48 protein-coding genes and 2 pseudogenes are annotated in these 57,671 nt (G+C 42.0%); 23 read left to right on the top strand and 27 right to left on the bottom strand.

All coding sequences use genetic code 11. The features are described from left to right. Nucleotides 1-36 precede the first annotated feature (36 nt). On the top strand, nt 37-1,353 hold the full coding sequence (locus U2718_RS31365) for an exonuclease SbcCD subunit D (protein WP_341996505.1): 1,317 nt from the start codon (nt 37-39) through the stop codon (nt 1,351-1,353). A 258-nt stretch (nt 1,354-1,611) separates the two neighbouring features. Here U2718_RS31365 and U2718_RS31360 read toward each other — a convergent pair whose 3' ends face one another. Further along, nucleotides 1,612-2,139, bottom strand: coding sequence for an adenylate kinase (locus U2718_RS31360; RefSeq protein ID WP_341996503.1), 528 nt, complete (start codon nt 2,137-2,139; stop codon nt 1,612-1,614). Between the two features lie 536 nt (nt 2,140-2,675). Here U2718_RS31360 and U2718_RS31355 point away from each other — a divergent pair. Continuing rightward, nucleotides 2,676-3,101 carry a hypothetical protein gene (locus U2718_RS31355; protein ID WP_341996502.1) on the top strand — a complete coding sequence of 142 codons (426 nt, stop codon included), beginning with the start codon at nt 2,676-2,678 and terminating at the stop codon, nt 3,099-3,101. Between the two features lie 90 nt (nt 3,102-3,191). Beyond that, on the top strand, nt 3,192-5,333 hold the full coding sequence (locus U2718_RS31350; protein WP_341996499.1) for a single-stranded-DNA-specific exonuclease RecJ: 2,142 nt from the start codon (nt 3,192-3,194) through the stop codon (nt 5,331-5,333). An 87-nt stretch (nt 5,334-5,420) separates the two neighbouring features. Here U2718_RS31350 and U2718_RS31345 read toward each other — a convergent pair. From U2718_RS31345 to U2718_RS31275, 15 genes and pseudogenes are all read right to left on the bottom strand, one after another. After that, nucleotides 5,421-5,645 (bottom strand): annotated as a pseudogene (locus tag U2718_RS31345) (type II toxin-antitoxin system RelE/ParE family toxin); the annotation flags it as partial. Beyond that, the gene (locus tag U2718_RS31340) at nt 5,642-5,872 is read right to left on the bottom strand and encodes an addiction module protein (RefSeq protein ID WP_016876835.1); all 231 of its coding nucleotides are present in this window, start codon (nt 5,870-5,872) and stop codon (nt 5,642-5,644) included. The gene U2718_RS31340 and the pseudogene U2718_RS31345, both read right to left, overlap by 4 nt. Nucleotides 5,873-6,417: 545 nt before the next feature. Next, nucleotides 6,418-6,792, bottom strand: coding sequence for a hypothetical protein (locus tag U2718_RS31335; protein ID WP_341996495.1), 375 nt, complete (start codon nt 6,790-6,792; stop codon nt 6,418-6,420). Nucleotides 6,793-7,069: 277 nt separating this feature from the next. After that, complete coding sequence (locus U2718_RS31330) at nt 7,070-7,318, bottom strand: DUF6887 family protein (protein WP_341996493.1); 249 nt, start codon at nt 7,316-7,318, stop codon at nt 7,070-7,072. Further along, on the bottom strand, nt 7,305-7,499 hold the full coding sequence (locus U2718_RS31325) for a DUF6888 family protein (protein WP_411813397.1): 195 nt from the start codon (nt 7,497-7,499) through the stop codon (nt 7,305-7,307). The genes U2718_RS31330 and U2718_RS31325 overlap by 14 nt, the downstream gene beginning before the upstream one ends. A 9-nt stretch (nt 7,500-7,508) precedes the next feature. Continuing rightward, nucleotides 7,509-7,715 carry a hypothetical protein gene (locus U2718_RS31320; RefSeq protein ID WP_341996491.1) on the bottom strand — a complete coding sequence of 69 codons (207 nt, stop codon included), beginning with the start codon at nt 7,713-7,715 and terminating at the stop codon, nt 7,509-7,511. Nucleotides 7,716-7,811: 96 nt separating this feature from the next. Continuing rightward, nucleotides 7,812-8,267 (bottom strand): putative immunity protein, encoded by a 456-nt coding sequence (locus U2718_RS31315; RefSeq protein ID WP_341996489.1) that lies wholly within the window; start codon nt 8,265-8,267, stop codon nt 7,812-7,814. Between the two features lie 143 nt (nt 8,268-8,410). Beyond that, nucleotides 8,411-8,875, bottom strand: coding sequence for a GNAT family N-acetyltransferase (locus U2718_RS31310; RefSeq protein ID WP_341996487.1), 465 nt, complete (start codon nt 8,873-8,875; stop codon nt 8,411-8,413). 261 nt (nt 8,876-9,136) lie between these two features. Next, nucleotides 9,137-9,607 (bottom strand): GNAT family N-acetyltransferase, encoded by a 471-nt coding sequence (locus U2718_RS31305; RefSeq protein WP_341996485.1) that lies wholly within the window; start codon nt 9,605-9,607, stop codon nt 9,137-9,139. 199 nt (nt 9,608-9,806) lie between these two features. Next, nucleotides 9,807-10,205: a hypothetical protein gene (locus U2718_RS31300; RefSeq protein ID WP_341996483.1), complete on the bottom strand. Its 399-nt coding sequence runs from the start codon at nt 10,203-10,205 to the stop codon at nt 9,807-9,809. An 18-nt stretch (nt 10,206-10,223) separates the two neighbouring features. Beyond that, complete coding sequence (locus U2718_RS31295) at nt 10,224-10,724, bottom strand: hypothetical protein (protein WP_341996481.1); 501 nt, start codon at nt 10,722-10,724, stop codon at nt 10,224-10,226. A 10-nt stretch (nt 10,725-10,734) separates the two neighbouring features. Beyond that, nucleotides 10,735-11,490 carry a TIGR04283 family arsenosugar biosynthesis glycosyltransferase gene (locus U2718_RS31290; RefSeq protein ID WP_341996480.1) on the bottom strand — a complete coding sequence of 252 codons (756 nt, stop codon included), beginning with the start codon at nt 11,488-11,490 and terminating at the stop codon, nt 10,735-10,737. A gap of 576 nt (nt 11,491-12,066) precedes the next feature. Then, nucleotides 12,067-14,304 carry an AAA family ATPase gene (locus U2718_RS31285; protein ID WP_341996478.1) on the bottom strand — a complete coding sequence of 746 codons (2,238 nt, stop codon included), beginning with the start codon at nt 14,302-14,304 and terminating at the stop codon, nt 12,067-12,069. Between the two features lie 389 nt (nt 14,305-14,693). Next, on the bottom strand, nt 14,694-16,061 hold the full coding sequence (locus tag U2718_RS31280; RefSeq protein ID WP_341996477.1) for a DUF3370 domain-containing protein: 1,368 nt from the start codon (nt 16,059-16,061) through the stop codon (nt 14,694-14,696). Nucleotides 16,062-16,282: 221 nt separating this feature from the next. Next, entirely contained in the window at nt 16,283-17,176 is an 894-nt protein-coding gene (locus U2718_RS31275) for a phosphodiester glycosidase family protein (RefSeq protein ID WP_341996476.1), read from the bottom strand. Nucleotides 17,177-17,310: 134 nt separating this feature from the next. On the opposite strand from U2718_RS31275, the gene U2718_RS31270 reads away from it, so the two are divergent. Continuing rightward, nucleotides 17,311-18,156 carry a GNAT family N-acetyltransferase gene (locus U2718_RS31270; protein ID WP_341996474.1) on the top strand — a complete coding sequence of 282 codons (846 nt, stop codon included), beginning with the start codon at nt 17,311-17,313 and terminating at the stop codon, nt 18,154-18,156. A gap of 50 nt (nt 18,157-18,206) precedes the next feature. Here the strand turns inward: U2718_RS31270 and U2718_RS31265 are convergent, their stop codons facing one another. From U2718_RS31265 to U2718_RS31245, 5 genes are all read right to left on the bottom strand, one after another. Further along, nucleotides 18,207-18,974 carry a Uma2 family endonuclease gene (locus U2718_RS31265; protein WP_341996473.1) on the bottom strand — a complete coding sequence of 256 codons (768 nt, stop codon included), beginning with the start codon at nt 18,972-18,974 and terminating at the stop codon, nt 18,207-18,209. A gap of 45 nt (nt 18,975-19,019) precedes the next feature. Then, nucleotides 19,020-19,223 carry a hypothetical protein gene (locus tag U2718_RS31260; protein ID WP_341996471.1) on the bottom strand — a complete coding sequence of 68 codons (204 nt, stop codon included), beginning with the start codon at nt 19,221-19,223 and terminating at the stop codon, nt 19,020-19,022. Nucleotides 19,224-19,326: 103 nt separating this feature from the next. After that, a complete protein-coding gene (locus U2718_RS31255) occupies nt 19,327-20,298 on the bottom strand; it encodes an ABC transporter substrate-binding protein (protein ID WP_341996470.1) in 972 nt (323 codons plus the stop codon). Between the two features lie 90 nt (nt 20,299-20,388). Then, nucleotides 20,389-23,130, bottom strand: a complete 2,742-nt coding sequence (locus tag U2718_RS31250; protein ID WP_341996468.1) for a TonB-dependent siderophore receptor — start codon at nt 23,128-23,130, stop codon at nt 20,389-20,391. A gap of 197 nt (nt 23,131-23,327) precedes the next feature. Beyond that, nucleotides 23,328-24,308: an AraC family transcriptional regulator gene (locus U2718_RS31245; protein WP_341996466.1), complete on the bottom strand. Its 981-nt coding sequence runs from the start codon at nt 24,306-24,308 to the stop codon at nt 23,328-23,330. Between the two features lie 295 nt (nt 24,309-24,603). Here U2718_RS31245 and U2718_RS31240 point away from each other — a divergent pair, with 295 nt between their 5' ends. From U2718_RS31240 to U2718_RS31210, 7 genes are all read left to right on the top strand, one after another. After that, on the top strand, nt 24,604-25,569 hold the full coding sequence (locus U2718_RS31240) for a threo-3-hydroxy-L-aspartate ammonia-lyase (RefSeq protein ID WP_341996464.1): 966 nt from the start codon (nt 24,604-24,606) through the stop codon (nt 25,567-25,569). 89 nt (nt 25,570-25,658) lie between these two features. Further along, the gene (locus tag U2718_RS31235) at nt 25,659-26,207 is read left to right on the top strand and encodes an RNA 2'-phosphotransferase (protein ID WP_341996463.1); all 549 of its coding nucleotides are present in this window, start codon (nt 25,659-25,661) and stop codon (nt 26,205-26,207) included. Between the two features lie 610 nt (nt 26,208-26,817). Then, nucleotides 26,818-26,943 carry a hypothetical protein gene (locus tag U2718_RS31230; protein WP_341996462.1) on the top strand — a complete coding sequence of 42 codons (126 nt, stop codon included), beginning with the start codon at nt 26,818-26,820 and terminating at the stop codon, nt 26,941-26,943. 753 nt (nt 26,944-27,696) lie between these two features. After that, the gene (locus U2718_RS31225) at nt 27,697-28,938 is read left to right on the top strand and encodes a sedoheptulose 7-phosphate cyclase (RefSeq protein WP_341996461.1); all 1,242 of its coding nucleotides are present in this window, start codon (nt 27,697-27,699) and stop codon (nt 28,936-28,938) included. Then, nucleotides 28,938-29,777, top strand: a complete 840-nt coding sequence (locus U2718_RS31220; protein WP_341996460.1) for an O-methyltransferase — start codon at nt 28,938-28,940, stop codon at nt 29,775-29,777. The genes U2718_RS31225 and U2718_RS31220 overlap by 1 nt, the downstream gene beginning before the upstream one ends. Before the next feature lie 31 nt (nt 29,778-29,808). Further along, nucleotides 29,809-31,206: an ATP-grasp domain-containing protein gene (locus U2718_RS31215; protein WP_341996458.1), complete on the top strand. Its 1,398-nt coding sequence runs from the start codon at nt 29,809-29,811 to the stop codon at nt 31,204-31,206. Between the two features lie 149 nt (nt 31,207-31,355). Next, nucleotides 31,356-35,402: an amino acid adenylation domain-containing protein gene (locus U2718_RS31210; protein ID WP_341996457.1), complete on the top strand. Its 4,047-nt coding sequence runs from the start codon at nt 31,356-31,358 to the stop codon at nt 35,400-35,402. Nucleotides 35,403-35,481: 79 nt separating this feature from the next. Here U2718_RS31210 and U2718_RS31205 read toward each other — a convergent pair. From U2718_RS31205 to U2718_RS31195, 3 genes and pseudogenes are all read right to left on the bottom strand, one after another. Then, a pseudogene (locus U2718_RS31205) lies at nt 35,482-35,822 on the bottom strand (cupin domain-containing protein). After that, nucleotides 35,819-38,695, bottom strand: a complete 2,877-nt coding sequence (locus U2718_RS31200; RefSeq protein ID WP_341996456.1) for a glycerol-3-phosphate acyltransferase — start codon at nt 38,693-38,695, stop codon at nt 35,819-35,821. The pseudogene U2718_RS31205 and the gene U2718_RS31200 overlap by 4 nt, the downstream one beginning before the upstream one ends. A gap of 551 nt (nt 38,696-39,246) precedes the next feature. Continuing rightward, nucleotides 39,247-39,387, bottom strand: a complete 141-nt coding sequence (locus U2718_RS31195) for a hypothetical protein (protein ID WP_341996454.1) — start codon at nt 39,385-39,387, stop codon at nt 39,247-39,249. A gap of 282 nt (nt 39,388-39,669) precedes the next feature. Between U2718_RS31195 and U2718_RS31190 the strand changes: the two genes are divergently transcribed. Further along, the gene (locus U2718_RS31190) at nt 39,670-40,623 is read left to right on the top strand and encodes an SGNH/GDSL hydrolase family protein (protein ID WP_341996452.1); all 954 of its coding nucleotides are present in this window, start codon (nt 39,670-39,672) and stop codon (nt 40,621-40,623) included. A 142-nt stretch (nt 40,624-40,765) separates the two neighbouring features. Here the strand turns inward: U2718_RS31190 and U2718_RS31185 are convergent, their stop codons facing one another. Continuing rightward, nucleotides 40,766-41,191: a TonB family protein gene (locus tag U2718_RS31185; RefSeq protein WP_341996450.1), complete on the bottom strand. Its 426-nt coding sequence runs from the start codon at nt 41,189-41,191 to the stop codon at nt 40,766-40,768. Nucleotide 41,192: 1 nt separating this feature from the next. On the opposite strand from U2718_RS31185, the gene U2718_RS31180 reads away from it, so the two are divergent. The 3 genes from U2718_RS31180 to U2718_RS31170 all read left to right on the top strand — a co-directional run bounded on the left by U2718_RS31180 (nt 41,193) and on the right by U2718_RS31170 (nt 43,443). Continuing rightward, nucleotides 41,193-42,080, top strand: a complete 888-nt coding sequence (locus U2718_RS31180) for a hypothetical protein (protein WP_341996447.1) — start codon at nt 41,193-41,195, stop codon at nt 42,078-42,080. A 24-nt stretch (nt 42,081-42,104) separates the two neighbouring features. After that, the gene (locus tag U2718_RS31175; protein WP_341996445.1) at nt 42,105-42,377 is read left to right on the top strand and encodes a hypothetical protein; all 273 of its coding nucleotides are present in this window, start codon (nt 42,105-42,107) and stop codon (nt 42,375-42,377) included. 445 nt (nt 42,378-42,822) lie between these two features. Then, on the top strand, nt 42,823-43,443 hold the full coding sequence (locus U2718_RS31170; RefSeq protein ID WP_341996443.1) for a Uma2 family endonuclease: 621 nt from the start codon (nt 42,823-42,825) through the stop codon (nt 43,441-43,443). A gap of 37 nt (nt 43,444-43,480) precedes the next feature. On the opposite strand, the gene U2718_RS31165 is transcribed toward U2718_RS31170, so the two are convergent. Next, nucleotides 43,481-44,803, bottom strand: a complete 1,323-nt coding sequence (locus U2718_RS31165) for a proton extrusion protein PcxA (RefSeq protein WP_341996441.1) — start codon at nt 44,801-44,803, stop codon at nt 43,481-43,483. An 86-nt stretch (nt 44,804-44,889) separates the two neighbouring features. On the opposite strand from U2718_RS31165, the gene U2718_RS31160 reads away from it, so the two are divergent. Together U2718_RS31160 and U2718_RS31155 are read left to right on the top strand one after the other, a co-directional pair. Beyond that, nucleotides 44,890-47,238, top strand: a complete 2,349-nt coding sequence (locus U2718_RS31160) for a recombinase family protein (RefSeq protein ID WP_341996439.1) — start codon at nt 44,890-44,892, stop codon at nt 47,236-47,238. Between the two features lie 14 nt (nt 47,239-47,252). Further along, nucleotides 47,253-47,468: a hypothetical protein gene (locus U2718_RS31155; RefSeq protein ID WP_341996438.1), complete on the top strand. Its 216-nt coding sequence runs from the start codon at nt 47,253-47,255 to the stop codon at nt 47,466-47,468. Here U2718_RS31155 and U2718_RS31150 read toward each other — a convergent pair. Further along, nucleotides 47,460-48,311, bottom strand: a complete 852-nt coding sequence (locus U2718_RS31150; protein ID WP_341996436.1) for a hypothetical protein — start codon at nt 48,309-48,311, stop codon at nt 47,460-47,462. The genes U2718_RS31155 and U2718_RS31150 overlap by 9 nt on opposite strands. A 939-nt stretch (nt 48,312-49,250) precedes the next feature. On the opposite strand from U2718_RS31150, the gene U2718_RS31145 reads away from it, so the two are divergent. The 6 genes from U2718_RS31145 (at nt 49,251) to U2718_RS31120 (ending at nt 57,662) form a co-directional block, all read left to right on the top strand. After that, on the top strand, nt 49,251-50,120 hold the full coding sequence (locus U2718_RS31145; RefSeq protein ID WP_341996434.1) for a zinc metalloprotease HtpX: 870 nt from the start codon (nt 49,251-49,253) through the stop codon (nt 50,118-50,120). A gap of 151 nt (nt 50,121-50,271) precedes the next feature. Further along, nucleotides 50,272-50,691, top strand: coding sequence for a hypothetical protein (locus U2718_RS31140; protein WP_341996433.1), 420 nt, complete (start codon nt 50,272-50,274; stop codon nt 50,689-50,691). 218 nt (nt 50,692-50,909) lie between these two features. Further along, complete coding sequence (aspS, locus tag U2718_RS31135; RefSeq protein WP_341996431.1) at nt 50,910-52,694, top strand: aspartate--tRNA ligase; 1,785 nt, start codon at nt 50,910-50,912, stop codon at nt 52,692-52,694. Nucleotides 52,695-53,345: 651 nt separating this feature from the next. Beyond that, complete coding sequence (locus tag U2718_RS31130; RefSeq protein ID WP_411813396.1) at nt 53,346-55,115, top strand: serine/threonine protein kinase; 1,770 nt, start codon at nt 53,346-53,348, stop codon at nt 55,113-55,115. Nucleotides 55,116-55,223: 108 nt separating this feature from the next. Next, on the top strand, nt 55,224-56,783 hold the full coding sequence (locus U2718_RS31125) for a M48 family metalloprotease (RefSeq protein ID WP_341996429.1): 1,560 nt from the start codon (nt 55,224-55,226) through the stop codon (nt 56,781-56,783). A gap of 69 nt (nt 56,784-56,852) precedes the next feature. Further along, complete coding sequence (locus U2718_RS31120) at nt 56,853-57,662, top strand: COP23 domain-containing protein (RefSeq protein WP_341996427.1); 810 nt, start codon at nt 56,853-56,855, stop codon at nt 57,660-57,662. Nucleotides 57,663-57,671 lie beyond the last annotated feature (9 nt).

Raw genomic sequence — 57,671 nt, 5'->3', positions numbered from 1 at the left:
TAGCTATAAGTAACTAGCAAGTAGCAACTTACGAATATGATTAAGCTCCTCCACCTTTCAGATATTCACATGGGAAGCGGCTTCTCCCACGGACGTATTAATCCGGAGACAGGGACTAATACACGATTAGAAGATTTTGTCAATACTTTGTCTCGATGTATGGATCGAGCCCTGGCAGAACCCGTTGATTTGGTGATCTTTGGCGGGGATGCCTTTCCCGATGCTACCCCGCCGCCTTACGTTCAGGAAGCTTTTGCCAGTCAGTTTCGTCGGCTTGTAGATGCCCAAATTCCCACTGTGTTACTGGTGGGTAACCACGATCAGCATTCACAAGGGCAAGGAGGGGCAAGTTTATGCATTTACCGGACTTTGGGCGTACCGGGAGTTGTAGTAGGTGATAAGTTAACTACTCATTGTGTTCAAACCCGCAATGGCGCGGTACAAGTAATTACTCTGCCTTGGCTGACTCGTTCTGCATTAATGACTCGTCGGGAAACCGAAGGCTTATCTCTGGCGGAAGTTCATCAACTGTTAATTGAACGCCTGCAAGTTGTGTTGGAAGCAGAAATTCGTCGCCTCGATCCTAAATTACCAACTATTCTTTTAGGTCACTTGATGGTGGATAATGCTAGCTTGGGAGCAGAGCGTTTTTTGGCAGTAGGTAAAGGCTTTACAATTCCCTTGTCAACTCTGGCACGACCTTGTTTTGACTACGTAGCTTTAGGACATATCCATCGTCATCAAAACTTGAATAAATCAAATAATCCCCCGATGGTATATCCAGGTAGTATTGAGCGGGTGGATTTTAGCGAAGAGAAGGAAGACAAAGGCTATGTGATGGTGGAGTTGGAGCGGGGTAAAGTTCAATGGGAATTTTGTCCTTTACCAGTGCGGAGTTTTTGCACAATCGAAGTAGATGTATCAAAGGCAGAAGATCCACAAGCTGCAATTGCCAAAGCGATCGCCAAGCACAATATTGAAGAAGCAGTTGTCAGATTAATTTACAAGCTTCGTTCCGAACAGCTAGATTTAATAGATAACGCCGCCCTGCATAAAGCATTGAGTCTAGCTCACAACTACACAATTCAACCAGAATTAGTAAGCCAGTTAGCTAGACCGCGCGTTCCTGAATTAAGTGCCAGTAACAGCATAGATCCAATTGAAGCTTTGAAAACATATTTAAATAACCGCGAAGATTTGAAAGAGATTGCAGCATCAATGTTAGATGCAGCTCATAAATTATTAGCTGCAAACGAGGAAGATTGGCTAGAAAGCAGTTCTGGTGAAGAAAGCTCTCAGGTGGATAATCAATTATCTGTTGGTACTGCAAATTCTCAGTTAAGGCTGCTTTAAGCTGCAAAAATTGGGATGGATACATTCAAACAGAACGCCCCATGTCACCTCTGTGCGCGAATGTCGGTGATCGCCTCTTCTGTTTCTTCGAGCATCCTAAGCTTTTGCTCCTCTCGCGCAATGTACAGCCGTAGAGCTTCATTGATGATCCAGCCCTTTGTTCGTCAGAGCCAGCTCTCAAAACGGCTCACTTGGGAGCAAAACAACAGAACCCAAATTGATTAGTGAGTTGAAGCAGGTGATCGCATCAAGGCTCGGTTAGGCTGATACGCCAGTTTCTATTAATTCAATAAATTGCGAAATCTCTTTAGTCGAGCGTAGGTGATAAACACTTTTGATGTTTCGAGCCTGCTCGATATATTGACGATATTTTGGAGTCAAATATTTGTGACATAACCAAAGCACGCGGTAGCTAGTAAGGGAACTCCTCAATATTGGACTTTTTTGAGGCCAGCCTTCTGGTGGTTTAAAATAACCTGTGATGAATCGTTTGGTTACCCACCATCCATGCACATATAGCGGCAGATCGACAAAAACCAGAGTATCGGCTTCATTCAGTCGTTGCCAGAGGGTTTCCATACAACCAAACCCATCAATAATCCATCGCTCAGTCACTAAAATTTGCTGATGGGTGCGCTTATAGTCTTCGTGTGGAACCTCAGCACCACCTGATTGAAACTGAATCTTGTCCAAAACGTAAAGTGGCAAACCAGTGATTTGGGATAATCTCTTGCTGAGAGTTGATTTACCGCCTCCAGCATTGCCAAACACTGCTACTTTTTTCATTGTCACTCTCCTTTTAGTGCAATCAAGCCTGCTGAATGGAAACAACACAGATCAAGCAGGACATTCCCAAAAATTTGCACAAGATTAATCAGTATAATTGTTAAAGCGCATAAGATTGCAATTACTAATCCTAAATTCAGGCGCGATCGCGTCTGGGGAAAGTTTAGCAATAACTGCTGATCACGTTTAATTTTTTGAGGATAAAGGTGCGATCACATCTTGCTACAAACTTTTCTAGATAGTTTTATAATACAAAAATACTATAAAAATTTATAAGAAAAATGGAACAATAAAGGCAAATTTTTGCATTCTTGGGAATTAAGATAAATCATGATTTTTAGTGTTTGGTTAGCTGGGAAACGCAAAGCTAATCTTTCAAGTAATTGTTTCTAGTTACAGATGTTAGACTGGGCGATCGCATCTGAGATGATCAAGTAATTTAATGGACATAGTATCTACTCAAATCATTGAATGTAGTGTTAGGCTAAAGTATCAAAATCTACATTCCTCACTTACCAAGTATAAGTCTCTATTCCATGTCTAAGTTCGTCTCCGCTACCTTAATTGCAACAGCTCTACTTATGTTATCGGCTAGGTATTCTAGCCCCACATTTGCCGGTACTTGTGCTTCTAAATGCGGCCCCCGTTCTATTCAATTTAAGCCTGGGCAAAGCATTACACTGGAAGTCGTAAATAATACTTATAATACAGTAAATTTACAGAAGCCATATACTACCAATCCAATTATTCTACAACCCGGACAGAAATTACAGTTAGAGCAGGGAGATGGTACAGAACCCAATATCTCTCTTCTATTTTGGAATGAAGCTGGGTTGCCACTGAAGGCGACTGTCTCCAAGGCAAACTTTGCTACTTTGCGAGTGGAATTTCGTCCAACTTGGTATGCTCCAGGCGATCGCGCAATTTATATCCTTGATGATGGTAAGGTGAATATGCTTTAAAAATAAAGTATGAAGGATGAAAAATAGAAATTAGTATCAGCTCAAGCTGCTTTATCATTAAATATTTCACACTTCATCCTTTCTCTGCCTGTGCTAGACCAAACTTCAATTGCACCAGTGAAAACCCGTCGGCGCTTGCCCAACCAGCGTTGGCAGATTTACCCACAAAAAATAGAATTAGCACAAAATTTGATTGAGGCGACAAATTTATCGCCTCTCATCAATCAATTATTAATTAATCGAGGCATTGATACGCCTCTGGCAGCACAAGCTTTTTTAGATCCAGAATCTGTAAACTTGCCTTCGCCATTAGAGGAATTTCCAGATCTGGCAGTTAGTTTGGAACTGTTGCAAGATAGCGTTACCCGTAAAGAAAAAATCGCCATTTGTGGAGACTATGATGCAGATGGCATGACAAGTACTGCTTTATTGTTACGTTGTTTGCGTTGGTTGGGTGCTGAGGTAGATTACGCTATTCCCAGTCGGATGCATGAAGGCTATGGCATTAATAAACGCATCATCGAAGAATTCAAAAGTGAAGGTGTAGGGCTAGTTCTGACTGTTGATAATGGTATTTCTGCTGTTGAACCAATAACTAGAGCCAGAGAACTTGGTTTAAAGGTAATTGTCACCGATCACCACGACATTCCCCAAACTTTACCGCCAGCCAATGCCATCCTCAATCCCAAATTACTACCAGAATCTTCTCTTTATCGCGGTGTGGCAGGTGTTGGTGTTGCCTACATTTTAGCGGTGTCTTTAGCACAACAGTTAGGTAAAACCAATAGCGGCATTATCAAGCCACTCTTGGAACTATTTACATTAGGAACCATTGCCGACTTAGCTCCTTTAACTGGGGTAAATCGCCGTTGGGTGAAACGGGGTTTGCAGCAATTACCCCAATCAAAATTGCCAGGAGTGCAGGCGTTAATTCAAATGTCTGGAGTGCAGTCAAGGCAGGGAACGGGGAATATTTTTGATAATTTCTCCGCGTCTCCCACTCACCGCGTCACTGCGTCTTCTAACACGGTATCTGCGTCTTCAGCAAAATCGCTCAAGCCGGATGATATTGGTTTTCGTTTGGGGCCGCGTATTAATGCTATTGGTAGAATTGGCGATCCTCAAATTGTGATTGAACTACTAACTACGGATGATATGGGGATAGCGCTGGAACGAGCTATGCGGTGCGAAGCAATTAATTTGCATCGCCAGCAGATGTGCGAGCAAATTGAACAAGAAGCGATCGCATTAGTTGAAACAGAGTATGTGGCATCTCTACATCAAAATCGTGTTTTGGTTGTAGTTCAACCCAACTGGCACCACGGCGTAATTGGGATTGTTGCTTCGCGGTTGGTGGAACGCTACGGCGTACCCGTGTTTATTGGTACTTACGAAGATGACGATCGTATTCGCGGTTCGGCACGAGGAATACCAGAGTTTCATGTATTTGCAGCTTTGGAATATTGCCAAGACTTGCTTGGCAAATTTGGTGGGCATAAAGCCGCTGGTGGATTTTCTTTACCAGCTGAAAATTTGGCAGCACTGCGATCGCGTTTAGGAGAATTCGCCAACCAATGTCTTGAACTACAGCATCTCAAACCACTACTCAAAATTGACGTTCAAGCCAACCTCAATCAAATCGATCAACAACTTTATCAACAACTGCACGCTTTAGAACCGTGCGGAATTGACAACCCCGATCCTGTTTTTTGGACTCCTAATGTGCAAGTTATCGAACAGCAAATCGTTGGCAAAGGACACCTTAAGCTGACAGTTGCTCAAACTATGGGTGATTTGCAATTTCAAATTAAAGCGATCGCTTGGCGGTGGCGTGACTATTTCCCTTTACCAAAACGAGTAGATATTGCTTATAAATTGCGAGAAAACAATTTTAATGGCAATACAACTATTGAATTAGAATTACTTGGCGTTAGACTACCAGAGCGATCGCAGCTATTTTTTGCCTCTGCCCCTACTCCCATCAAAACCAGTTTTGAATATAATCAGCGTCAATATACCTGTGGCATTTATCAAAATGGTTCTTTACCAGAATTAAGAATTAAAAATCCTGAAGGCAAAGTCTTAGCTGTTTTGCAAGGAAATAATATTGGTTTATTGGGAATCAATCGTGAGAATGCACAAGAAGTTGATGTTACTCAACCCCAGTATGACAGCATTATTCAGGCTGCTCTTGAGGCTTTAGGTAGGTTAGCAGAAAAGTTATGCGATTAGAAACATATCTAAGGCTTACGAAAAAACCGACTTTTTCAGTACCCCGGATCGCGGCTACAGTGCATAACCGCCAAAATTTAGGATTTAGTCTTGCTCAATTGTGTAGAGAACACCATAGGGAAACCTACGCGCCATACACCGTCGAACATCTTCATCAATCGCAGCATACCGGGTTGGAGTTTCCCTGATCCGATAGACTGTATCCTCAATTACGTTTATGAACGCTTGAGCCAGCTCAACTCGCTGCTCTGTGTAGTATTGAACAGCCTCAGCGTATTCATTCAGCGCTTCAGGATGAAATACATACCTCATGGCTCAATCAGCCGTCTGACTTGCGCTAAAGCATCTTCACCTGAAATTGGTTGAACAGAGCCATTTCGCACCTCATCTCTCCGGCGCTTGGCTTCAGTCACCCAAACTGTCTGAATTACTGGATCAGTGTCGAACTCCAAGCTTTCTACCAACTTATCTGCAAGAAGCGCTCTTGATGCGCTCGGCAAGGACAGTATTTCTTCCGTCAGTTGCTCAATTGACCGCATAATCCCTCGCAGAAAGCTAAATTCTAAGCAAAATTGTAGCAAAATCTGATGTGAGCAGAGCTTGATGAAGCAGTCACCAGCATCAGGGACTGTGCTGTGTGACTAGATACGCTACTTTAAGACTTTGTCAGGTTTTGATATATTCTGTATGATTGCGAATTCAAATTTTCTAGGTTAGACGAGTACCTCTCGAAAGTAAATATGAGTCCTGAGCAACGACTAGACCACCTTTATAAAGAGTATGTTTGACTAAGCCAACAAGCAGAAGAATATATCAGAAGTGCCTTCGAGGATTTTAAGCTAATGGGGGTAATTGGCGCGACTATAGCGCTATGGAAAATTTAAATTGGTATTAGTTTTGTATGTGAGCGATCGCACTTCACTTGCTGCTATCTCTACGAGCATGACCTTCCAGTGTATCTCAGCACGTGATTATAAATCATGGAGAGTCAATATCCAAATACAAGCCCAGAGTGTGTTTGACAGTTTATGTTTCCCTCAGGGGCGATCGCATCTACACAGTTTTATGCACTTCGACTTGGAAGTCAGCGACGTTTTGGTGGAGGCAAAGTACCTATAAATTGTCCCCCATCCCATAAGGACGCTCCAAGCCAACCAGCTTCTTCAGCATCCCATAATAACTCTCCTGCGAATAAGAGTGTATTGATAAACCGCTCAACTGGGATACCCCAATGTTGCGCCATAACACTGATCATTTGTAATGATGTCGGTGTGTAATTATTTTCAAACTCTGGATAACTGCAAGACCAATGATTTATGAACTGATCAAAATAAGGATCATATTTCTCAACTGGATGAGGTTTCTTAAAATTTGTGAAGCGAACCCTGTCAAAGAAGTCTAGTTTCAGTCCAGCATCATATCCCTGTGAATCAACACCATAAATGTAGTAGTTTAACAAAGTCCCTTGTCCATTGAAGCTTCGATTGGAATAAAACGCTCTTGGTGGTACAAAATCTACACTTTGAATGCCTCAAAAATATCTTCTATTGGCATATGCACCTCGATTAGACGTACCCCCGACACTAATCCTGTCCAAACTCCAGCAGCCTAACTATTTATTGTTGTGACGACGCTTCTCAGATTTTAGCATACAATGTCAAGTTTTATACTGCGTTGGCAGAACAACGACTCAAATCAGCGGCGGCAAGTAATCTTGAACTCAATACCAGCGGCTCTCAACTGTCCGCTGCATTTGAATTGTTAGCTTGCTGGCTTCTGCGACTTCTTCCTGCTTCCAATTTTTGCCGAATCGCTGCTTGCACTTTCTCATCGAAATCAGGATCATCAGGACTAGCAATAATTCTGCGTGGACGTTGATTGATTCTGTCTAAATAGGCTTGAAAAGCAGCCTGATCTCCACGATGCTTGAGAAAATACTGCTTTAATTCAGCATCAGACATTGCATCATAATCAATTCGGCTCATCAGACACTTCTCCATTGGGTAAAATTTGGAACTCAAGCTCTTCCTCATACCCAGCGAGGACGTATACATTTTGAGTTCGCGCGTCGACGCAAATCAAATGTATGGGCTGGAGCATCGTAAACGTTAGTTGGTAACCGATACGATACAAACTCGCTAGTTGAGCAGCAGTTGCTCTAATCAAGGTTAGGGTTCAGATCCTGTCAGGACAGGTTCCCTGCCAGCTTCTTTGAGCACCTGCTTCAGCACCTCTCGGCAAATTTACCACTTGAGTCGCACCTCCAAGTTGCTGTAGTTGAACTGCACCTTCGGCTAATCGCCCGAAGGCGATTAACGAGGTGTCGGTTCCAACGAAGTGTTGTTGTGACGACGCTTCGCAGATTTTAGCATATAGTGTCAAGTTTTATACTGCATCGGCAGAACGGTTCGCTTGAGCAGTGACAAACAGGACTGAAACGAAGCACAAAGACTTTGTACATCTGCTCCAAGCGAATTGTTAGGCAGACAAACCTAGCGCGGACAGAACCAGTTCTCGGACATCATCAGGCAACCGCTCAATTTGCCACGCTCGCTCAGCTTCGATAGATGAACCAGCTTCTTGAACAGCTTTCAGCGCATATGTTGCTGCCTGTAGACAGTGATCTGCCATATGAGCGGTCGCAACGGCATGACCCGTAGCACGTGCAGCAGCACTAGCAGATTTACTCCTCACATTTCGAGCCGCATCATGTGCGCCAAATGCTGCTTTTCGCGCATCTCCGACCGAGATCTGTCCCTTTGCCCAAGCTCTTGCGCTCTCAATGGCGTGATAGGGACGATCGTCAGAACGATGCTCATAGAAGAGTGGCAACACATGCTCAGCACAGTCAGATGCCCAAGCAACCAAGTCACGATGTTCAGCACTACTGAGAGAGCCGCCTCGATGAATTGCAATAAAACGTCTGTCTCGCAAATATCCTCCTTGTCTGTCTAACGGTGAAGGTGAGCGGCGGCAGATACGACCGAAACGATAGACGCAAAGACTCTATTCGACCGCTCCACCGAATTGTTGTGCCGCTGCCACACAACCGATCTCTTTCACCTACTCACTGTACGTCATGTTACTCGAAACAAAGTGCTGTAACCTGGGAAAAACCCGTACTTTGCATAAAAATCGAACACCCTTTCGTTCCCAACGGCAACGACTAACCTTTGTTCAGTCGCTCCCTCTCTTTCCATCCATGCCAAAGCAGTTTGAAAAAGTTGTCCACCGAGCTTATTCCCTTGATAACGATCTAGAACGAATAGTGCCTCAACTTCCCCAACCCGCTCCTTCGTCAATGAAGTAACGCAAAACCCAATCGGTTCCTCTTCATCATCCACAAACACCAATTGCACTTGCAGTTTTCCATCCTGAGTCTTTTGTAATAAGCCATCATCTCGCAGACTACGAATGTACTCTTCCACACCAACAGACATTTCCCCAGCACTCTCAGCTTGATTGCTGATGAACAACTCCCAGAGCGTTCCGCAAGAGGCTAATAACTCTGAACTTCCTTCTTTGAACTGAAACGAATTCATAAGCGACAAGAAGTGCTAAAGGTGGGCATTACCAAGATTACACCTACCGAGCACCAGTTCAACTGCGATCACCCTACCAACAATTTTCAAACAACGCCCTCACCAATCACTTTACAAATCACTTGATGCTGAACTCTGACAGATATGCTTCAAACTACTGTCAACACGACCAAATGAAGCGGCACAACGACCCTGTTCAACGGCGGCAGACAACCTTGAACTGTAACCAAGATTCTCAAACTGCCCGTTGCAACAGGCTTGTTATACAGCCGTAGATTTAGAGTCAGTTATTCTAAGATGTTTCTTCATTGGAACTGCTCTATCTTCATCCGGAAATCCAACTGATTCATAACCGAGCTTAGTGTAGAAGCCGACAGCATCCGGACTCGATCCTAGTTTCGCGCACGTATACCCACGTCTCAAGATTTCCATTTCAAGACTGTCCATAATTATACGACCAATACCTCTGCGACACCATGATGAGCAAACGTATAGTCCAGTAATACAATCGTCGGAACTACTCCCCCAACCGATATTGTCTTCTTCAAAACTGGCAATAACGACATGACCAGCAGTAATGCGATCTTGGTAGTAATTAGGTGATCGCTTGTCTGCCCAAGCCTGACGATCACTTAAACTAGCCTCAGATGGAACTCCAAGAATGGAATCTCGACGAATCGCATAGATGGAGTTAAGGTCATCCAAACCTGCTGTGCGGAGTTTGATTCTCACAAATTCACTCCATCTCTTTATGAAAGAATTCCGTATAACTATTTATTATACGGAAAGTTTCCGTATAATCTTTTTCTCAATCCGAATATATCAGGCATTACAACAACTTCCTATTTGGGATATACGGAAAATTTCTTTTTTACGTCCCTGTTTGGATATTATACAGACTTGTTCCGTATAATCACCCCTAACGGGAGGATTATATGGAATCGCTAACGCGACAAGCAAAGCATAAGCGTTGAAAGAAATCGTTCTTTACCAGCACATTTGGTAGTTTGTCTGTTTCTTGAGCATATTGCTTCTTCAGGGTTTCTACTGAAGTAAGATAAGTGCGAAGGCTCTTTTCCCATTCGTCAGTACGGTAAGTTCGTAATAGTTTGAGTGCGCTCTCCTCGACCTGGTACACTGTTTTAGGACTATTAATGGGACGGTTCGGCTCATCTGGATTAGCAACTATTAAAGCTGCATCCAAAAATTGATGCACTGTCTGACGGCGAACTGTTTCTCGTGTGTTGGGTTTGTAGGTTTTGCCATAATGTTGAGCCATAAAGTCCATCATTGGTGTAATTCCCATCAAAGGGAAGTTGCCGATCGCCAAGGTTCATTTGGCTTTAAATCAAGCAGTGCAAGTAGTGTTAAGGCAGATTGGCTGAAGCAGACTGACTGCATCTTCAATAAAATCAGTCTCACGAATTTCATAATTGAAGAAAATGCCGACATTTTGACATACCCTCTCACATAACTCTAAAGTCTGATGTAAATATCCGATTAGGAAAGAGTCAATTTTGTAGGCGACAACATGCAAATTCGACGTGTATTTTTGATGTTGGCATACTCTTGCCACAAAAGCGGCTGATAATGAACCAATTCCCGCTCCTGCATCAAGCAAGGTTATTTCAGAATCCAGTTTATCAAACATTCCAGCCATCAATTCCGCTACTGGAGCAGGAGTCAAAAACTGACCAATCGAAGCCTTTTTGTCCTGTGTTAACTTTAAATTTGCCACTGTTCGGCGGAAATCAACTTCTGCAAGTAAACTCCGACGCGATAGTTCCGCCAAGTTGTTGAACTTTAAACTACTGGTATGGCTGATGGGATGTTCGCTGTTTGTCTTCACAAGCTTAAAATCAACGGATGTCTTGATAAAACTGCTTTAAGTAGTTTGCATCTACACCAATTCCCCACAAAATTCCGATATAAACGTAAATTGCGATCGCCTTTAGTGTACCCCAGCGTGCCACGCGACGATCTGAACTATGAACAATGCGATTCACCATCCGAATTCGTCCCTTTGGCAACAGTCTCAAGCACAAATCTCCATCTTCCATAATTGGCAGTGCCTCATTGAAGCCACCACACTCCCAAAAGTCACTTCGACGGCAAAACATTACCTGATCTCCAACCAAAAGCCGCAATCCCTGAAAAAATAGCAGCGGTTTAAATAGCAGCGGAAAGAAATAGGTTTTCAAGTAATTAACCAAAGATATACCCCAATGAGTTCTTTGAGCACCTGCCATCACAGAAATAAATCCCCCACAAGCAACTGTTTTGTCTGCTAAGGTTTCTTCAATTACAGCCACTAAGTCATCTGGTACCAAAGTGTCTGCATGGAGAAAGCAAAGAATTTCTCCAGTGGCACAAGAGGCTCCATAGTTCATCTGCACAGAACGTCCACGCTTTGCACACGATCTAACTTGCACCTGTGTGGCTGGAGAGAATAATTTAAAGTTGCGCTTCGCAGTTACCACCGTCTCATCTTCACTACCGCCATCTACTACTAAAACTTCCCAAGCAGGCGGATCTAGTAAAGTTAGTTGGCGCAATGTGCGTCCCAAACAGGTTGCTTCATTTAAAGTGGGAATAATTATAGAAACACGAGACATTCACTCATCCAATGTTAAATAGGGAACGGGGAATAGGGAACAGGGAACAGGGAATGGGGAAAGTAAGTAGCCGTCATGAACTGCATACACCAGCAGGCATGAAAAAGGTTCTTCCCCTACACCCCCACACCCTTACACCTCCATACCCATTTTCAAGACAGACTCTCAGAGCAATTCAAGAAGTATCAACTACTGTGTGCTGTCGCCTGCTTTCAAGTATGCTTTGACAGTTGCATCAGATATACACAGGAGTTCTACCGAATTTGGATAGACAAAGTATCATGCATTCAATTCGGCTGTGAGCGTCCTGTACTGACTACGGATAGATTTCCTACCATTTTCAGTAACTAGTTTGATGCGTACCACATACCTTGGAGGTAGTTTGCAGTTTTAAGTCGCTTTTTTCACCTGAAAATAGGGGCTAGGAAAGAAGCAGAAGGGCAGAGGGGCTTCAGGAGCAGAGGAGGAAAATTCTTCTCCTTGTCCCCTTTTCCCCCTGTCACCTGTCCCCTGTCCCCTGTCACCTGTCCCCTGTCACCTGTCCCCTGTCACCTGCCCCCTGTCACCTGTCCCCTGTCACCTGTCCCCTTGTCCTCTTCTGTTACTAGCTTTAACAAAAGCGATCGCGCTTTCCCAAGTAACTGTTTGATTGAGTAAGTGTTGGGTGAATATTTCTTGTACAGCGCGTACTTCCTCTGCTTTCAGATTGCCAGCCAGACGTTCTGCATAACTTGGGCGAGTGGGATTAGAAGCAAATAAGCGATTCAGAAAGGTTGATGTGATATGCATTTGCGTGGAACTTCGCTCTAGAATCACTTCTACTACCAAACTAGCAGACTTAAAAGCCTTGCGTAAATCGTCGGCATCCCAGTTTAGCATTGGGTCTTTTGGCTCGGTGTAAATTGCTTCTTCAGCAGTCACTAACCGCTCGTACAACTGAGCATTTACTTTATTAGGATCGAGCAAACGATAAAACCGTTGCGTGTAAAGCGGCACTGTCTCTGCTAATACAATTAGCCCTGATTTTTTCACTAAATTTGCTAAGATTTTAGCTGTAGCTACTTTATCCGATTCTGCAAATAAACCATTACGCCCGATAATTCGGTCAAATTTTATATCTGGCGCTTGTGTTTCTAAAATTGCTGGTAGCTCAGTTAATGTAGCAGAGACAACAATTGGACGGGTAAGCTCTGGCAGTGCCGCCGCTTGTTCTTGTAAAGCATTGGCATCAGTTGTTGTGCGAGCACAAGCATAAACTCCACCTTCAGGAACGCGACGTACTGCTTCCCAAGTCAGCAAACCACTACCCGCATTGATATCTAAAATCACGTGATGGCGCTGCACATCAGCAGAAGTGAAAATGCGATCGCGCACTGCACCTAACTGTTCTCCCACTTGCGAAAGGGTGCGTTGCAACCATCTTTCCGAGGAGCGATTTATACTTCCATAGGTTAATATTTCTACAGGCGCTAAACCTATACCTTCCACCATCGCTGCCAGTTGAGCTTCTCGCCGCCGCGCTACCTGCGTACCAATCGACTGCTCGTAACCTTGTTCTGATGGTTGGTAAAAAACTTGTCCTTGCAAGCTACCAGGTAAGTATTGCTGCGCTACCCAATGCTCCCGGTAGGCGTGGGGATAAAGATATCCTGCTCCATGTCCAAAACCTTGCTGATCGCGGTTAGCATCCTTGAGGTGGGTAGGAACTTCCGCTTCCTTTTCTTTTTCTACCGCCGCTAAAGCATCAAAAAAGCCCATGACACTGTTTGACTTGGGTGCATTTGCCAAATACAGTGTTGCCTGTGCTAGATGATAACGCCCTTCCGGCATCCCTACACGGTCAAATGCTTCGGCACAAGCATTGATAACTACAACTGCTTGGGGATCGGCTAGCCCCACATCTTCACTAGCTAATATCAATAAGCGACGGAAAATAAAACGCGGATCTTCGCCTGCATAGATCATTTTCGCTAGCCAGTACAAAGCCGCATCTGGATCAGAACCGCGTACACTTTTGATGAAGGCGCTGATAGTATCAAAGTGAGCATCCCCTTCTTTGTCATAGAGAACTGCACGCTGTTGAATTGATTCTTCTGCTACTGCAAGGGTGACGTGAACTACTCCTGAAGTGTCGGGTGGTGTTGTCTCTACTGCCAATTCCAAAGCATTGAGTAATGAACGAGCATCACCATTGGCAACATTAACTAAATGTGCCAGAGCATCCGGTTCAATTTGCACTTGCTTGTTACCGTAACCGCGCTCGGTGTCAGTTAGTGCCTGTTGGGCTATGCCATATAAATCTTCATCGTTGAGTGGCTTGAGTTGGAAAATACGCGATCGGCTGACTAGGGCTTTGTTAACTTCAAAGTAAGGATTCTCTGTTGTCGCTCCAATTAAAATCACCGTTCCATTTTCCACCCACGGCAGGAGCGCATCTTGCTGGGATTTATTGAAACGGTGAACTTCATCAACAAAGAGAATTGTTCTTTGGTTGTGAAACTTACGCCGTTCTTGAGCTTGTTCAATAGCTGCGCGAATTTCTTTAACGCCGGAAAGCACAGCATTGATAGCAATAAAATGAGCGCGGGTAGTGTTGGCAATCACACGGGCTAAGGTAGTCTTGCCTGTACCGGGCGGCCCGTAGAAAATTAACGAGGATAGTTGATCTAAACTGATCGCACGTCTAAGCAAGCGCCCTTGTCCGAGAATGTGATCTTGCCCAACGAATTCATCAAGCGATCGCGGACGCATCCGCGCTGCTAGTGGTGCTTCTGTTTCTGTTACTTGAGTAAGATGTTGGTCGAATAAGTCCATATCATATAGTTTATTCTTGTCGGAAAAAGCTTATCCACGATTTGTGGTGCCGTACTTTCGCACCATAACAAACGCTACATCCATAGGGATTGTTTGTTCTTAAAATTGGTATAAGCGATAACTGTTTCTGTCTTCCCTGTAGCAACTTCTGTCTCGACGTTTCCATGTTTTGCGCAGCTTGTAGCAACTTCTGCCTCGACGTTTGGGTGTTTCGCGCAGCTTGTAGCAACTTCTGTCCTCCCTGTAGCAACTTCTGCCTCGTCGTTTGGGTGTTTCGCGCAGCTTGTAGCAACTTTCGTCCTCCCTGTAGCAACTTCTGCCTTGACGTTTGGGTGTGTCCTCCGGACTGTAAGGGCTGGCGTAGGGTAATAATTTGAGCGCCTTCTGCCCTATCTTTTCTCTAAAGTTTCGACAGTAAGCATTTGAGGAGGAGTAGCATCGGGTGGGTAAAGAAAATCTACTTTTACCAGTCGTCTTTCGCCAGCAGCCATTTTTAATTGGACAAGTGGTTCTCCCATCTGCCCTCGTTGCTGAACTAAATGCCAGTATTTAGTTCTGGGTAAGCCTTTATCGTCATTGTAGCGAATACGTACAGTGCCTCGAAAAAATACTCGTGGTTCTGGTGGTGACAAGAAGCGCAGTCCCGGTTTGCTTAATTCGTCTTCTTTAAGAGGTGTTTGAAACAGCACATTTACTGTCTGGATAGTACCCGTATTGTTAATTAACGGTAAAGAGATATTGTATTCAATGCCGTAGTTGCCGTGAGCTTCGTAAGCAGTGCCGGGATAACGTGCTAAAAGTTTGGCACTTTGGTTTTGTCCGGTACCCATTTTACCTGCAAGCAGGGTACTCAAACCGTAGGAATAAGCTTGTCCCGTTTCAGGAATTGCTAGGTATAGACTATTGGAATCGGTAACTTGCGATCGCCAACGAGAACCAAGGGCTACTGCTGCTACTCGACCGTAGATTTCCGGCCCTGTCAAGTTATCGGGAGGGCTGGGGGCTGGTTCGCGCGGCCCGGCGAAATCTCCATTTTCCAATAGATTCTGCCATTCTTCTAAAGAAGGCGATCGCTCGCTGCCATCTTGATTTTGTTTGGCAAACATGGCAAGATTAGCCATGTATACTGGCCCGTTACTGCTTAAACGCAAAAGAGTAGAGCGCCCGTTTAATGGTGGCGTCAGCGGGCGTACTGGAATGGGATGATTCATCAGCATCCGACTCTGTTTTGGTGGAATTACCAATTGGGCTGCCCATCCTTGCTGGCGTCTTAAGCGCAGCACTTCATTCATGACGCGATCGCCCGGCCCGGCATAAATATTTCCCAAGGTATTATCTAGCATGGGGGGAAGTTTGATAAAAGGCGCATCGGGCTGACTCACATAACTGGCTGCTTGCAATATATTTACAGTGACAGGGCGATCGCTGGGATTATAAACAATTACTCCCAAGTGAAGAGTGCGCAAGTCATCAGGAGTTTCAATTGCTCTGGCAATATGGTGAGAAAATAAATCAAACCGTCCCTGAAATGGAAAGTTGAGGTGAGCGGCTGGCACTTTTTTGCCTTGTGGGGGAAAGGTGGAGAGTAGAATGCCTTCAGTCTTAACCACTTCTGGGTTATTACTATTAAACACGGGTACTGAGTCGAGTTGACCAGGTAAAGGACGTGTTTGTTGAGGACTGAAAATTTCCTGTTGTAGTATTTCGGAAGATGGAGCGGCTTGAGCTAAAGGCAAATAGGGAATAAAGTTGAACATAAATGTAAAAAATTAACAAGTTATTTAAGTAGAAGATACATCATGAACTGCGTACAACAGAACGGATAAAAAGGTTTCTTCCCTTCTGCCACGCCACGTGCTACAACGCGCTTAACCCGACGCCAGGTGCTACAACGGGGGGAACCCCCGCAACGCACTGGCTCCGCAAGGGCGCAGTGGCTCCTCTGCCCCCTGTATAGCTGCCTTCTACTTAGACTCTTTTACAATTCTTGAACGAGTAAAACTGATTTTACAGGTCGTTTAATCGGATTGCCTTTTTGATCTACTTTTCCATAAAAAAACTTACCTTGATAATAAAGAGACGAAGAACTTCCTCCATCTAAATTCATTGCTTTTTCAGCACCTAAACTTTTCATCAAATTAGCCACTGCTGGTAAAGACATCCCTGAGTTACGGGGAGAATCTGACTTTTGGGCAACCATCACCAAAATAATAGTGCGATCGCTCTTAATCCCCACAGCCGTTCTAGCATTGGGTTGGTTGCTACCAATTGCATCTCTTTTGTTGATTGGATCTACAAAGCCTTCTGGCTCTAATGTTAATTGTGGCAGTAACTGGGGGCCAGCACCCAAAGCATCAATTAATTGGCAACCGGGCAGGGATTTTTCACTACGCGGTACAATATCATAGCGAATATTTTGTCCGCACTGATATCGACGGAATTCTGTACGATTAAAAATTTTATCAAGGTAAGGTTTGAGATTAGGATTATTTATGAGGCGCTCATTGTTTCTAGGATTTGCTACCAGTTGCTTTTGCAGTACAACCGTTGATGTAGTTTTTTGATTTACTGGATCGAAAAAACCACCGTTTAAGATAATTGGTGCTTGATATTGTCTTGCAAAGTCTTCTAAGTGAATTAGTTTTGTTGATAATGCAGGAACTATTAAATATTTGCTATTAGGAGGAATTAAGAGAATATGAACAATACTTTGCGATAATGTACGCCGCTTATACCGGATATTTTTAAGTTGTGAAGAAGTTGGGATTGGTACTACCTCACTTCTCAGTTCAAACTGTTGTGATGAATTCCATACAAACAACAGCATGATCAAACTAATTAATTTTCCTCCTAAAAAGTAGATTTTTTTCACTTTCCTAACCTAAAATTCTAAATATTTAGTCTTAATCTGTACTCAATAGTGTGCAATCAATTTTGTATACGCCACCAGGATATCTCAAAAATACATAAAGTCGAGTTAAGAATAATTTTTATAAAAGAGTAAAAATGAAACTCCATCATTTTGAAGATGCAAGCCTATTTTATAATTTAGTAAAGGAATATTTGCTGAATCAAGAAGCATTGCATAACTTGCAATTGGGAATTGCTAACACCTTAATTCACCATCCAGAAGTTTATAAAAGCCAACCCTACTTAGCAACTGTGGAGGCAGGCGGAGATATTGTTGCAGTAGCAATGAGAACTCCACCTCATGTATTGCTGTTGTCGCAAATCAAAGATGGGCGTGCAGTGGAGATGATCGCCCAAGACTTGTATTTATCTTCGCGATCGCTACCGGGAGTTAATGCTCCTACGGCTGAGGCACAAGCGTTTGCAGAAAAATGGCGATCGCTAAGTGGTCAATCGTATAAATTGAAGATGGCAACGCGTGCATTTCAACTAGAAAAAGTAAATTTTGTTTCCACAGCAAAAGGCTACTTACGGCTTGCGAGGGAAAGTGATAGGGAACTGCTCAAAAACTGGTGTGAAGCTTTTTGGTTGGAAATTGGCGAAAGTATTAACTCAAATTCAGAACAATGGGTTGAACGCAGCTTGCGTCAAGGTAATATTTACCTGTGGGAAAATGAAATGAGTGTCTCAATGGCTTGCAGTGGTCAACCTACACCCAACGGTGTGCGGATCGGTTTGGTGTATACTCCTCTACAGTACCGCAGACAAGGGTATGCTAGTGCTTGCGTTGCAACCTTAAGTCAAACACTACTCAACCAAGGGCATAAATACTGCTTTTTGTTCACTGACTTAGCAAATCCGACTTCTAACCACATTTACCAAGCGATCGGTTATCAACCTGTAGGTGATTGGAATAATTACAGCTTTGTGGAAAAAGCGTAAGACTCTCGTTACCCGGTTGAACCTGGTAACAAGAATTAAGAGCCTCTGGCTTATCTTGAATCTAACTCATCAGGATTTACGCCCAACTGACGCAAGCGTTCAGCTAATTGTTCTGCACGTCGTTTTGCTTGCTCAACTTCTTGTCGTGCAGCCAGTACTTCCTCCTCAGGTATAGGAATCAATTCCCCGTCTAAAGTACACCACCGCAACCACCACCGCTCAATGTTACGAAAGGAACCTTGCCATAATCTCAAACTCAAGCCTAATTCTGGCATCAGCAATCTCTCTTCGTTAATAGGCATAGGTTCATAGTGACCGCCGACTAAGTGAAATCCCTGAAGCTCATTTGTATAGCGACTAAAAACTACATAGTAGGGAACCCGGAGAATCTGCTCATACACTTCCCATTTTGTAGGAGGTTGCCCCACTTGACTGTTTGTTTCGCCTAAATCTTCGGCTTCTGTACCAGGAGATAACAATTCAACGACAACAAAGGGATTTACACCTTCTTGCCAAGTTACATAGCTCAAACGTAAATCTGTCCCTGCATATAATTTTGGCACCCCCACTACACCAAACCAATCGGGGCGTTTGTACCGCAAGGGATGGCGAACATCGTAGTAGAGATTGAGATCGGCGGCGCTGTAAACTAGTTCGGGATTCCAATTTACAGGTAAAAAGGTTAAAAACAGCAATAAAGGTTGTAAAAAGTGAAAATCGTCTGGCAAGCCGGGTTCCTCAGGGTTCTCACTTGGTAAATCATACATTGTCGGCAGAGTTTGCTGAGGAGGAAGCGGGGGAATAGATTGGGAAGTCATAGGCGTAAATCAGCATCTCACCCATGATGCTACATTCAATTCAGTTTAAACTGTCACTTCATCATAGTCAGATATGGTTTTTTCCAAATTTCGGAGTGAAGATACACGAAACCCTATTAAACCAATCAAAAACATACACACTGCACAGATTACATATAACATTGCTATTCCTGCACCTGTGCCAAAACCTGCTGCTGTAATTAAGTTGCCCAGAACTAAAGTATTGTTACCTGTACGTGAGAGAATCATTGGTAAATTCGGTTAGTTAATGTTTATATAGCACTCTTAGTGGTAACCGATTTATGCACAGAGTATTTAATTTATTAAGTAAATTTTTATAAAAATAGAAATTTCATGCACTTTCTAGCAGATATTTAGGAAGCTCATCTAATAGTTTATTTACTCCCAAAGGGCCATATACCCACCATAAATATGGATCTACTATATACGTGCGCTTATTTCTGACTGCTTTTAGTGAAGATAAAATACCATTAAAATGAGATGATAACTTTTCTTTGTTGCCTTTTAAACTCACAATAAATAGAATATCGGCATCATATTTATTAATAACTTCTATATTAAATAAGACAAAATCATCAGGATTTATAGGTCTATGTGGCATATCTAAACCAATGTCACTGAAAACCTGAAAGTATATGATGTCGCCTCTTTGCAATTCAAACGTATTACCTCCTAAATATTCAAGAATAGAAACTTTCGATTTATCTAAATTATTATTAACTAATAATTTCTGTAATTCTTTAATTCGCTCTTGATATTGAAGGAGAATTTTTTCTGCTTTTTCTTCCCGACCTACTAGTTGAGCAATGAATCGAAGGTTATCCTTAAAAGAATGTCTGACTCTGTTAAATTCTATAGGTACTGTGGGGGCAATTTGTGATAGTAGTTTGTAATTGTTATTATCAAAGGGATCGTCGAATGACAAAATTAAATCTGGTTTCAGCCTAAGAATTTTCTCTAGAGAAGGTTGACTTCCATTTCCAACTATCTCAATTCCTGCAAGCTCATCAGCAGACAAACCACGGAAATTTACATTTACTTGTTTGGCAAAGGTTACTGTACCCACTGGTTTGATCCCAAGAGCCAATAAGGGATCTACGATCCAGGCGTCCTCTAGTGCAATAATGCGCTGCGGTTTTAAGGGAATACAGGTTTCACCTAATTTGTGTTGAATTACTCGACACTCAGAAGTGGCTAATTGTTTTTTTGAAATCTCAGGTTTTTGAGTAATTGAGCTATGACAAGCTGTAATTAAAAGGAAGGAAAAAGCCATTAAAAGAAATAACTTTTTCAATAGATGCATTGGGTTTCTCATCAGGTTAGTTTTGAGGTAGTTCACAAAATTAAACTGTGTTGTGCCACATTATTCAACCAAAATCAACCACATAACTAGTTAAAACTCCCAACTGATAGAACCAATGATTGTAAAGGGTTCGGTTCTTTGAACATATGTCCTGCTGTAGGCAAATGCGGCAGCGTTTATATCAAAAACATTACGCACGTTAATTGCTGCATTAAAACCATCTCTCCGGTAATAAAGCGCCGCATCGGTACGGAAGTAATCGTCTAATTCAAACGAATTATCCAAATCTCCTTGCCGCGCACCCACATAAAACAGCCCCAAACCAAATCCCAAACCTTTCAAATCGCCCTTCTGAATTTCATAGGTTGTCCAAAGACTGGCTTGATTCTCTGGCACGTTTGCCAATCGATTGCCAACCGGGAAAGTTTCATCTTCAGTAATTTCTGCATTGGTATAGGCATAGGCAGCAGTCACTTTCCACCCAGGCAAAATCTCACCTGTCACATCTAATTCAATTCCTCGGCTGCGTTGCTCCCCGGTTTGAATCGAACGTACAGGGTTAATGGGATCGGATGTGACAACGGTTGTGAGAACCTTTGTCTTGGTGAGTTGGTAGGCTGCTAGCGTTGCCGAAAGCCTGCCGTCTAGAAAATCGGTTTTAACACCAATTTCATATTGAGTTCCCCTCGTCGGATCAAATTTGACATCCGGATTCACATTATCAAATCCAGAGATAGGGTAAAAAGACCTAGTGTAGCTAGCATAGAGAGAAACTTCTTCGCTGGGCTGATACACTAAACCGACACGGGGGCTGAAGGCACCATCATTCTGTGTTGGAAAAACAACTACGTCTCCGCCTATATTGACATCTGCTTCAAAGTCAGTTGAAATCCAATCATAACGACCGCCGATCAGTAATTTTAGATTATCACTGAAAGCGATCTGATCTTGGAGGTATACACCGTAGGATCGCCTCACGAAATCAAAGTCAGAGAATGTACTACGTGTCGAAAATGTGGGCGTTGAGATATTGTAATTTGGATTGCGGATATCTAAAGGAGGTAGAGGTGTATCGGCATTGATGCGATCGCCAACATTACTAAAGCGGTTGAAATCAAAACCTGCTAAGACTTGATGGGAAATCGATCCGGTATTAAACTTCCCAAGCAAGTCGATTTGTCCAAAATAGTTGTTTCTCTGATATTGAGCTCTGGAAACATCGAATCCCTCCAAAAAGCGATCGTCTGTGAGTGTAAAACCCGTAGCTCCATCTTCTGCAAAACTAGTCAGACTGACAGCAACATTATTCCGAATCTGCCAGCGATCGCTAAACTTGTGATTGAGGATGTAGCCAAATTTTTGAGAGGTGGCATCGACCGACTGTAAACTAGGATAGTATGTGGCAAAGTTGCGGGGTGTTAAACTACCATCGCTCAGAAACACAGCAGTAGAAAGACCAGCAGCAGGATCGGCAAAAAGGTGAGTGTACTCATAGTAAAGATCTAAATTTGTCCGATCTCCCAATTTAAAAGTGATTGAGGGTGCGATCGTCGTCAGTCTTGTGTCGGAAAAACCTTGAAAATCACTTGAACCTTGATAGCTGGCAATAAACCGATAAAGTACCTTTTTGTCAGTATCTAAAGGCCCTGATAAATCAATGCTGGGCTGATAAAATCCATAATTTCCTGCCTCAAACCCAAGCCTGTAATAAGGTTCACTCAGGGGTTGTTTTGTGACTGTGTTGACAATCCCACCCGGTTCCCCAGCTCCAAACAAAACTGAGGCTGGGCCTTTGAGAACTTCCACTCGCTCGATTGTCCCAATGGGTGTGAGGGTGTAGAAATCACCATCTGGCAAACCATTTCGGAAATTTACAGTGCCTGAACCCGCCTGGTCAAATCCTCTGATAATTTTGAATGTAATCGGCGCACCACCATAGATTCTAGCACCACTAGCTACACCGCTGACTGTTTCCAACGCCTCAGTTACAGTTCTGACGTTGCGATCTTCTAGCACTTGTTGCGGCACCACCTGAATCGATTGGGGAATATCGCGAATCGGTGTATCTGTCCGCGTTGCTGTACTCGCATTTGGCACGTTATACCCATCTTGCTCTCCCGTTACCACCAACTCAATCGGCTCATCTGGCTGTGCTGCTGTTTCCTCTTGGGTTGGCACCTCACTTGTTGGCTGTTCTTCTGCTGACGGTGTTTGGGGTGGCTGCGTTGCCACTTCCGCAGATGTTACCTCAAAAACCAGCCCGACATTATCATCAAATAATTCAACCGTAGGCAATGCTTTCTCACCTACCACTGTCACTCGCACAGTATTGGCATCAATATTATTAACTACTATCTCAGTAATTCCCGCAATTGGTTTGGAGGAACGGAATATAAAAGCCTCTCCCGACGGTAAACGCAACTGCGCGCCAGGCACATCGGCGATAAAATTGTTACCTACACTGCGATTAGTGACTTGCAGTTGAGTTCCTTGAGTTGTCTCTAAAATCACCTCCACACCTTCGTTGGTGGGATTAGCTTTCACCCCTGTGATTTGTATAATTGCTGGCGCGGGTGTGGTTTGTGGTGTGGGTGACTGTACCAGTAATCGTTGAGCGCTGGTGATAGGAATTTCTAACTCACTCAGTTGGGGAATTTTAAAATCTCTCTGCTGTTGTGGAGTTGGAGAGGTGACATATATGGATTTAGATTTATTTTCCTCATTTCCTGATTTTTCTGCCAATCCAGGTTGAATAGAAACAATACCTAAAAATCCTGATAGGCTAATTACCAGCCCCAAACGAATACCGATATATAACTGCCAACCCTTCATAAAAGCTCCTGAAAATAACTCCCACACTTGAAGCAAAATACAAAAATTCCTCAACCTGCTGAAAAAGCTGGCTCAGAAAAATTTGTTTACCTGGGATTATTGAAAATAGTTCTTATTTATTTGGTAAAACAGAGTATATAAAAGAGCTAGCAATTAAATCTACTCACAAAGGGTATCTCATCTACTCACAAAGGGCATTACGCTATTTTATTACCTGTTAAACACTGCCTGGGTGTGATGCAGAACCGACGCTTAAAGGCAGCAGCAAAGTGTCCTGGGTTAGAATAACCAACTTGATTAGCTACTTCGGTAACGGTAATATTTCCTTGTCGTAGTAACTTTTCTGCATACTCCATGCGTCTATCAGTTAGGTAGCCAAATACTGTTGTGCCAAAAAGTTCCGGAAATCCGCGTTTGAGGGTGCGAGGACTTACCCCTACCATCGTGGCTAATTCTAATACGGATGGGGGATTTTCCAAGCGGGAGAGTAGAATTTCCCTTGCGTGATGAAGTTGGGTGATGGTTTTAGACTTTAGGCGTGGTGGTGGCAACTTTTTATCATCTGCAATCAGTGGAGCTAGCTGTAATGCCAACAATTCCAACACCTTGCCCTGCAAATATACCTGTTTTGTGATGCCAGAAAAGGGACAATTTATAATTTGCTGTGTTACGCCCTGGATTGCTGGAGTCGTTTTCAGATAAAGTAGCTCCTGCCAATCATTATCCCGTGCAAGCATTTTTAACTGAGGAAGTATTTCTCCATCTTCTCCAGAGAAAAAATTTGCCAACATTGAGGGTGGCATTAAAATTTGAACGCCTAAAATATGTTGAAATTTCTCAGTCTCCTCAGTCATTTGAGGTTGAATCCCACCACCAGAAATGAGTGTGTATCCTTCCCCAAACGTTCCGTAGTCGCTTTTCCTTTTTCCTGAAAGTAGAACATTAAAATGTAAGGGATGTTCGGCAACAGGTACTTGACAACGGACATCATCGTGATATTGCCAATTATCAATTGAAAGCCAGAGATTTGGATATACCTCAATCTCTCTGACACAGCCTTTGCCTAATTGTCTAGATATTTGAGAAATAGTTTCAAATTTTTCTAGATTTTGCAAGCTTTGACGTTCAGCTTCTTCATGTAGTTCATCTTGTTCTTTCAGTGTTAAAGTAATGGTCATTGCTTGTGTTACGTCACTTTGGTATCTTAAACAGATGATAAAGTTTTTCAATTAAAAAGGGAATACTTAAGTAAGTTGGCGAGAAAAAACCAAACTATGTGACTAAAAGCAAAATCTCTATATTTGGCTTTTAGTAGCGCTTGAGTGCTACTACAAACTAATTATGATTATTAACACCGACTTACTTGTATGTGATTATGCGATCGCCTAGCGCACCTTCCCATGCAAATACATCCGCCTTGTGGTTTCGGGATAAACTAATGTCTGCAATTTAATTTAGCAACGCCAATTGTCAATGTTAAAGCCTAACTCTGTGACTTTCGCCGACATCAAAGCATCCGCCAAGCGCCTTGCTGGTGTTGCTCACCGTACCCCGGTTCTCACTTCAACAACCGTCAACCAGCGTACCACCAACCAAGTCTTTTTCAAGTGCGAAAATTTTCAACGCACGGGTTCTTTTAAATTTCGCGGCGCATATAATGCACTTTTTCAACTACCAGAAGAACAAAAACAAAAAGGCGTTGTGACTTTTTCATCGGGAAATCATGCCCAAGCGATCGCCCTTTCTGGAAAGTTATTAAATATTCCCACCACCATCGTCATGCCAGATGATGCTCCCGCAGTCAAGCAAGCGGCTACCCGTGATTACGGCGCTGAAGTAATTTTGTACAATCGCCAAAAAACAAACAGGGAAGAATTAGCCCAAACCTTAGCACAGGAAAGGGGCTTAACTATGATTCCCCCTTACGACCATCCTCATATAGTAGCGGGACAGGGTACGGCAGCCAAAGAACTAATTGAAGAAGTCGGTGAACTAGACTTACTGTTAGTGTGTTGCGGGGGTGGTGGGTTACTTTCTGGTAGTGCGATCGCTACCAAAAACCTGTTACCCAATTGTAAAGTGATTGGCGTAGAACCAGAACGTGCCGACGATGCTACTCGTTCCTTTCACAGCAAAACTCTGCACATAGTAAATAATCCAGATACGATCGCTGATGGTGTGCGCACTCCCAGTTTGGGTAAAATTACTTTTCCCTTGGTATTGCAATATGTTGATGATATGGTGACAGTATCGGAGGAAGCAATTATTCGCACCATGTTCTTTTTGTGGGAACGTTTAAAAATAGTTGTGGAACCAACAGGAGCCTTAGCTGTAGCGGCACTACTTGAAGATGTAGTTAAGGCACCAAGTGCGAAAATTGGTGTGATTATTAGTGGTGGGAATGTAGATTTGGTACAAGCCAGTATATTGTTTTCTTAAGATCCGTCTCAAAGTCTTGAACCTTTTGATGACACGATAACGCTGGATAATTTACAACGGGAGGTAGAAAACTGTACTCAAATGTTGGAATGGAAAATTCTCGCCTAGTCAAAATTAGCAAATACCTGAGCAAACACCTGCGTCACCAACCCCATCGCCTTGGTATTAAACTTGCTCCTGGTGGTTGGGTTGCAGTTGATGAATTATTAGCAGCCTGTCAAAAACATCAGTTTTCAATCACTCGCGCAGAACTAAATGAAGTTGTTGCCACCAATGATAAAAAACGCTTTTCTTTTGATTCCACAGGTGCATTAATTCGTGCTAATCAAGGACACAGTGTCGAAGTTGATTTACAACTAGAACCTATTGTTCCTCCTGATGTACTTTATCACGGCACAGGACACAAAGCTGTTGCATCAATTCTACAAACAGGACTTTGCAAAATGTTGCGCCACCACGTCCATTTATCAGCGGATCTCGCTACAGCAAAAATTGTGGGTGCAAGACATGGAATACCTGTGGTGTTTGCCGTAAATGCAGCAGCAATGCATGAGGTAGGTTACACTTTCTACTGTTCTGAGAATGGAGTTTGGTTGGTAGATTGTGTGCCACCGGAGTATTTGCAACAGATTGGGTAGTGGATGAAAAAGAGACTTTTCTACAACACTAGTACAATCTAAAGTTAATGCAACCATAGACAGATGACAAAAGAACTAATGTGTAATTTGTTATGGTTACTCTGGTTATAGAAAATAGTATGGTTAAAATAGTTTTGAGCAATATTGCTTATTGACAAATATTGCAATATATCAATTATTGATGATGTATAAAATACCCTTTACTGATATGAGTTTTTATCAAAAAAATTTAGATGATTTGCAGTAGAAGCTTTTTATTTTTAAGCAATTTTTTGGTATAGTAAACAGTTAGTAACACTCTTTAATAAATTTCTTTTTTTACGGTCACTATTTACTTGACAGAAAGTGACAATGTTCTGCTTTGAAATTTTAAAAGTGTGCATATATAATTGAGTCATCTTAGTTTTCACGACAGGCTTGACTCAGATTTACTAGAATCTCATAGCAATCAGTTGATTGCTACTGTCCGCAAACACTCTTAGTTACTTACTTTTAGCCACATCCATTGTTTTAAGTTTCAAACATAGTTGCTAATCAAGGTTTTCAGTCTACTGAATATTTAGTAGATGGACTAACGACTGTTCTTATCCAGCTTCAAGGTTCAAGAGTAATGTGCAAGCCATTAAATCCCAACTTAAACGTCAATCTCGGTTGTAATCTGAAGTGGAAGCCGGGAGATGGGCAAGAGGAATATTTCTTTACCCCCGAAAATCTTAGAAGTAGAAGCCGACAATAAGTTCTATCAGTAAAATTTTCTCGACGAAAAAAATTTCATTTCTGATATTTCATTCTTATGCTCTGAGAAGACAAGCCATCTATTGGTATTTCTTATGGTGGTTTTATCCTTGGCAGAGTAAATATTAGGGCTTTGTCTTTTATTGATAAAACCTTAGTTGGTGTTGCTAGTGGTTAGATTTGATTACTTCTCCATCTGTCTAAAGAATGAAATTTAAATATGACATTACCTACCAAATATTGCTGAAATTTTTGGTACACATTTGGTAAATTAATGTTATGTTTAGAAATGTAAAATCCAGGATACGCGTTGAGCAATTTAGTTAGTTGCTCTAGGTTTTTGTGATCAATTCCCAATTTCGATAAAACCCTATGTCCGCAATTTTGTCTGGAAAACAGGACTTTCTCATAGAGGAACATTATGAAGTATCCGTGCAATTGAGAAGTGAGATAAGTTTTGAATTTTAGTCAATACTTATGTAATGTAATTACAACTGGGCTGTATAGAACCCAAAGTGCGCTCTAACTAGCAGTGTGGATTGGATACTCAACACGTTAACTTCTCAATAAAAATAGATAGCCCTGGTTACCCTAGCAATGGACTTCTTTGTAATAAAAAAGAAACTGTAGATTGAGGTTGGGAATTGCAAGTAAGTAATTTGTGAAAGTAGAGATATTAGTCTCTGCAAACCCCGATCCATAACTTGGATGGGAATAAATTTTTCGGTTTTCAATTACTAAGGATCAAAAAATCATGAGTATCGTTCAGGCAAAGCTAGAAGCTACTGAATCTGCTTTTCATGTTGAAGGTTACGAGAAGATTGAATATAGCCTCGTTTATGTAGATGGAGTTTTCAATCTCCAAAATTCAGAATTGGCAGAATGTTACAAAAGCTTTGGACGCTGCTTGGCTGTTGTAGATGCCAACGTTTATAAATTCTACAGCAGCAAAATGCAGGAGTATTTTCAGTATCACGGCATTGATCTGACGGTTTTTCCGATTACTATCACCGAACCAAACAAGACTATTCAATCTTTCGAGAAAATTATAGATGCTTTTGCAGAGTTCAGGCTGGTTCGCAAAGAGCCTGTACTTGTGATTGGTGGTGGACTAACTACAGATGTTGCTGGTTTTGCTTGTTCAGCTTACCGTCGCAGTTCCAATTACATTCGCATTCCTACAACTCTCATTGGTTTGATTGATGCCAGTGTGGCTATCAAGGTTGCAGTTAACCACAAGAAGCTCAAAAACCGTTTGGGTGCATATCATGCTTCTAAAAAAGTATTACTTGACTTCTCTTTCCTGCGTACCTTACCCACAGATCAAGTACGTAATGGCATGGCAGAACTAGTAAAAATTGCTGTGGTTGCAAACAAAGAAGTTTTTGAGTTGTTAGAGGAGCATGGCAAAGATTTGCTTGATACCCACTTTGGGCATCTTGACGCAACAGAAGATATCAAGGAAATAGCTCATAAACTTACCTACGAAGCAATCAAAACCATGTTGGAGTTGGAAGTTCCCAACTTGCATGAATTAGAACTTGATCGGGTGATTGCTTACGGTCATACTTGGAGTCCAACCTTAGAACTTGCACCCCGCGTGCCTATTTTCCATGGTCATGCAGTCAATATCGATATGGCTTTATCTGCTACGCTCGCTGCCAAAAGAGATTATATCACAACTCAAGAACGCGATCGCATCCTGGGATTGATGAGCCGTCTAGGACTTGCTCTCGATCATCCCCTCTTAGATGAAGAATTGTTGTGGCGTGCTACCCAATCCATTACTTTAACAAGAGATGGCAAGCAACGTGCTGCAATGCCCAAACCAATTGGTTCTTGCTTCTTTGTCAATGATTTGACTCGTGAAGAGTTAGCCACAGCTTTAGCTGAACACAGACAAATATGTACAACCTATCCCCGTGGTGGTGATGGCATAGATGTATATCCAGTTAACTATCAGCCAGAACCAGAACTTGTGGGGAGTGAAAAATAATGACTAATGTTGTAGAAAAACCCACCGCCAGACCTGTGACACCTGTAGGAATTCTGGCACAGCAGTTAGAAAGCATAATCAAGAAACTCGATCAACTTCCAGACTTGCCTGCTGATGTCAAAGAAAACCTCAATCAGGCATGGCTTTTGGCAGCAGGCTTAGATCCGTACTTAGAAAAATATACCACCGATGAATCACCTGCTCTGGCTGCCTTAGCAAAGAAAACTGCCCATGAAGCCTGGACGCAACGCTTCAGCGAAGGAGCAACAGTACGTCCGCTAGAACAGGAAATGCTCTCTGGACATGTGGAAGGGCAAACCCTAAAAATGTTTCTTCACATGACGAAAGCTAAAAGAGTGCTAGAAATCGGTATGTTTACTGGTTATTCTGCACTAGCGATGGCAGAAGCACTACCAAGCGATGGAGAGTTGGTAGCTTGTGAAGTTGATCCGTATACAGCAGAGTTTGCTCAAGCAGCATTTAGTCAATCTTCCCACGGGAGGAAAATTCGTGTCGAACTGGGTGCAGCACTGGAAACTTTAAATAGATTGGCTGCGGCTGGAGAGACATTTGACTTTGTGTTCATAGACGCTGATAAGCGGGAATACGTGGAGTATTTTCATACCTTGTTGGATAAGAATTTGTTAGCTCCAGAAGGTTTTATCTGCGTAGACAACACCCTTCTGCAAGGACAGGTATATCTTCCTGCAACAGAACATACTCCTAACGGTGCAGCAATTGCCGAATTTAACCGCGTTGTTGCTGCCGACTCTCGTGTCGAACAAGTGCTATTGCCTTTGCGTGATGGCTTAACGATTATTCGGCGCTTAAGAGCCTAGTTCATAAACTTGCTTTCAGCCTCACACGCCTATGGCACAATCGATTTCTCTAACAGAATCTCAATCCACAGTCCAACCTTTAGCGGTAGGGGGCAAAATCAATGTCCTTCTCAAGAATTTTGGCACCTTGACATTGCTCTTACTGGCATTGCCAATTAACGCCACTATCGTTTTGGTATCTTTACTGTGGAATTTACTATCTAAACTGTTTCAAAAAGAACAAACAGTAGCAGGCGATCGCAAGAATATCCTGATTAGTGGTGCTAAGATGACCAAAGCATTACAACTTGCCAGGTTATTTCATGCGGCTGGACATCGAGTTGTACTCCTGGAAACCCACAAGTACTGGTTATCCGGTCATCGTTTTTCCAAAGCTGTGGACAATTTTTATACCACTTGTGTACCGCAGCAAGATCCACAAGCCTATACTCAGGCTTTGATAGACATCATTGAGAAAGAAAATATTGATGTCTACATTCCAGTCACAAGTCCAATTGCCAGCTACTACGACTCACTGGCAAAACCAGTGTTATCCCAGTATTGCGAAGTCTTCCACTTCGATGCTGCCGTTACCCAAATGCTGGATGATAAATTTGCCTTCAGTGAGAAAGCGCGATCGCTTGGGTTATCGGTTCCTAAATCATTCAAAATTACCTCTCCCGAACAAGTCCTAAATTTCGATTTTTCCCAGGAAACTCGCAAATATATCCTCAAGAGTATTCCCTACGACTCGGTTAGACGTTTAGATTTAACCAAACTTCCCTGCGACACACCTGAAGAAACAGAGGCATTCGTCAGAAGTTTGCCAATCAGCGTCGAGAAGCCTTGGATTATGCAAGAGTTCATTCCTGGCAAAGAATTTTGCACTCATAGCACAGTTCGGGATGGAGAAATTAGACTGCACTGTTGTTGTGAATCTTCAGCTTTTCAAGTCAATTACGAACACGTAGATCACCCCCAAATCAGTGAATGGATCGCACGATTTGTCAAAGGGCTGGGAATTACCGGACAAATTTCTTTTGACTTCATCCAAGCAGAAGATGGTAATGTTTACGCGATTGAATGCAACCCCCGCACTCATTCTGCAATTACCACATTCCACGATCGCCCAGGAGTTGCAGAAGCCTATCTTGGCAAAGAAGTAATGACAGAACCCTTGCAACCACTGTTAAGTAGCAAACCGACTTACTGGCTGTATCACGAAGTTTGGCGATTGACTGGTATTCGTTCCTTAGCACAATTACGAACTTGGATTCGGAATATATTGCGAGGTACTGATGCTATCTACAAACTGGACGATCCATTACCATTTTTGATGTTGCATCACTGGCAAATTCCCTTGCTATTAATTAATAATTTGTGGCGGCTGAAGGGCTGGACGAGGATAGATTTCAACATTGGTAAACTTGTGGAATTAGGAGGAGATTAAACATTAGGTTTGTAGTCAGCGCTTAAGCGCTACTACAAACTATATATTGATTTGTGTTTTATTAAAGTCTTTGTAGTTCTTAAAAAACCGCAAAGACACATTAGACTTTTTTGCAACTTTGTACAGACTTGAAATAAAAGCTTTTGCGTATGCAGACTACAGAAATAAATTTAGTATCTTCTATAGATTCAATCAAAGAATTCCCCCTTTCTGAAATACAGCGCAAAGCTTGGTTCTTGTATAATTTAGAACCACAAAGTTGCATCGATAAAATAGCTTTTGCAATTCATTGGCGTCAGCAGGTAGATGTTGAGTGTCTCCAGCAGGCATTTGAAAAACTTATAGAGCGTCATCTGTCTTTGCATACTGCTTATATAGATAAGCAAGGTAAATTAGTACAACAAGTGCTTACTACCATAACCGCCGAGATAAATTTTGTTGATGCTTCAAACTGGAGTGAAGACAAATTAGAAGAAAAAATATTAGATTATAGTCAATATTCTTTTGATTTAGCAGTAGGTTCGGTTGTGCGAATGAGTTTATTTAGTCGCACACCTACAAATCACGTCCTCTTGCTGGTAGTGCATTGTATAGCCTGCGATCAATGGGGATTGTTATTACTTTTAGATGAACTTTTGACTTTATATCATCAACTAAAAAGCAATACAGTTATCAGCTTGTCATCACTGAGCAGTTCCTATCAAGATTACGTACAACAAGAAATTAATCTGCTTAACAGTCCCGAAGGCAAGCAACTGCGGCATTATTGGCAACAATGTCTTACAGGAGAATTATCTACTCTTGAACTGCCAAGTGCGCGATCGCGATCGCCGCTCAGAAGCTATAAAGGTGCGTGCTATAAATTTAGTATTTCTCCAGAAATTACTGACAAAATCAAGTATTTGGCTATTACTGAAGATGTTGAATTGTCAACAGTTGTATTAACTGCTTTTCAGATAATGCTGCATCGTTATACGGCGATGGAAGATATTTTAGTAGGTTTATTACCCCAAAGATATCAATCTGAGTTTAAAAATCTAGTTGGTAATTTTGCTAATTTAGCGGTAGTGAGAACACCGATTTCAGGTGATGTGAGTTTCCAACAATATCTTAGCCAAGTAAAATTTGCTGTAGCAGAAACTATTTCTCATCAAGCATATCCATTTCCTCTTTTAGTTAGGCAACTCCAACTTTCTCAATTAAGTTATCCCCCCATTTGTCAGGTAGGATTTGCTTATCACTATTTGCATGAATTGAAAATTATCTCTAAGTTATTTGATGAAAATAATAGAGAGTTAGAGTATTTTGAAATTCCTCAGCAAAGAACAGAATTCGATTTAAGTTTGGAAATACTAGAATCTCAAGAATCTTTGATTTGTTTCCTGCACTACAACAGTGACTTGCTAGATGTAGATACTATTGCCCGCGCTGGCGAACACTTACAAAATTTATTAGTAGCAATCATAGCTAATCCTCAAGAGTCAGTTGCTCGACTACCATTACTAAGCGATCGCGAAAAACATCAATTACTCGTAGAGTGGAATTCCACAGTCAGAGATTACGATTTGTCGCGATGTCTGCATGAATTATTTGAGGCTCAAGTAGAAAAAACTCCAGAAGCGATTGCACTTACTTTTGAAGAAGAGCAACTTACATACCGCGAACTTAATTGTAGAGCAAACCAATTAGCACATTACTTGCAAAATTTCGGAGTCAAACCAGAGGTACTCGTAGGTATTTGTGTGGAACGCTCTGTAGAGATGGTAGTCGGGCTTTTAGGTATTCTCAAAGCAGGTGGAGCTTATGTACCAATAGATCCAGAGTATCCTCCAGAGCGTCTAGCTTATATGTTGGCTGATTCTCAAGTAAGTGTATTGTTAACTCAACAGAAATTACTAGCTAGGCTACCGAACCATCAGGCACAAATTATCTGTTTAGATCAAGACTGGCAGAAAATTTCTCAGAAACAAAATACCAACCCAATCAGTAATGTCAAACCTGATAACTTCGCATATGTAATTTACACTTCTGGCTCTACTGGCAAACCCAAGGGTGCAATGAATACCCATCGGGGAATTTGTAATCGTTTGTTGTGGATGCAAGAGGCATATCAACTAACTTCTACAGACAGAGTACTGCAAAAAACTCCATTTAGTTTTGATGTCTCCGTTTGGGAGTTCTTTTGGACTTTGTTAAATGGCGCACGCTTGGTAGTTGCGAAACCAGGAGGGCATCGAGATAGTACTTACTTAGTTAAGCTGATTATTCAAGAGCAAATTACCACCATCCATTTTGTCCCCTCAATGTTGCAGGTGTTTCTAGACAGCCGTGATGTGAAACAATGCAGCAGCCTCAAACGAGTTATATGTAGCGGTGAAGCCTTACCATTAGATTTGCAAGCAAGATTTTTCCAGTGTTTGCAATGTGAATTACATAATCTTTATGGCCCCACAGAGGCAGCGATCGATGTCACTGCTTGGCAGTGTCAAAAAGAGAGTAATCTAAGAACCATACCTATTGGTCGTCCCGTTGCCAATACGCAGATTTATATTCTTGACTCTCATCTCCAACCAGTACCCATTGGCGTTGTTGGCGAATTGCACATTGGAGGAGTTCAAGTTGCCAGAGGTTACCTCAATCGTCCAGATTTAACTCAGGAAAAATTTATTGCCAATCCATTTGGCAAGGCACAAGAAAATTGTTTATACAAAACAGGAGACTTGGCTCGTTACTTAAGTGATGGCAATATTGAATACATTGGGAGAAGTGACTATCAAGTAAAAATTCGTGGTTTACGAATAGAACTTGGGGAAATTGAAAACGCTTTATCTCACCACTGCCATGTACGAGAAGTAGTAGTAATTGTTCGATGCGATCGCCCAGGTGATCAACAACTTGTAGCTTATATTACGACTGAACAAGAAAAACCTACTCCTGAAAGCCTGCGTGAATTCCTCAAACAGAAACTACCAGACTATATGGTGCCAGTGGCTTTCGTCATTCTTGAAGTATTGCCTTTAACTCCCAGTGGCAAACTAGATCGTCGTGCCTTGCCAAAACCAAATCTTTTCAGCTTTAGTCAAAATCAAGGTTCTGTACTGCCGCGTAATGATACTGAAAGGGAACTGGCAAAAATTTGGTTAGATATTTTAAATATTCAATCAGTAGGTGTTCGAGATAACTTCTTTGAAATTGGTGGTACTTCCCTCTCAGCAATTTATTTAATAGCTGCTATTGAGCAGCAGTTTGGGAAAGAATTGCCCTTATCTATGCTTTTGACTAATCCGACAATAGAGCAATTAGCCAAAGTTCTACATTTGAGTTCCGAGCAAACTAATAGTTCACTCCTTATTCCCATCCAACCAAAAGGTAACAAGCAACCATTCTTCTGTGTGCATCCAGCAGGTGGGCATGTTCTGTGTTATTTCAACCTGGCACGTTATTTAGGTACAGATCAACCCTTTTATGGATTGCAAGCTCAGGGTTTCAATGATGATGAAGAACCTTTGACGCGAGTCGAGGATATGGCAAGTACTTATGTAGAAGCCATCCGTAAGTTTCAACCTTATGGCCCTTATCAAATTGGTGGTTGGTCATTTGGGGGCATTGTAGCATACGAAATTGCCCAGCAGTTGCATAAACAAGGACAGGAAGTATCTTTGTTAGCAATACTAGATTCTTATCTACCCATTATTCTCGATCCAAACAAGAAGATTGATAACAAATACTTAGTAGGAGTACTCTCAAGAGTATTTGGTGGAATGTTCGGTCAAGATAATCTTGTTACACCCCAAGAAATACAACATTTGAGTGTTGACGAACGACTGGATTACATCATCGAAAAAGCAAGAAAAGCCAAAATATTTCCACCAGGAGTGGAACGCAGTAAAAATCGCCGGATTCTCGATGTATTGGTTGGTACTCTCAAAGCGACTTATTCCTATGTGCGACAGCCGTATCCAGGAAAAGTTACTATCTTCCGTGCAAGCGAGAAACATATCATGGCTCCTGATCCAACTTTAGTATGGGTGGAATTATTATCGGTAATGGCAGCAAAGGATATTAAAGTTGTCAACGTTCCGGGAAACCATTACACATTTATATTGGAGCCTCATGTCAAAGCTCTTGCAGAACGTTTGAAAAGTTACCTAAGTAGTTCTTCCCAAAACCTTGAAAGTGATTCGGTTTTCCTTTGACGCCATTTTCAGGTGATACTATTTCATCAAAAAATCTGATGCCAATACAGACTGTGTAGAGACGGGATATATCGCGTCTCTACACTGGAACTCGTAAACCAAAGTAAGTAAGAACAAGCTCGCTAGCACCATTATTAATTACTTCGTGTATTTCTCGCGGTTCTACGGCGATGCAGTTTCCTGGATTGAGAGGATATTCTTTGCCGTCAATGCGAATTATTCCCGTACCAGCCTCTACAAAAAATACTTCATGCATATTATCATGCGCGTGTGCTGGGGCAATTTGTCCGGGGGCAAAACGCGCTTGCGAAAAGTTAGTCAAACCAGGTAGCTCCCCAAATTGGAGCATCACCTTTTTTTAATTGCTGGGTTATGGGAAACTGGCTCTTCTGGGATCTCGTTAAGAGAAGTAAATTTCATTCTGGTTTTAAATCGTTAGCAATTTCCACAATACCCATAGTTCCATCGATTCGTACTTTTTGACCATCTTGTAATATCCATGTAGCATTATGCACATCCATAACCGCAGGAATACCATACTCCCGTGCCAGGATGGCTCCATGAGAAAGCCTACCTCCAGCCTCGGCAATTAATCCTTTTGCTCTGACAAGCAAAGGAGCCCAACCAGAGTCTGTGTAAGGCACAACTAATATAGTTTCCCGATCAATTTCTGGCAGAGCTTGGAAATTACGCAACACTTTTACTCGTCCTACTGTTCTTCCGGGGCTAGCGGGAATGCCTCGCAATGTCTGATCACTAGATAAAGAGATTTGGGAAGGTAAAGCCGGGGGAGTATTGCCATAAACTAAAAGAGGTACTGGATTAATTTGGCTATATTGCGCAAAAAGCGATCGCCTAGTTGCGATTATCTCTGGTAAAAGTTCAATAAATTTGGTATCAGAATCTGCAACCAAACGCCTTACTTCTTCAAACTCCAGAAAAAAGATATCGCCACTTGCTTGAAGGATGCCTGAGTGTAACCAAATCTTTTCTAACGCTACAAACGCCCAACGCAAATGGGCTAATAACTTAGAATAAACTTCCGTCACTCGTCCTTTTAAATCGACGCGCCGCTGGAGAAAATTTTTTTTGCTTTTAGCTTGGCTTGTTTGCAATCTTGGCGGATCGTCTCCCTGCATTAACTGTACAAATAACTGCTTTACAGCTTTGGGTTCTTCCTTCCAAGTAGGAACAGCAATATCTGTTCCCACTTCGCTCAAATAACCGTAACGCTGCAATAATTTGTCATATTCAATCAGAATTGTCTGCCCTTCTGGAGAACGAGCCATCTCCTCAAACACATGATCTGGATTTAAATTTGGGAATTTGTGTTTGGCTATGGCAGCTAATTCATGTAGCGATCGCAAAGCTGTGACTTCTGGTGTCAAGCTATTATCAATCTCAACATCCTTAACTTTAGAAATTGCCTGACGCACAGCCGCACTTAATGGAGCCATAATGCTGTAATAGGTTGCATTCCGCAGTAGCTCCAAAATATAATCAATGCTGGCTAAAAGCTGTGAAGGCTCCAACTCATCTGGTGATTCTTGGGATAACTGAGATAAACCAGGAGCAAATCGCTTGCGGAAATCGCGCTTAAAGTCTCTTTCTAGAAATAACTCCCGCATCAGCAACTTCGTAAGTCCGGGCAAATTCTGTAATGTGGTAGTGAATGGCGGTTTGCTTAACTTTGCTCCTCTAGTTAAAAATTCTAGGCTTTCTGGTGGTAAACCCATGCGACGAAAAATTTTTCCTAAAAGCGTCGCATTGAAATAGGCACGAGAATAATGTAGTGTTGCTGTTTCATTAAAATCTAATCCCAAAGCACGCTCACCTAACACCAAAGCAAAGATTCCTCCCCATACACCACAGGTTAAAGGACGGTTTATCGACCAAGTTAGGGGACGAATTAGTCCAGGAATTACCTCTGCGGCTATTTTACGCGTCCAAATCGGCAGCAGGGTACTGATGGGGCGAGTTTGTAGTATCCAAAGCGTTTGTCCGTCGTAACTCCATTCGATATCTTGGGGAACGCCGTAATAACGATCTTCTAAACGTCGAGCTAAGTATGCAACTTGCTTGATTAAGATTTGTGGTACACGTCCTTTCCCCTCTAGTTGAATCAAGGCTAAATTTTCTGTATCAACAACAAAAGCGCGATATTGCTCTGGTGTAAATTTTCCTGAAACTACTTGGGCAGCACTTCCCGGCAAAGCCTCAATTACCACAACATCTTGTTCTTGAGTCATGGGATCGCGGCTGAATACGACTCCAGAATACACACTTTGAACTTGTTGCTGAATTAGCACTGCCATAGCTGCTTCTTTGAGATTGCGATCGCGTCGATATTGTACTGCTCCAGAACGATCATAAGAAGACCGAACTTGAGCGATCGCCTGTTGTAAGCCTTCTTTTGTTGTGACATTTAAAACGGTTTCATATTGCCCTGCGCCCGAAGCTTGTTCCGAATCTTCTCCGATGGCAGAAGAACGAACCACCAAAGGGCTTAATTCTGATGGTTGTAAAAAGTCAATCAACACTTCGGGATCATCATAGGGCAAAAGTATCCACCCTTTAGGAACAGGATAGCCCCACCGTTGAAGTTGAGATAATCTTGCTGCTTTGTATCCCACCACAGCAGCATCTAAATCATCATCTAGAGAGAGAATATCTCGGTTGCCACGAAAAAACTGGAATGCTTTTTGTGACTCTGGTTGTGCCTCTTGAACTGGCAAATCTAAATCATCAGGAATTTGTTTATAAATCCAGCCGAGTAAAGCAGCAAGAGCAACAGCTGCAATAATTCGGAATGGATCTTCTACGTGCAAAACTCCCACAATCATTGGAAACAGAATCAAAATTCCATATTTTGCTAATAGTCGATCACGCAAAATCGTAAAGCTGATGCCTGCTACCAACATCACAAATGCTGCTGTGAGGGGATCGTGTACCAAAAATCCCCAAACTACGTTTGTGGTGCCTGCTCCTCTACCCATCAAGTATCGTCCCATGATAAGGGCAATTAAGGCTATTAACTCCCAAGCCGATCCATCTGGGAAAAAAACACGAGCGATTAAAACTGCGGCAATTCCCTTTAACGCTTCCGACAAGACTGCCAAAATTCCTACCAGTGTGCCACCGTGGTAAAAGGCAGACGAGACTCCTATATTGCCAGTACCAACCTGCGCTAATTGTAGCCCCTTGAGGGCTTGGATAATCCAAGCAATTAGCGGTAATGCACCCAAGAGGGGGCAGACAATTAAGATAACAAAGACACCCCAGAGTTCAGACATTTTGAATCTTGGATTTTTTTAGATATATTTTTCTATAACTGTCTTGATGTTACCTGTGATTTGGTGATGTAATGTTGCTTTTATCCAAGCCACTTTAGGGTAATACAGTTTATCTACTGTAATTTCTGTATGTTGCGATACTAGATACAGTATTTACCACTCTTTGATTTTAACTCTGCTGAAGTCTGCACGATGGGCAAAAAGTTTTTTAATCGCTTGGATCAGTTCAAAATTTTTGACTAAAGAACTAAATATCAGGTTTGTGAGCTAGGGATGCTATTTTCAGGCTAATAATTCTCTTGTTGCAATTATGCTCAAAGATACCTTTGTTGTTTTCCCTATGAAATTAGTAAGGGCGCTTTTAGTATATTGCGCCCACACTTAAACTAATTCTAAATTTTTGCTGTTTCTGGGTGATACACAAAACTATAAGTAGGTGGACATAAATGAAATGCTAAGATGCCGATTTTTAGACAAAGGCGAACGCCTCTATAAGTCTACTGCCATCTGTCTTCTACTTATTGTTTCTCTATCCTCATAGAGGCTTCTGTTTAATTTACTGCATAAGCTGCTTGCAGCGCCCAGATAATCAAAGCCGTAATTGCTCCCAACAGCAGTACCGTAGAAATAGTGACTGCTTTTGGGGTATCTGCGCCCTCAAATTTCATGATTCCTCGGTTTAAGTCAGACATAGCTTTGTAATCCTCCTTTGTTACAGTCCTAGTCTGTCTGTCCGTTTCGATTTTAGTCCTTTCATTCGCAACTAAAGCGAAATTTTCACTATCATTTTCTTTAAGCTTTGCGAAGTTGGCATCGTCACAATTACTCATGTTAAGTGGGGAGTAGTGATTGAGTATTGGAGAAAAGGGTATTAAGATTTCTTTATTCCTAGTCCCTAGCCACTAGTCCCTAGTCCCTAATCAGAGAGATTGTTGTTAAAATCTGCTCCTGTAGTAGTTGGTAGTTAGGCGCTGGTGAAAGAAGTTTTGGTCATAAGTTTGACAGTCGTTGTGGGATTATTGATTGTCATTGAAGTCACCCTGCGATCGCTTTTTGGTTTCGGCAATCCTTTGATTTACATTGCTGATGAACAAATTGGTTACTTGTTAGCGCCTAACCAGCAGACTCGTCGCTATGGCAATCGTATTGAGATTAATCAATATTCGATGCGTGGTGAAGCAATACAAGAGCTTTCTCCACCTTCTATCCTGCGAGTATTGTTGTTGGGAGATTCTATTGCTAATGGCGGTTGGTGGACAGATCAAAATAATACGATTTCTAGTTTGCTACAACATTCCCTAACATTAACTAATTCTCGTAATTTCAACCAAATTCAAGTACTAAATGCTTCAGCTAATTCTTGGGGGCCAAGAAACGAATTAGCCTATTTACAAAGGTTTGGTAGTTTTAATGCTCAAGTAGTGATATTGCTAATTAATACCGATGATTTATTCGCTACTGCTCCTACCTCTTTACCAGTTGGACGCGATCGCAACTATCCAGATCGAAAACCTCCTTTGGCATTGGTGGAAGTGTTTGAGCGTTACATCAAAAAGCCAAAGCTAATCCCAGAATTAGAAGCGGTGCAGAAAGAAGCAGGCGATCGTGTGGGCGTAAATTTGGAAGCTATTAGCAAAATCCAAACACTAGCGCGTGCAAGTAAAAGTCACTTTTTACTTGTCATGACTCCCTTACTGCGAGAAATTAGCCCATTAGAACCCCGCGATTATGAACTCAAAGCACGCCAGCGTTTAAGTGAATTCACTAAAAATCAGCAAATTAGCTATATAGATTTTTTACCGATATTTAACTCTAGCAAGAACCCAAAAAGTCTTTATCATGACCATATTCACCTGAATTTACAAGGTAATCAATTGGTGAATGAGGTAATTGAGCAAAAACTGAGAGAGTTATTAGAGTTAGGATAATTACGCCAACTTAATACCATTTCTCTAAAATCTGTAGATATGCTAATCTCCGCGTCTTGTTGTCTTTTCGTCCCCGCGTCCTCATCTGTTGCTTACTTTTGAGAATTGGTATAATCTTTCTTTGTCCTCCGCCTTCTAGTTATTATCCGCCGCCTCCTGATAAATCTAGCTCTCCGTAGACATTGATAGAAAATGTAAATTGAATATTAATGTAGTCACTTGAAAATCCTGTAGGCAAAGGTGCAAAGGGTGCTGCTAGCCTGACAGAGTTTAGTGCTGCTTCATCAGTTACATCAAATCCAGAGGTACGGGCAACTTGGATATTGCTTACTTGACCCGAACGGTTAATAGTAAAGTTAAGCACAGTTCGCCGGGAAGATTGACTAAGTCCAGGTATCCAATACTGCCTCACTTTTTGCCGCATTTGTTCTAAATAGGCGCTGATATCTGCATCTATTCGACGTGCATCTATGCTTTGAGATCCTTCGTTGGAGCGGTTGGAATTAGGTAAGGCTGCGAGATCCTCTGCTCTAAAATTATCACGAGATACACTGAGCGGCCCACCCAATTTGCTTGCTGCCCCCGGAATTCGAGATGTTGTTTGCCCACTCAATCCACCCGACTGCCCTGATTGTTCAGGTTTAGATACTGGTGGAGTAGTTGGTGCGATCGCTGTTTGTGTGGGCTTTGGTTGCGTTGGTGTAGTGTTGGGTGCTACTACAACTTTTTCAGGCTTTGGTAGTGGAGGTGTACTCGCAGTTGGCAGAGGCTTTGGCGTGGGAGAGGCGATCACACTTGGCAGAGGCTTGGGTGGAGGTGTACTCGCAGTTGGCAGAGGCTTTGGCGTGGGAGAAGCGATCGCAGTTGGCAGAGGCTTGGGTGTAGGTGTGATCGCACTTGGTAGAGGCTTGGGTGTAGGTGTGATCGCACTTGGTAGAGGCTTGGGTGTAGGTGTGATCGCACTTGGTAGAGGCTTGGGTGTAGGAGAAGCGATCGCACTTGGTAGAGGCTTGGGTGTAGGAGAAGCGATCGCACTTGGTAGAGGCTTGGGTGTAGGAGAAGCGATCGCACTTGGTAATGGTTTAGGTGTAGGTGTGATTACACTTGGTAATGGTTTAGGTGTAGGAGAAGCGATCGCACTTGGTAGAGGCTTGGGTGTAGGAGAAGCGATCGCACTTGGTAATGGTTTAGGTGTGGGAGAAGCAATCGCACTTGGTAATGGTTTAGGTGTGGGAGAAGCAATCGCACTTGGTAGAGGCTTGGGTGTAGGAGAAGCGATCACACTTGGTAGAGGCTTGGGTGTAGGAGAAGCGATCGCACTTGGTAATTGTTTAGGTGTAGGAGAAGCGATCGCACTTGGTAATGGTTTAGGTGTGGGAGAAGCGATCGCACTTGGTAATGGTTTAGGTGTAGGAGAAGCGATCACAGTTGGTAGAGGCTTGGGTTGTGGTTTTTGAGGAGGTAAATTTGATGCTCCTCGTGTGGGCTGTGTTTTTGCTGACTGTAATAGCTCTGCTGGCTCAGAAGCTTCAGGTGTTGAAGCAGACTCTTTAGGTATAGATGGTGACGCAGACTTAGCAACAGAAATAGGTTTTTCAAGTTTTGCTTTGCCGCCAGCAACAGAATCCTTGTTTGCTCGTTGTGAAGTTTTTGGAGGTGTCTGTGTTTTCTCAGGAGGAATTTCTATATACTCAATTGGAATTTCTTGGGAAAGCTCTTGCTTTTGCTCAGGTACAAAAGCTCGAAGCCAATAATTGCTCCCTATAAACAAAATTGAGTGTAAGAAGATGGAAATAAGCAAATCAACGAGCAGATCTCGTGGGTGAGCGCTTCTATCGTCTTGGAAGTTATGAGACTTAGCCATGTGATAGTGCTTTTTTACTAGCAGCCTCAACAGTCTATTTATACGGGACTTGCGCAAGAGTTATGGAATAATAAACCGCAGAGGAAGCAGAGGACATGGAGAAAAGAGGATTTGAGAGAGATACTGCGTAAGTCCTATTATTAAAGTGTATACAGTACAGTTAAAAATGCTCATTGGGGAATTAAATACAAAAAGTTCAATTTTCGCTATAAGCCTTGATAGTATATAAAATTTAGCGATCGCCTTTTAAAACTTCTAACCTATTAACTGGGGCGAAGTTTCTCAACATCTTGGTAGCATTGAGTCAAGTACCCGTCAGCAATGGAGTGAGGGCGATGTACGCCGTCACAAAACCACTAACTTTTGAAGAGTTTCTTGCCTGGGATGATGGATCAGGCAGAGAGTTTGAACTGGTGGATGGGATTCCTGTGCCATTATCAGAACCAAATGCAAATCATGAGGATTTGATCGAGCGACTTTGTACCTACCTAGAAAATCACTGCCAAGAAAATGATCTGCCTTACGTGTCACGCCAGTCTAAGCAGGTTCGGCTCAAGACAGCATCACCAGAAAAAGAAAAAAGCCGAAAAGCCGATATTGTCATATTTGCTAGAGAAGAATGGCAGCGAATGAAAACTAGCTCTAGTTCTGCTGCTGCATACATTCCACCACCTGGAATCATTGAGGTTGTTAGTAACAACTGGAAGGATGACTATCTGACAAAATTGGCTGAATATGAGGACTTAGGCGTTTTTGAGTACATCATCATAGACTATGCGGCTTTTGGTGGTATTCGATTCATTGGCTCTCCTAAGCAACCAACCATTATGATCTACCAACTAGAAGATGGAGAGTATTTACCCGCAAAAGTATTTCGAGGACAGGATCGAATTGATTCTAGATTATTTCCGAACATTCCCTTAACGGCTGAACAAATTTTTGCAATGAGTCGCTGATTAGCAAAGATTTCATCGGAACTGCCTTTTTCAAGGCTTACTCATTCATATTCCGGTATGTTGCCACTGCTGAAGGCGATATCCGATTTAAGTAGCGGAAAATCCAGTATTTAAATATGGTATCCAAAATCACAGGAAAAGTCGCAATAAACAAAAAGATAAAATCGTGATTTGCCGGTAATCCCCAATGGCGCGATACACCTTCTAGTATGACTTCCCAGCCATGAGGAGAATGGAATCCTACAAAGATATCAGTGAACAAAATGATGATAAATGCCTTGGCACTATCACTTAATCCATAGACTACGTGATCTAAGAAATCTTTGAGAACGGCAATTTCTTTCTTACTCAGTAGTAAAAACCAAATGACAGCAATAACAGATAAGATGTCTGCAAAAACATTTTTGATAGCGTTGGCACTAATCAGGCGATATTCTTCAGCAATTTCTAGTGCTTTTTCTCTAACCTGAATTTCTATTTTTTCTTCTGGCGGTGTAACATTTCTCAGAAGATTCTGAAACTTGATTTTTTCTTCAAATCTTTGTAATTCTAATAAAGCTTGTTCTTCCATCTCATAGTTAATAAAAATTGCTGCTTCATTAGAAGTTTGAAAATGGTTTATAATTGGGCCGACAATAAAGGCTTTTGAGAGTTGATGAGTGAGAATAGGCACAATAATTAACAATAATAAAAACCTGACAGATATTATTGTTCTTCTTTGAGCTTTACGAAAGTTTTGAACGACATCCTGTTCAGATTTAGGATCTAATTCAACTTGTAAACGATTTATTGTATTGAAAATTGAACGAGGTAATACACCTGTTGTATTAGTTTTACCTTTTTGTTGAATCCGTTGTCCGTTATCTAAGTTTTTTCTGATAATATTTGACTGTTTCGGCTCAATAACCAAAGATTTAACTGTTGATTCTGGAGCTTGCTCAATTGTTTCTCTGAATGTAATTTCTTCGTCAAAAGTTGTATATTTTGCTGTTACTTCATCTATGAATCTCAGCTTTTCCAGAACTATGGAAGGATTGAGATGCTCGATACCTAGTTTTTTGATTGATTTTTGATTAGATTCGTTGACAAAAAAACGGCTGGCTTTAAACTCTGTTAGTCTCATCCTGATGATTCTTAACTGTTTTTTCAGGTTTGACTCAAAATAATCCATAACACTGTTAGTATGCAGTGCTAAGTCAGAGCCTATTTTGTTACCATTAAAATACTCATTTTCTAGCTTCTGAATTTCAAGAGCAGCATTGTAAGCTTCATCTAAAGAACGCTCTGGTGTTCGCAAGTACCATTTGTAGGTAGCTAGTAAGTAAGAGTATATTTTGTAACCTAAACCCGAATTGTTCATCGTGGGCAAGCATCCAGCCTGTATTGATGGCTTATATCCTTAATTCAATGTACGAGGTATCTTAACAAATTCCTAAGGAGACGGTTGTGTTTTCTCATTCTATTTGGATTTTTGGCCCTAGTCGCTCTGGTAAAACTGCTCGCTTAGTTCAACACTTTGCCAGTTGGATGCAAGATGACAATTATCACTATGAGTCATTTTATAAAAAAAATACTAAACAAAAAAATAGTGATCGCATTACCAAAAGCCTACATCTTAATCAAACCGAACCATCTGTTTTAGTTCTGGCTGCCAATGACGAGAATCGTCGAGAATTAGCAGATAAAATTGTTACCACAACTGTGGGAAAATATCCAGTACGTTGTAAGACTCCTTTAGGTTTTTTTCAAGATGAAATAATTCTATTTTGGCCCTTACTGATTCAATCATTAAATTTAAAAGCACAATTTCCGGTAAGACTACGCCCAGAAACTGAACAAGAATTAGCAACTAAGCTTTGGCGCCCTCATTTGGATGAAGAAATTTTGCGGCGTGTGGATGTGAATGAGTACCGCCTGGTACGTCGTATTCTTGACTTACTACAACTAGCAGCTTATGGTGGCACACCCACAGAAGAAATTAGCAGTGTTTTGGCAACAGCATTAGCAGAGCAAGATCATACCAATTTAGAACCGGAATTTTTAGCTTTTTTGCTCATTAATTGGCGCAACTGGTGTTTAGAGCGAGGATTGCTTACCTACGGAATTATTACAGAACTCTACAGCCAGCATTTATTGACTAATCCTGACTATCAACACCGATTAAAAAAACGTTATCAAGGAGTTTTGGCAGATGATGTGCAAGATTACCCTGCTGTAGTGTGCAGCCTGTTCGAGTTTTTATTAGATAGTGGTGCAGTGGGAGCATTTAGTTATAATCCTGATGGAGTGGTGCGTTTAGGATTGGGAGCAGATCCCACTTATATCGAAGCAAAATTAGCGGCACGCACTCAAATAGAAACCTTAACTGCTTCACCCGCAAATAGTCTAGCCGATACACTCACACAGCCAATGGTGGAATTACTCACAGAACCTATGGCGCTATTGAGCTTGCCAGAGGCAGTGCAGTCAATCCAAACCACTTCTCGTGCTCAACTATTACGGCAAACAGCAGAAGCGATCGCCGATGCAATTAAAACAAAACAAGTAGAACCACAACAAGTAGCAGTGATTGCACCCGGTTTGGATGCGATCGCTCGCTACACTCTCATAGAAATTCTCACTAAGCAAGGCATTCCAGTGCAATCGCTTAATGATCAACGTCCACTTATTAGTTTCCCCATTGTCCGCGCTTTGCTGACGTTACTAGCGCTAGTTTATCCGGGATTGGGGCGCTTGCTAGATCGAGATGCGGTGGCGGAGATGTTAGTAGTTTTGAGTAGGGGATATGCTACAAATGACACGGAGATGCGGAGACTAGGAGAAGCAGTTTCAGAAGACGTGGTGACGCAAAGAGGGAGAGACACTGTTTCAGCAGACGCGGTGACGCGGAGACTGGGAGACACGGAGAATCGATTAATAGCATTCTCTACGTTTCACCCAAGGATCGATCCAGTACGTGCTGGTTTGATTGCAGATTATTGTTTTCAACCCCATCCCGATCGCCCCAACTTATTACCCGTTACAACATTTGATCGTTGGGATCGGCTTGGTTACGCAGCAACTACAGCTTATAGCGAAATATTACAGTGGTTAGAAGAGCAGCGATCGCAACAGGAGTTACGTCTCATTCCTAGTCCAATTTCCTTGTTAGATAGAGCAATTCAGCGTTTTTTGTGGAATGGCAGCAATCTTCCATACGATCAACTGGCAGCACTGCGAGAATTATTAGAAACTGCTCAACACTACTGGGAAATTGATAGTAGATTGCGGCAAATCTCCCCAGCCATTGACACGGGGAATTTTTCATTCTCCGCGTCACCCCGTCTCAACCTCTTTGCGTCTTCTTCTCTTCCCCCAATTTCATCTCCTCAAGAAGCGATCGCCGATTTTATTCAACTATTACGGCGTGGTACTATCACTGCCAATCCCTATCCTATACGTCCGATTGGCCCTGCCGCTAAAGCTGTAACTTTTGCTACTATCTTTCAGTATCGTTCTAGTCGGCGTTCTCATCGTTGGCATTTCTGGCTAGATGCAGGTTCACCACTGTGGGCGAAAGGTGGTGCAGCGACATTGTTTGGTGCGCCTTTCTTTCTTCGAGAAAGAATAGGGGAGCCTTGGACAGCAGAAGATGAAAAATTGGCAGAAGAACAACGATTAAGAAGGATTTTGGCAGATTTGCTTTCTCGTGTATCAGAAAGAGTATATTTGTGTCACAGTGACTTGGCTATGAATGGACAAGAACAATTAGGCCCTTTGTTGCCTTTAGTTCACCAAATTAACTTGGTAGAGTAAATTTATTAAGCATTATGAAATATAAATTTTTTGATCGGCGTGTTCAGGAATGTCATGTTGCCATGATTCAAGCGCTGCAAAATCTTGCAACTCAGTTAGAACAAGAGTGTTGCCAAGAAAGCAGACTTGTGGAAAAGGCTGTCAATGAATTACTGAAAGTTAAGACTCGCGATCGCCAAGCAGTCGCTGCACTTGAAAGAGAAATCAAAGATGCTCTCGATTCAGAGTGAAATAGCAAGCAAATAGTCGATTAAGTAGCTCAAGTATCCTCTTAATTCTTCAGCAGCCTGACTTGACACTTGAGAAGACAATTCCCAATCACTGATGCGATTCTTAAGTAGCCGAAATGCTCTTAAATAAATTTCTACTGGTGGCTGTTGATGAGTGATGACTTTTTTATACAATAGACGGGGTTCAATCTCATTTTTCATGCAGGTACCTAAAAGTTTTAAGTATCTACAAAGATTCTGGCGAAACTCTTCTTGATGAGGATGCTCTTGACATAAAAACTCATTGGTTAATGCTTGTGACAATTCTATTCTCTGAGATAATAGCCACTGTCCGCCTTCTATACAGGCAGTTTTTTGCGCTTCTAACTCAAAAACAGATGCAGTGATTTCCTCAATATGTGCTAAAGAATGGCGAAGTCTATCCTGTCGTGCCTGAATTTCTGTAGAGCAAATATTTGCCTTGAAAAGCTGCTTTTTACTCTCTAGCTCAGACATTACATCTTCAACAGCTGGTTTAATAATTTCTTGAATAATATACGCCTGTTCTTTCAGAACCTCTAGCACTTGCTGACGCAGTTCGTAATTAATAATGTTTTCAATGCGATAGTTCGTACCTGCTTGTAGGAAGTCTATCTGCCATTGCAAGTCACGCATTACTAAATCTTGAGATTGTAACTTATTTTGTATTCCTTGGTGGACATATTGTTCTATAAGCTCAACTCGTTGTTCTAAAGGTTTAAGACTTCCTGCATTTAGCCAAGGACTGATGATACACTCTGCGAATTCGTGCAAAGTTTTTCCAACTTTTTGCAAAACTCCAGTATTGTTAGTATTCTCTATCATTAGGTTGATCCTTTGAGATGACCACTGGTTTAAGTAAATTTGGTTGAATATGGACAGGGAAAAAGGACACGGGGAGGTGGGGAAGGATCGTGACTTAAATCTTCTCACCTTGTCCACGCCAGTCGCTACAACGGAGGGAACCTCCCTACCCTTACGGGAACGCTTTTAGCAACGGGTGGACAGGTTTCCCGGCATAAAGGAGCCACTGCGGTGGACGGGTTTCCCGGCATAAAGCAAGTGGCGTCAACTGGCGTCAAGTGGCGTTGGAAACCCTACCAAGAGCGCTGGCTCCCCCATCCTCTTTCTCCACGTCTTCTTCGTTTACCCAATTCCTTAATGATTTAAGAATGTGAGTAAGATTCGTTCCGAAGTAGCTACAAAAATCGCCCATGACTGAATCAAAAAAGGATTTAGAGTGTAGAGTGAAAAGCTTTTTTATCAATTTTGATGTGGCAGTTCATGACTAACTAATTAGCTTGATGAAGAATTTTGACATCTAACGTTGTATGAAGTCTTTTTTCTATAATTAATAAAAATATTGATGTTTATAATAATTCTACCGAACAGTATTTATAAAGCACAATTACAAACAACATAAATTAGCGATCGCACTCCTAATATCAAGCTTTTAAATATTATTGCTTTGCTAAGATTCTAAAATTTATTACCTGAGAGGGATGTAATTTTTTGAATGTTTTTATTTATTGAGTTTTTGATGATAAATACAGGTTAAAATCTTAAAAAAGTATCATAAGTAACTAAAAATAGATATTTGAAAATAAAATTTTAAACCTGATGTGAGAAAACCGTACATAAGATGGAGCAAAATTTCTACCTTATAAATCTGTGTTAAGGTCGATAAAATCAAGGTGCGGCTTAAGTAATGCTGTTAATCGCAACTAATTTCACACTTACAACAGCATTATCAGGAGAGTAAATATGAGAAATCAATTGAAAACTGCCGCTTTACTAGCCTTACTAAGTGGCATTTTAATTTCTATTAGTTACTGGGTAATTGGCGGTAGCACAGGTGTGATTGTGGGTATTGTCTTAGCTGCCGTAACTAACTTATTTTCTTGGTATCAGTCAGATAAAATTGCCCTAGCAGCTTATCGTGCTCAACCAGTCTCACCACAGCAAGCACCAGAACTCTATCAAATGCTAGAGAGACTCTGCCAACGAGCTAATCTGCCCGTGCCAAGATTATACATAGTTCCTACTCAAGCTCCTAACGCTTTTGCCACAGGGCGCGATCCAGAGCACGCTGCTGTCGCCGTTACCGAAGGCATTTTAAATTTACTACCACAAGACGAATTAGAAGGCGTGATTGCCCACGAACTCACGCACGTTGCTAATCGTGACACTCTCACGCAAGCCGTTGCAGCCACGATCGCCGGGGCAATCTCATTTTTGGCTCAAATTGTCAGCTATAGTCTTTGGTATACACCATCCTCACGCGATCGCAATGGCCCCAATCCTTTGGGGTTACTACTAACAGTGATCTTAGCGCCGATCGCAGCAACAATTATTCAACTAGCTATTTCGCGCACGCGGGAATTTTCAGCGGATGCAGGTGCTGCAAAAATAACAGGCAATCCTCGCGCCTTAGCCCGTGCGCTGCAACGTTTAGAACTGACAGCACGGCAAATGCCCTTACAAGCTAATCCAGCTTTTGAGCCGTTATTGATTACAAATCCCCTCTCTGGGCAGTTTCTCGGTAACTTATTCTCCAGCCACCCCCCCACAGAAGCACGAGTAGAGGCGCTGCTGAGATTAGAGCAGCAACTGCCGACAATGGAAAGAGTTTAGGGATAAGGAATAGGGAATTAAGAGAAAGAGGACACGGGGAGGTGGAGATACGGGGAATTTTTCATTCTCCGCGTCACCGCGTCTGGTTGTCTTTGCGTCTTTCCCTTTCAATCCCCCATTTTTCAACTAGCAAATCAAGAGGTTTAAAACTATGACTTACAATTCCGATAATCAAGAAAATTTTGTTGTTGAAGAAAGCGTAGTTGTCGTTCAAGTCAGTTCTCAAACCAATGAAATGGTAGAAACTGAGATGGCTGGTGAAACTGATGAAATTAAGCATGAAACCAAAGAACTGATTGAAGCACTCAAAAGACGCGCTCAAGCTGAGGCAGAATCAGCCGGAACACTCACTCGTGAAACTTATTTAAGTGCTGTACGTCGGGCGCGCCAAGCGATTGAAGGCGAAAAATTGATTGAGCGCGATCGCATTGAAAACTCGTGGCTCTTATTGCAACAAGAAGCCGAGAAAAACTGGCACTTGTTGATGAAAGAACTCACAGAATTCGGGGATCGCGCTCAAGATGCCGCTAAGGCTGCTTGGGAAGCATTCAACGCTCCTCGCCCACAATAAATGAGGATTGGTGATTGGGTACTGGGCAGAAGAGGACAAGGGGAGGGGGAGACAAGGGGCAAGAACGTGATTCACATTCTCCCTGTCACCTGTTCCCTATCCCCTATCCCCTAATTTTTATTTAACTGGAATTACTAGAATTGCAATTGATGCTAGATAATTAGAAAGTTTGACATTTACTGAACTTTCTCTAGCCTTGTAACTCAGAACTAACAACTATGCGAACTGACTATTGCGGCGAACTCCGAAAAGAACACATTGGAGCAACTGTCACCTTGTATGGATGGGTAGACCGTCGCCGCGATCATGGGGGTGTGATATTTTTAGATTTACGCGATCGCTCTGGTATTGTCCAAATTGTCAGCGATCCACAACGCACTCCGGATTCCTACAATGAAGCAAATACCCTGCGCAATGAATACGTGATCAAAGTGACGGGTAGGGTGTCGCAACGTCCCGAAGAATCCCTCAACCTCCGCATACCTACAGGCGAAGTCGAAATTTACGCGGAGCAAATTGACTTGCTCAACGCTGTTCGCAAGCAATTACCTTTCCAAGTTTCTACTGCTGAGACAGATCCGGTACGGGAAGATTTGCGATTGAAATATCGTTATCTGGATTTGCGGCGCGAACGTATGGCGCAGAATTTGCTACTACGCCATCAAGTAGTGAAAGCTATGCGTCGTTACCTAGAAGACGTGGAAAATTTTGTTGAAGTTGAAACTCCTGTACTTACCCGTTCCACTCCCGAAGGTGCGCGAGATTACTTGGTTCCCAGTCGCGTCAACCCCGGTGAGTGGTTTGCTTTGCCGCAATCTCCTCAGCTATTTAAACAACTGCTGATGGTATCAGGTTTTGACAGATACTATCAAATTGCCCGGTGTTTCCGTGACGAAGATTTACGCGCCGACAGACAACCGGAATTTACTCAATTAGACATGGAAATGAGTTTCATGTCCCAAGAGCAAATTATCGAACTCAACGAAAAGCTAGTTGGCTATATCTTCAAAACGGTTAAAGGCATTGAGTTACAGTTTCCCTTTCCCCGTCTTACCTATGCAGAGGCGATAGAACGTTATGGGAGTGATAAACCTGATACACGCTATGGCTTAGAACTAGTTAATGTTTCGGATGTAGTTAAAGACTGTGGTTTTAAAGTCTTTCGCGATGCAATTAGTAGTGGGGGAATTGTTAAAATTTTGCCTATTCCCGATGGTGATGTAATTTCTAATGTCCGTATCAAACCAGGCGGTGATATTTTTAAAGAAGCTAATGAAGCTGGTGCTAAAGGTTTAGCTTACATCCGTGTTAGGGATGATGGAGAAATCGACACTATTGGTGCAATTAAAGACAATCTGAGCATAGAACAAAAGCAAGAAATTTTGCGCCGCACGGATGCTAAACCAGGATATTTATTGCTATTCGGTGCTGGTGATGTTCCGACTGTCAATAAAACTTTAGACAGGTTACGGCAATTTACGGCTAGGGAGTTTAAGTTAATCGAGCCTGATAAAATTAACTTGCTTTGGATTACAGATTTTCCGATGTTTGAGTGGAATGCAGATGAAAAGCGTCTAGAAGCGCTGCATCATCCATTTACTGCACCTCATCCTGATGATTTGAACGATCTAAAGACTGCCCGCGCTCAAGCTTATGACTTGGTATTTAATGGCTTTGAAGTTGGTGGCGGTAGTCTGCGGATTTATCAACGGGAAATTCAAGAGCAAGTATTTGAAGCGATCGGGCTGTCCCCAGAGGAAGCAAAGAATAAATTTGGTTTTCTGTTAGAAGCATTTGAATACGGTACTCCACCTCATGGTGGTATCGCTTACGGCTTAGATCGATTGGTGATGTTGCTAGCTAACGAAGAATCGATTCGCGATGTCATTGCTTTTCCAAAGACGCAACAAGCTCGTTGTTTGCTGACGGATGCGCCTTCTGGAGTAGATGCCAAGCAACTCAAAGAGTTGCATGTGACTTCAACTTATAAGCCTAAGTCCTAGATAAGCAAGTAGTAACGACTAGCAAAGTGCCTTAGAACAAGTCCATAACGCACACAAAATCTAGCAATCTACTACATTGATTTTGATATGTTGCAGGTGTTTATACCCCCGGCTTTTTTAAAAAAAGTCGGGGATCTATAATCTCTTAGAGTAGTGCGTTCGCCCAACAACATTACACAAGTAGTCATGCAAAATAACTTATAAGGGCTACGCCCAACGGAGAACCCGCAGGGTAGCACCTGGCGTCGGGTTTCCCGCGTTGTAGCGACTGGCGTCAATAGAGAACAGCAAAAGAATGTGTGTAATTAATTCTGTTTAAGTGCTTATTTATGCGTAAGTACTTATAAAGACATAATTTTGCAACAACACCTAAGTTTATAAAGCAAACTTTAAATCTGATTGACTGTAAAAACTAAGACTAATTTTTACTACCGTTCAAATTGGCGCTGACTGCAAAAGTACAATTTATTGTCAGAAAAACGTAAAATTCTAGGATAAATTTTAATTAACTCTGAGAGAAAATATAGTGTAATTACTGATTTACAAAGCTTTCAGAACAGCAAATTAGTACCATCCTAAATAATAATTTATTGTTATCCAAGAAAAATTTCAATGTTTTTCTGAAAGTAAAACTTCATTTCGGAGCATTTTTTGGCAAAATTAATAGAGTTCTCGCCTAACAGAGGGCATTCAATCCGCTGGCAGGTAAAGCTAATGCTCTTCGGCACAATTCTTCGTAACCGCTACAAAGTCCTCACTAAGTTAGGAACTGGTGGATTTAGTGACACCTATCTTGCTGAAGATATGGACTTACCCAACTATCCCAAATGTGTTGTTAAACATTTGGTGACTCGAAACTCCAATCCAGAAATACTACAGATTGCTAAAAGGCTATTTAATCAGGAAGCAGAAGTTTTATACCGCTTAGGGAAGCACCACGACCAAATTCCCGAACTTTTAGCCCATTTTGAAGAAAATGGTGAATTTTATTTGGTACAGGAGTACGTTGATGGACATGACTTAACCACCGAAATTACTCCAGGCAGACAGCTAAGTGAAACAGAGGTAATTAAACTCCTACAGGAAATTTTGGAAGTTTTGGCAGTTGTCCACAAACACAATGTCATTCATCGGGATCTAAAGCTGCAAAACATCATGCGTCGTCAAGATGGCAAGATTGTACTGATTGATTTTGGTTCTGTCAAAGAAATCAAAAGTTTAGCGACAAGCATTTATGGGGAAGTAACTTCCACTATCGTTATTGGTACTCCTGGCTACATCCCAAATGAACAAGCAAATGGAAACCCTAGACTGTGTAGCGATATTTATGCAGTCGGAATCATAGCAATTCAAGCTTTGACAGGTATGGTGCCGCGTAAAATGCCAATCGATCCAACTACCGGAGAAGTGATTTGGCGTCCTTTGGTACATGTTAGTGATCAATTGGCGAATGTTTTAACTAAAATGGTGCGCTATAACTTTAGCCAGCGCTATCAAACGGCAACGCAAGTTCTAGAAGCTCTACAATGGGCATTGCCACCAACAACAATTGGACGTACACCCCAGCCAAGACAAAGAGTGTCATATGAACCATCGTCTGATTTGCCCAATTCTCAAATTATTCCAATTCTTGGATTGCTCAGTGTCATGGTGGTTGGGTTCGGTGTCGCAATTTTTGGAGGACGTTTTTTTCAATTTAGTTTTAGAGGTAATAAACCAACTCAAACTACAAATCCAACTGTTAAAGATGTCAAAATCAAGCCCATAACCCCATCATCAACACCAGCTAGTTACCGCAGAAAACCAAACTTTTATAATTCACCATCAACACCGTTGTTACAGGAGCCATTGAACCAAACTCCAATTGAGTCGTTCACTCCTGGAATTGAATATAAGGAGAAACCATCTACTCCAGCAAGTAAAACCACCACCAAACCATCCACTCCTACAATTGAAAATACTAACAAGCCATCTACACCACCAATAGAGGAAAACACTCAGCCATCCACTCCCCCTATAGAAGATAACGTTAAGCCATGCACTCCTGCAATCGAGGACAATACCAACTCATCATGTTCCTCGGAATCGGAAACTGAAAACACTAATAAGCCATCTGCTCCCGTATTTGAAGACAACGTTAAGCCATGCACTCCTGCAATTGAAAATAATAGCGATTTATCATGCTCCTCGGAATCAGAAATTGAAGACAATACCAGACTATCCACACCTGCTGTTGAGGATAATAATCGTCAAATGATGATGGTATCACCCACACCTGTAACTGAAGAGAAAAATAATCAATTGATGGTGCCGTCTACACCTAGAATAGAGGAACAAAGTAAACAATTTATAGTGCCATCTAAACCTGTAACTGAGAATAACAATCAATTGGTTGTGCCATCGACACCAGTGGATGAATAACCTCTAAATTCGTGATTTTGTGAAGATTAGTTAGAAAACTTGCTTTCATAATAGCGATCGCTCTGGGCTATACATTGAGAAAAGAGCTTTTTCCAGAGGAAGCCATTCATGAAAAAACGCTGGAAGTCACTGTTTTTAGCCTTGATTTGGGTAATACTGGCAGTTGGGACGTCTATTTTGATTATCCTGACACAACCCATAGCACCATCTCCCGCCCAAGAAACCTCTGAACAAAATCAATCTCAGCAAACAGCAGTAGTACCCGCCCCCAACGAGAAAGCCTCACCAGAACCAGCACCTAGTGCTGAAGAAATTGCTCGCCAGCAAAAATTTATAGAAGCAGATAAGCTCTATTTGGCAGGAGACTACACTGCTGCGGAGAAATTGTATCGCGAACTAAAACAACCATTTGCACAATCATCCCAAACACCACAAGCAAAAGGGGCGATCGCCGATTTATCCCAACTCTCCCCTGCTGGTAAAGTCTACTGGCGAGAAGCAGAAGCCGGAATTGCTTCTAAAATGCAAACTAGAACTTTAGTAGCGCTGCAACTGTTAACAGAGCAGTATCCAGAATTTATTCCTGGGCAAATTAAATACGCAGAAATTCTTAAAGAATACGGTGATAAGAAAAAAGCTTTAGAAATTTTAGAGCGAGCGACAACACTTTACCCCAATCAAGCAGATTTAATTAAAACCAGAGTTGCAACACTGGCAGAGACAAAAAAATGGATGGAAGCTTCTCTGGCGGCACGGCAGTTTGCGATTCTTAATCCCAACGATCCACAAGCCCCTGAATTTACCCAACTAGCAGACAAACATCTCAAGCGTTATAAATCTCATATCCGATCAGAAATTCAAGGCAATACGATCGCTAACATTATTACTGGTGTTTTAGGATATGCTGTGACTGGTAGTTTGATCGGCCCTTTTTCTGCTCTTGACTCCACAATTATGCTCTTGCAAGGTGAAGAATCTGTAGGTGAGGCAGTCGCAAAACAGGCAAAAAAACAACTGAATGTAGTCAAAGACGAAGCAGTTTCAGCATATGTCAACGAAATCGGACAAAAACTAGCCAAAGTCGCTGGGCGGGATGAATTTAAATACGAGTTTTTTGTGATTCCCTACGAGGAATTAAACGCCTTCGCCCTGCCTGGAGGCAAAATCTTTATTAATGCGGGGGCGATCGCTAAAACCAACTCTGAGGCAGAATTAGCAGGGTTACTTGGGCATGAATTATCTCACGTTGTTCTCTCCCACGGCTTTCAATTAGTCACTCAAGGAAACTTAATTGGTAATCTCACTCAGTATCTTCCCCTTGGTGGCACTATCGGTCAACTCTTTGCTTTAAGTTACAGTCGCGATATGGAACGTCAAGCAGATACCCTTGGCACACGCCTAATTGTTGCCAGTGGTTACGCAGCCGATGGTTTGCGTAACTTGATGGTGACACTAGACAAGCAACAAAAAAATGCTCCCCCTAGTTGGTTATCGTCTCATCCAGGTGGTGATGAGCGAGTTCGCTACCTCGAAGAAATGATTATAACCAACAACTACAATCGCTACACTTACGAGGGAGTAGCACGCCACATCGAAATGCAAGCAAAGGCAAAACAAGTTATCAAAGACAAAAAAGAACAAGCAGATAAAAAGAAACGCGATCGCTGAATCAAAATTAAAAACTCTTCGTCACAAGAACTAACAACTCCCTACTGAATTCTTGTATCAGGATAGTTTATGAAATTACAGCCCCTAAAATTAATTTTTTTAAGTAGTCTTGGTTTATCCCTGGCTTTAAGTAATTCTACTGCTTTCGCCCAAAGAGCCGATGATGTTGTAGTACCAACAGTACCAGGCAACGGTACATCAACGACTACCAATACCTCAACCACAACAACAATCAACAACTCCTCAACAACAATTGATCCTGGAACCCGGTTTAGCTGCCAGAATTATAACGGTCAATATACTGTTATGTACCAACCCGAAAGTCAATCAGGGCAATTCTTCGCTTGGGCAACTCCCCGCGCTTTGGGTGGTGGCTGGGATGCATATAAACGCTGTGCAACAATAGCTGAACGTTTGGAAACCTATCGTCCTGACGGCTTAACAGAACTCCGCGCATCCACTTTAAATGGATACAATGTTCTATGTGTTACCACTGAGGCAAATCCAGCCTGCCGCCTTGTACTGACAGTACCTCCCGGATACGATGCTTACGCTGTACGTGATAGTGTATTCCAAAATCTCATTAGTGCTGACAGTGGACAAACAACTATAGGTGTAAATACGTTTACCAGTCGCAGTAATGGTAACGGGGTTCAAGAAATATACAATATGGGTAGAACACTGTTGGGTAATGGCAATAATAGCGGTAATAATAACCGCACTCGCGCATTTCGCGATCCGATTAACCTTAGACCTTTCCTAGATCGCAAAGATGGCGGTAACGGCAGCAAACTCAAAAATGGCGTAGCAATTCGCACTCAGTCTCCAACTCAAAACCCTGCATCTACTAATCGTTTGAATCCGAACAAATTCCGCTAATTAGTAATT

The organism is Chlorogloeopsis sp. ULAP02 (genome assembly GCF_038404745.2).
Classification (GTDB): domain Bacteria; phylum Cyanobacteriota; class Cyanobacteriia; order Cyanobacteriales; family Nostocaceae; genus Chlorogloeopsis.
The sequence above is the reverse complement of the archived record's forward strand: the minus strand, read 5'-3'. Positions and strand labels throughout refer to the sequence as shown.

What these genes read in the sequence shown, in the direction of transcription:
- U2718_RS31365 (WP_341996505.1), top strand. Translation starts at nt 37, where the DNA reads ATGATTAAGCTCCTCCACCTTTCAGATATTCACATGGGAAGCGGCTTC.
- U2718_RS31360 (WP_341996503.1), bottom strand. Translation starts at nt 2,139, where the DNA reads ATGAAAAAAGTAGCAGTGTTTGGCAATGCTGGAGGCGGTAAATCAACT.
- U2718_RS31355 (WP_341996502.1), top strand. Translation starts at nt 2,676, where the DNA reads ATGTCTAAGTTCGTCTCCGCTACCTTAATTGCAACAGCTCTACTTATG.
- U2718_RS31340 (WP_016876835.1), bottom strand. Translation starts at nt 5,872, where the DNA reads ATGCGGTCAATTGAGCAACTGACGGAAGAAATACTGTCCTTGCCGAGC.
- U2718_RS31330 (WP_341996493.1), bottom strand. Translation starts at nt 7,318, where the DNA reads ATGAGCCGAATTGATTATGATGCAATGTCTGATGCTGAATTAAAGCAG.
- U2718_RS31310 (WP_341996487.1), bottom strand. Translation starts at nt 8,875, where the DNA reads ATGAATTCGTTTCAGTTCAAAGAAGGAAGTTCAGAGTTATTAGCCTCT.
- U2718_RS31290 (WP_341996480.1), bottom strand. Translation starts at nt 11,490, where the DNA reads ATGTCTCGTGTTTCTATAATTATTCCCACTTTAAATGAAGCAACCTGT.
- U2718_RS31285 (WP_341996478.1), bottom strand. Translation starts at nt 14,304, where the DNA reads ATGGACTTATTCGACCAACATCTTACTCAAGTAACAGAAACAGAAGCA.
- U2718_RS31280 (WP_341996477.1), bottom strand. Translation starts at nt 16,061, where the DNA reads ATGTTCAACTTTATTCCCTATTTGCCTTTAGCTCAAGCCGCTCCATCT.
- U2718_RS31270 (WP_341996474.1), top strand. Translation starts at nt 17,311, where the DNA reads ATGAAACTCCATCATTTTGAAGATGCAAGCCTATTTTATAATTTAGTA.
- U2718_RS31265 (WP_341996473.1), bottom strand. Translation starts at nt 18,974, where the DNA reads ATGACTTCCCAATCTATTCCCCCGCTTCCTCCTCAGCAAACTCTGCCG.
- U2718_RS31260 (WP_341996471.1), bottom strand. Translation starts at nt 19,223, where the DNA reads ATGATTCTCTCACGTACAGGTAACAATACTTTAGTTCTGGGCAACTTA.
- U2718_RS31255 (WP_341996470.1), bottom strand. Translation starts at nt 20,298, where the DNA reads ATGCATCTATTGAAAAAGTTATTTCTTTTAATGGCTTTTTCCTTCCTT.
- U2718_RS31250 (WP_341996468.1), bottom strand. Translation starts at nt 23,130, where the DNA reads ATGAAGGGTTGGCAGTTATATATCGGTATTCGTTTGGGGCTGGTAATT.
- U2718_RS31245 (WP_341996466.1), bottom strand. Translation starts at nt 24,308, where the DNA reads ATGACCATTACTTTAACACTGAAAGAACAAGATGAACTACATGAAGAA.
- U2718_RS31240 (WP_341996464.1), top strand. Translation starts at nt 24,604, where the DNA reads ATGTTAAAGCCTAACTCTGTGACTTTCGCCGACATCAAAGCATCCGCC.
- U2718_RS31235 (WP_341996463.1), top strand. Translation starts at nt 25,659, where the DNA reads ATGGAAAATTCTCGCCTAGTCAAAATTAGCAAATACCTGAGCAAACAC.
- U2718_RS31230 (WP_341996462.1), top strand. Translation starts at nt 26,818, where the DNA reads ATGTGCAAGCCATTAAATCCCAACTTAAACGTCAATCTCGGTTGTAAT.
- U2718_RS31225 (WP_341996461.1), top strand. Translation starts at nt 27,697, where the DNA reads ATGAGTATCGTTCAGGCAAAGCTAGAAGCTACTGAATCTGCTTTTCAT.
- U2718_RS31220 (WP_341996460.1), top strand. Translation starts at nt 28,938, where the DNA reads ATGACTAATGTTGTAGAAAAACCCACCGCCAGACCTGTGACACCTGTA.
- U2718_RS31215 (WP_341996458.1), top strand. Translation starts at nt 29,809, where the DNA reads ATGGCACAATCGATTTCTCTAACAGAATCTCAATCCACAGTCCAACCT.
- U2718_RS31210 (WP_341996457.1), top strand. Translation starts at nt 31,356, where the DNA reads ATGCAGACTACAGAAATAAATTTAGTATCTTCTATAGATTCAATCAAA.
- U2718_RS31200 (WP_341996456.1), bottom strand. Translation starts at nt 38,695, where the DNA reads ATGTCTGAACTCTGGGGTGTCTTTGTTATCTTAATTGTCTGCCCCCTC.
- U2718_RS31195 (WP_341996454.1), bottom strand. Translation starts at nt 39,387, where the DNA reads ATGTCTGACTTAAACCGAGGAATCATGAAATTTGAGGGCGCAGATACC.
- U2718_RS31170 (WP_341996443.1), top strand. Translation starts at nt 42,823, where the DNA reads ATGTACGCCGTCACAAAACCACTAACTTTTGAAGAGTTTCTTGCCTGG.
- U2718_RS31165 (WP_341996441.1), bottom strand. Translation starts at nt 44,803, where the DNA reads ATGAACAATTCGGGTTTAGGTTACAAAATATACTCTTACTTACTAGCT.
- U2718_RS31155 (WP_341996438.1), top strand. Translation starts at nt 47,253, where the DNA reads ATGAAATATAAATTTTTTGATCGGCGTGTTCAGGAATGTCATGTTGCC.
- U2718_RS31150 (WP_341996436.1), bottom strand. Translation starts at nt 48,311, where the DNA reads ATGATAGAGAATACTAACAATACTGGAGTTTTGCAAAAAGTTGGAAAA.
- U2718_RS31145 (WP_341996434.1), top strand. Translation starts at nt 49,251, where the DNA reads ATGAGAAATCAATTGAAAACTGCCGCTTTACTAGCCTTACTAAGTGGC.
- U2718_RS31140 (WP_341996433.1), top strand. Translation starts at nt 50,272, where the DNA reads ATGACTTACAATTCCGATAATCAAGAAAATTTTGTTGTTGAAGAAAGC.
- aspS (WP_341996431.1), top strand. Translation starts at nt 50,910, where the DNA reads ATGCGAACTGACTATTGCGGCGAACTCCGAAAAGAACACATTGGAGCA.
- U2718_RS31125 (WP_341996429.1), top strand. Translation starts at nt 55,224, where the DNA reads ATGAAAAAACGCTGGAAGTCACTGTTTTTAGCCTTGATTTGGGTAATA.
- U2718_RS31120 (WP_341996427.1), top strand. Translation starts at nt 56,853, where the DNA reads ATGAAATTACAGCCCCTAAAATTAATTTTTTTAAGTAGTCTTGGTTTA.